Origin of the sequence: Borreliella kurtenbachii (assembly GCF_030437945.2) — a bacterium.
GTDB lineage: Bacteria > Spirochaetota > Spirochaetia > Borreliales > Borreliaceae > Borreliella > Borreliella carolinensis.
On the sequence record NZ_CP124058.1, the window covers coordinates 1 to 57,671 of the forward strand.

A 57,671-nucleotide genomic window follows, 5' to 3' on the forward strand; every position below is an offset into this window, starting at 1 on the left:
TATATATTATTTAATAGTATAAAAGGATTAAAAACCAACCCTAGACCTGACGGCTAGGAGGAAAGTAAGGAAACTGGAAAAAACCTGTTGCTTTGTATATAATAATTATTATACATTTATTATAAAATTTATATATAAAGCAACTATTAATGAAATATACTGATATTTTATCAATCTTTTTATTAATGTATGGTGTTAATTTATTTTGCTTTCAAAATAAATTAACCACTTCTCTTTGGGAATTTCCCAAAGAGGATATAATGAAAAAAAAAATAAAAATAGGAATAATTTACCATAATTATATTAATCCTATTTTTTACAATGAAAACTACAAATACATCACCTTTATCGGAATATTAACATCTTATAATGAATGGATTGAAATACAATTCAGCCCAATAAATTTTTTTACTATTCCAATAAATAAAGATTTTATTTCAAATACTTATTTCAATTTAGCTTTCACTATTTACATTGCAAAATATTCAATTTTAGCTGATACGCTTGCTATAAAATTCTTCATTGGAACCCAAATCGATTTAACTCTAAGAACTACTATATTTATAGGAAAAACAACTAATGCATTTCTCTATCCAATCCTTCCCATAATTACCTTTAAATTTGAAATTGATTTCATACCTAATAACTATAGCATTTACTACAAATTATCAACTTCTTTTAAAGAATTTATTCTTTTAGATCTAGGAATTTCTATATTTATGCAATAAAAAATTTTAAACACCTTTTTCATATTTTTTTAAGAATTTCTAACAAGACAAGAGATTATATAAATTATTTAAATCATCAAATTGCCAAAGACCAAAAACAAAGCTTTAAAACAATTTAACTAAGGAATAAGAACTATATTTACACCCGAACTTAAAGCCTTTTTAATAGCATTTTCAATATTAGAAAAACTTCTTGTAATTGCACCCATATCATAAGAATCTGTCATCATAATACTAGCAATATTTAAATTTTCCCTTATAATATTAACAATACTTTTAGACATGCTAGTTATATCTTTAGAGATTTTAGGAACATTTACATGACCAATCATAATGAATTTAGCAGCTCTACCAAAAACAAATGGAACAAAATTATTTAACATCAAAAAGCTTTTACTATAAGGCAAAAACGCTAAATATTTATGTGTATCTGTAGTTGTTCCCCCTAATCCAGGAAAATGTTTGATTGCCGAAAATACTCCATGATTCTGCATTCCATCAATAAAAGCTTCTACCATAAGTCCAATATTATAAGCGGAATATCCTCCGAATGTCCTATTTAGTAAAGGAGTATGTGGTGCAAATTTAATGTCGGCAACTGGAGCCATATTCAAATTAATGCCCAGTCTACGCAATTGCTTAGCAAGAACTTCACCAATTTTATAAATAAGATGTAAATCTTTAGCACCCCCTACGCGCTCCATGGCCGGAAAATTATAAACCCCCATTTTTTTATTTTCACTAGCTCTACTAACTATTCCTCCCTCTTCATCAATAGCAATAAAAATATCATGTCCAATATAACTCTTTATTGCCCTAATCAATCCCCTTGTCTGCTCAGCATCTTTTAAATTTTCCCTAAATAAAATTATACCAATCGGATTAATCTTTTTTATTCTATTAATATCATCGCTATTAAGACCTTGGACATTTTTGAAATTTGTTAAATTTCTAATCCCAATAAATAAGTTTCTATCTTTTAAAAGAGTTTGAAAATCTAATTCACCTAAAAATTTTATAAAATCTACAAGATCTGATTTATCCTTGTTAAAATATTCATAATCTATTTCTGGCAAAGATTCTATTGCAAATAAATTTAAACAAAAAAAGCTAAAAAATGGAAAAAATAAGGCTTTCAAAAAGTCCATTTATCTAGCCCAGAAAGCAACCCATAATCTTTTGATAACAAATCATAAAGAGCGCTAAAATTCTTAGCAGAATTATCGATCCCCTTCTTATAAGAATATCCACATCTATCTTTAAGATTGCTATTAAGCAACATGTCAATAAATAACTTTGCAGGAAGAAATCTTCTATTTCTATCAACCGTTAAAATTAATGGATTTTCCATTAATTTTAGCACTTCCCACGTTATTTGCTCAACCGAAATATATTTACCGATTTCTTTATCTTGCTCTATAATTCTAATGGGCATTTTTTCTATTATTTCATCAATATTTTTTATCAAATACTCTAAATTAAAAAGCCCAGTTGCACAATTAAATAACAACCTATTACCCTTATTTTCAAAATCTTGCACAATTTCTGAAGAAATCCCCCCGCCAATATCAACACAAGTCAAACGATTTTCACCGTTTACTGCCAATATCCCTCCCTTAAAATCTGCCTTTCTTTTAAAGCTAAATTCAAATCCAGAAGAACAATTGGTCAAAGCCATTACAGCAAGTGCTTTCAAATTAATTGTAAAGCCCATATTGTCAACATTGCCAATGTATATAAATCTTTTCCCAGATTCATAAAGTTTTAAATAAATATCTTTTAAAATTTTAAAATTTTGACCATGACCAGCAGGCAAAGCCAAAATAGAATTAGCATTTTTATTATCTTTGAGAGTAAAATATTGATAATTAGAGCTATTCAGTTTTTCATAACAATAAACTAAGGGCTGAACAGCTGTGAAAACATCTTCTTTTTTAAGAGAACAAAAATTTACACTTTTAATCAAATCATCTACAAATAAATCATCCAAAAATTTTGAAATAAATTCATCCGTTTTACAACTAGTCATTTGAAATATTGAAGGCTTAATCATTTTGCCATAAAAAGATTCATATCTTTTAGCAACCATTAAAAGGTGTCTAATTTTCAAAGCCAAAAATGAAAATCCCAAGCTGCCATCTTTGTTAATATAAGCTGGTGTTATCCCCTTTGGAAATTCTTCAAATTTCTCTTTAAATTCAAGTATTTTAGATTCATATAGCATATATAAATCTTCATTAAATGCCCTATTTTTAGCTAAATCAAAATAACTTGTTGCAGAGCCCCCATTTAAGATTCCAAAAGAAAGGTACGGGAAAAGCATTAGTCCTAAATTTTCAAGATCACAAGAAGAAAAAATATAACAATCGCCTTCTTTTGAGCACAAAAATTTAGAAAAATCATGAAAATATTTTTTTAAATTATCTTCAACCAAACCTTTGGGGAACTTAAACCTCAAAATTTTATCCGAAATATTTAAAATATTTTCATGACTATCACAAGGAAAATATTTAATGGATTCAAAATTATTAATCCCTATCTTACCAGAATTAAGTTTTTCAAGTATCATTTTAGAAAAAATTCTATCAACTTTAACACTCATCAGTTAAAAACAAAAACCCTTAAAAAAAGCTTATCAATATAAGCAAAAAACCAATTTTTTAAGTATAATAATATAAGTGACCATATTATTAATTATAGCAATAATATGGCTAGAATATCAATGAGAAGAAATTTACATGTTTAAACAATATTCACTTAACATGAAAAGTTTTAAAAAAGCTTTTGATGAGATGATACTTTCTCCTTCAGGTTTTAGAAAAATTTTTGCAAAATCAAAAAATGAAAATTCAACAGAAAATGAAATAAACAATGAAGATAAAGTGCTAATAGCGCTAATAATCTTCACAATATCAAATTATTTTAAAAATGAACCCAAGCCCTACATTGGATTAGGATTAGACTCAAGACCAACCGGCAAAATTATTGCGGAAATAACAATAAAAATTTTAACAACAAACAAAGAAAAGATTAAGTTTTTTGGAATACTTCCAATAACTGAAATTTTAGCGTATACAAAAAATAGTAAAGATTCAAAAGGCTTTATTTACATCTCTGCAAGTCATAATCCAACAGGATACAATGGGATTAAAATAGGGTTAAACGATGGTGGCGTACTAAATTCCACAAAAGCTCACGAAATAATAAAACAAATTAAAAACAATAGCCAAAATGAAAAGCTAATAAACCATTTAATTAACACTCTAAACAAATTTAATGAAGATAAATCTCATTTGGAAAATTTTAATAAAATAATAAAATTAGAAAGAAAAAATAAAAACCAATCTTACGAAACATATAAATCATTAATACATGAAATAGCTTATGAAAATGATATTAACAATAAAAATATCGAAATTTTAGAAAAAAGAATACTGAAAAATCCAATTGGGATAATAGCGGAAATGAATGGAAGCTCTAGAATCAATTCAATAGATAAAGAATTGCTAGAATCTTTAGGATTGAAAGTAGAATTATATAATAACGAAATAGGTATTTTTAAGCACAATATTATTCCTGAAGGGAAATCTTTAAATGAATGTAAAAAACTGCTACAAAATAAATATATACGGGACAATTCTTTTGAGCTAGGATACGTACCAGATTGTGATGGAGATAGGGGCAATCTAGTGTTTATAGATAAAGCCACAAACACTGCAAATATAATTGAAGCACAAAAAATATTTGCACTTGTAGTAATTTCAGAGCTTAGCTATCTTCATTACATGGGAATAAAAAATAATGTAGCAATAGTAACCAATGATGCAACGTCTCTAAATATTGAAAAAATTGCAAATTTTTTCAACGCCAAAGTTTATAGAGTAGAGGTTGGAGAAGCTAATCTAACAGAAATGGCAGATGATTTAAGAGCTCAGGGACTGGTTGTAAAAATCTCAGGCGAGGGTTCAAATGGAGGTTGCATAATTCACCCCTCAAGGGTAAGAGATCCAATTACTACTTTACTTAGTATCGTAAAATTATTAAAAATGAAAGAACTTTACCAAATATGGTGTAGATTGTCTAAAAACTACTATAAAGAAAAGTACGACTTAAAAGATATTTTAAATACAACAAATTTTTATAGTAATGTAATAGTATCATCCAAGAAAGCCAATTTAACAAATCTAAAAATAGAAAATCAAGAAATTTTAAAAAGCAATTATGAAAATCTATTAATTAAAGAGATAAAAAGCAATAAGTTATTTCAAGAATTATCAGTAGTTGATTATGAAATCATCAACTATGAAGGCAAAAGACAATCTAAGACTAGAACAGGGGATTCTTCAGGAGGATTAAAGGTATTGCTAAAAACTGACAAAGAAATTGTTGCAACCCTATGGATGAGAATGTCAAAAACAGAACCAGTAACAAGAGTGCTCAGCGAAGTTATTTATGAAAAAAGACACATTTTGTTCAAACTACTAGAATTTAACAAAAGATTAATAAAAAAGGCAAACCTACCTAATAATTAATATTGTTTGATTTAAATAATAAGTTAATCACTGCTATAAGTCTAGCATAAAATCAATAATTTTCATTCTTCATTTTTTATTTTTTTCTCAACACTATATTTTATTCCACTCCAAGTTTTTGAAAGTCCTATTAAATCCTTAACATCTTTTACTACTTTATTTGCAACAAACCTTGCCTTGCTTGTACCATCAAAAATGATTTCATCAATGTAATCTTTTTTTTTGGCTTCATAAAAACTTCTCTTATCCCTTATTGGTTTTAAAAAACTATTCAAAGCTAAAAACAATTTTTTCTTAACCTCAACATCACCTACTTTACCCTTCTTATACCTATTTTTAAGATCTTCAACTTCTTCATGATTACTATTAAAAATGTCGTGATAAATAAAAACGGGATTACCTTCAACATTACCAGGAATATCTGCCCTTATTCTATTTGGATCTGTATACATAGACATAATTTTTTTTTCTAATAAATTTTCATCATCGTTTAAAAAAATTGCATTATCAAGACTCTTGCTCATTTTATTTTTGCCGTAAATACCCACCAAAGGACGAGAATCTGTAAAAACAGATTCGGGTATTGGGAAAAAATTATTTTTGTACAAATAGTTAAACCTTCTTGCAAGTTCTCTTGCAAATTCAATATGAGATTCATTATCACGCCCAACGGGAACTAAATTTGCTTTTGTCATTAAAATATCTGCACTCATAAGAACAGGATATCCCAAAAGACCATAAGGAATCTCTTTAAGTCCGGCCGCAATGCTCATGTCTTTTATACTTGGAATTCTTTGCAAGCGGGCAACAGTAACAATCATTGAAAATATTAAATGAAGCTCAAAAAGCTCGGGTATGGCTGATTGCAAATATATACTAACCTTATTAGGGTTAATTCCACAAGCAAGATAATCTAAAACCATTTCCCTAACGTTAAAAGGTATTGTGTTGATGCTCTTCAAGTCAGGCTTTGTAGTCAAAGTATGTAAATCGGCTATAATAAAATATGTTTCATACTCTTCTTGAAATTTCAACCGATTTACTACAGACCCCACATAGTGCCCTAAATGAAGAGCGCCAGTAGGTCTATCTCCCGTAAGCATAACCTTTCTTTTCAAAATTAAATCTCCTTACCTTTACCCGAAATGCTAACATTAACATTACTTAAAATCTCAGAACCACCTAAAAATACAGAAAAAGACTTAAGCCAACTCACATTGTCAACTATTACCTTTACAATCACAGTAAAAGGATAAGATATTAAAAGACCCACGATACCCCAAAGCCATCCCCAAAAAAACAAAAAACATAAGAGCAAAAATGGTGAAATATCAAGCCTTTTCCCCTGTAATTTTGGCTCAAGAATATTTCCAATCAACATTTGAACAGAAGTATTATATATAAAAACATAAAGCACTATGTTTAAATTTGGATAAAATTGAATTAAAGATGTTATTACAATAAAAAACACAGCTAATATGGAACCAATGCTGGGAATAAAATTGAAAACAAAGGAAAGAACCGCCCAAACAAGAGGAAAATCTTGCCCAAATAAAGTTAATCCAATAAATACTAAAATACCTGTTAAGCAGCTCACAAGAATTTTTATCCCCAAATATTTTCCAATTTGATTATTAATGGTATCTAAAGCCCCAATAAATCTAGTAGATACCGGCTTTTTAAAAGCTTTATCAAGTTTCTTTTCAAAAACATGTATTTCTGAAAGCAAAAAATACAACAACAAAAAGACTACTACTAAGCTACTTGTAAATCCAATAATCTCATTATAAACTCTTGTTAGAAATGGATAAATATAACCAGAAAAATTCATATCATTAATAACAGAACTATCAACTTTATAGCGACTAAGCACATCTTTTACAATAAATGCTAATTGATTTTGATAATAAGGCAATTGCTTCATTAAAACAGTAACACTGTAATAAACAAAACTAAAAATCAAATAAGAAAAAGAAAATAATAAGAAAAATATAATAAAAACTATCAAAAATTTTGGAACTTTAAATCTTGCTAAAAAAGTATAAACGGGATACATCAAAAATCCCAACACTATAGAAATAGCCAAAGGTTTAAATACGGCTTCTGCTATTTTAAAAGCCCCAATAAATATTAAAACTATGACAATACAATAAAAAACAGATTCCACTCTCCAAGGCTTTAACCCTTGATTTGTATTTAAATCTTTAAGCATATTCCCCTCTTTTCGTTTTTTTGCTGCTTTTATCAACTAAACAAAAGTAAGTTAAATAAATTATACACTCAAGCAAATTTTCTCCATTATCCAATTATACAATTTAGTGCCTTTGCTATAATTGGCCTCAGCAAAATCTCCCACTCTATTCTCATAAAACAATTTTTTTGCATTCTTATCATTTCCATGATACACTGTTAAGGTATTTTTACAATGTTTTAAAATATTATTTAAGATTTCAAATGCCGGAATATCGCTAAATCCATCTGCAATGTAAAATATATTTTTAAAAGGAATTTGTCTTTTGCTCTTTGGAACTCTCTCATTAATCTTCTCATAAGACCCTTTATTAATTTCAAAAATAACTCTGGTTTTGATTGTATGATCTACAAAATAGCAAACGCTGCTTAAAATCTTATTTTTAGAAAATTTATCATCTCTGAGTTCGTAAAAAGGCAGCAAATAAGAATCTATAAACTCACATGCCCACACTTTGCTCACATAAGGCGCAATTTTGCTTCCCAAAATCATTTGTCTAAACCCACTTGAAACAATGTAAATTTTAACCTGCGAATTATTACTTTCCAACTTCTTATTTATTTCAGATATCTCATCAAATAAACCAATAACCCCCTCAAAAAATCTTAACTTGGCACCCAGATTAAATAATGCTCTATTATCAAGACTTTTAAAAACCCCCTCCCTTACGTAGGTTAAAAAATGGGATAAATATATCATTTCATTAGAAATGATATTATAACCATTTTGCCTATAAACATACTCTAAGCCTTCAACTTCTTTCCAAAAGGAACAAGAATCAATACAATACTCATCAAACAATACTTGCTGCATATTACCATAAATAAGAGTATTATCAAAATCAAATATTAAAGCTATAATATTTTCTTTTTCATTCATAAATTAAAAAACAATTTAACTTTAAATAATCACAAACTATGCTTATTTATATATTTTATATTATACTAATATAGGTTAATAAGTACAGTGTTTTCACATTGAGCAGAAAATTTATGATGGACATAAATGATTTAAATCAAATAAAAGATACTTTTTCAAGAATTTTAGATCTAAGCTTAATCAGTATCCTAGTATACTACATATATAAAAACGTAATCAATTCTTATTCTACAAATCTATTAAAAGGAATGTTAATCATAATCTCTATAGGAATTATCTCATATTATTTAAATCTCTATACTATTAGTTGGCTGCTGAATTATATAGCCAACATATTACCAATAGCAATAGTCATACTTTTTAATCAAGAAATAAAAAAAATAATAATGCAAATTGGAAATTTCAATTTGGCCTTTAAACTTTCAAATAAAAAAGAAGAAACTTTAAAGGTTATTTCTGAAATCCTAAAAGCAGTCAAACACCTATCTGAAAACAAATCTGGCAGCTTGATATGCATTGAAAAAAAAATACAGCTGGAGCAAATAATAAACAAAGGAACTAAAATTGATGCACTAATATCTAGTGAACTGTTAATATCACTATTTGAACGCGAAACTCCTCTTCACGACGGAGCTGTGATAATTAGTAAAAATAAATTAAAATATGCGGGCTCATTTTTACCATTATCTAATGTTGACTCTATTAGCAAAGCATTTGGAACAAGACATAGAGCAGGACTTGGAATTTCTGAAAATTCTGATGCAATAACAATAATAACCTCAGAAGAAACTGGGTCTATTTCTATTACAATCAATGCAAAATTGGAATACAATTTAAGCTTAAGTGAAATTAGAAATAAGTTAAATCTCGAGCTAATAGAGTAAAATAATGAAAATAGGCAAAAAAATAATAAATATAATAAAGTTACTATTTGATGATTGGCAAAACAAAGCTATTTCCATTTTAATAGCTATTCTAATGTTTGTAGCATTTAATTTCAATAAAATAGAATCAATAACAACTGAAAAAGAATTCAAAATTATCTTGAATGATCAAATAACTCTTGGGAAAATGCCAGACTTTAGCAAGGTCAAAATTACAATAAAAGTCAATAAAGATGACTTAAAATACCTTGATATTAATAAAATAATATTATTCATTGAAGCATCAAACATAAAGATTCCCGGGAACTATAAGCTACCAATAAAAATAAAAAATCTTAACTCAATACACATTGCAGAATATAAGCTTTCAAAAACAAATGTGTTGCTAAATCTTGATAACAAAATCTCCAAATTAGTCAAAATAGAGCCCAAGTTTAAACTTATAGAAAAAGATGGCAAGGGAGAATATTTTATTGCAAAATACAATATATTGCCCGAAAATTTATTAGTATATGGGCCTGAACAAGAACTCAAAAAAATAAACACTATTCAAACCAACGTAAAAGAGTTTGACACAAGAACCCTATTTGTATCAGATTATCTTGAAGTAGTTCCACCAAATCCTCTAGTTATGTTTGAAAAAAGTCATGTGGTAGTCAATATTTATTTAAACAAAAAATATTCAAACACAACAATTAAATCTCCTAATCTTATTTTTAATAATCTTAAAAATGGCCTTGAAATTAAAGATAAAGAAAAAATAATAAACTCAGAAAACAAAATGTTTGTAAAATTAAAAACAAGACTTTCTGAAAAACAAATTAAAGCTCATATAAACAATCAAAATATAAGTCTTGCTTTTGATTTGGTAAATATAAAAACTCCCGGAATTTATAACATTGCTACAAATATAATTCTTAAAGAAAATATCAATGAAACAGAAATATATGATTATGAACCTAAAAAAATAAAACTGGAAATAATTGAAAGCTCAGAGATCAAACCATGAAATCAATAGGATGTGATATAATAAAAGTAGCAAGATTTAAAAATTTTTTAGAAAATAAAAAAAAAATGGAGAGGTTCTTTACACATAAAGAAATTGAAAATTTTAAATTAAAAGGGGGCAGCATTATAGAAAGTTTAGCTGGAAAATTTGCAGCTAAAGAATCTTTAATTAAAGCATTAAGCCCACTGTTGCAATATAAAATAAATTATACCCTTAAAGATATTGAGGTAATAAAATCTTTAAAAGGGAATGCCGAATTTTGCTTACATAATGAAATTGAAAAATTTGCAATAAAAATGAATTTAAAGCTATACCTAACAATATCCCATGAAAAGGAGTACGCTATTGCATTTGTAATAGTAGAAAATTAATTCATGAAAAAAATATCATATTTTACAAAAGAAAAAATTGAATGTCCTGTATGCTCTTTTAAATTCCAAAAAGAAGAATTTTTGACTGGAAGTAGTAGATTAATAGCTGGAGAGTTAAAAATTGATCTAAAAAGAGAGTATATAAAAAACGACAAATATGGCAACATTTATCCTAGGATATATTCTGTAACAGTATGCCCAAAATGCTACTTTGCGGCATTCTCAAGTGAATTTAATTCAATCCCTAAAAACAAGAAAGAAATTTTACAAAATAAAAAATACGAAAGAAAAAAAATAAATGCGATTTTTGACAACATGATCAACTTCAGTAAACCTAGGACATTAAAAGAAGGAGCTGCAAGCTATATTCTTGCCATGCTATGTTATGAGCATCTGGAAAAGAACCATAACCCCACATTAAATCAAGCAAAGTCAGCAATAAGAGCCGCTTGGACATTTGAAGACCTTGAAAAAGAAGAACCAAATAAAAACTATAATTATCTTCAAAAAATATTTTATCACAAAGCTGCTTATCTTTATAAACTAGTTATTGAAAAAGATAAAGACAATTCAGAACCTGTTAGCGCATCAACCATATTTGGCCCAGATACAGATAAAAATTATGGCTATGACAGTGTGCTATATTTATCAGGTCTTCTAGAATACTTTTATGGAAATAAAGACAATAAAGAATACAGATACAAACAATTAAACGACATAAAAACCACTCTTTCTAAAATAGCAGGCATGGGTAAATTTTCAAAAGAAAAGCCTTCAATACTTATAGATAAGATCAAAGAAGTTTACTTTAAAATATCAAAGGAAATGAAAAATCTTAAATAAATGAAAAAAATATTAGCTGAAATCGCTTACGACGGATCCATATACCATGGATTTCAAATACAACCAACAAAGCCTACAGTTCAAGGAGAAATTGAAAAAGCTCTAATGAAAATCAACAAAAAAAAGGTAAAAATTCATTCATCTGGAAGAACAGATAAGGGCGTTCATGCAAAAAGACAAATCATAACTTTTGATATAGGTATTAACATTAAGATCAACAATTTAAAAAAAGCTTTAAATGCAATATTATTAAAAACCAGTATAAAAATATTAAAGCTCAAATATGTGAAAAATTCGTTTCATCCACGTTTTAGCGCCCAAAAAAGAAAATACAGCTATTGTATATTAAATAGCGACAACTACTATCCCTGGGAAAGCTATCAAGCTCACTATGTAAATAAAAAACTAAACATAAGCAATTTAAACCAAATGGCTAAAACATTGATTGGAAACCATGATTTTACCACATTTTCATGCATAAAAGATAAAAGCAAATCTAAATTTAGGCATATACATTTTGCCAAATTTAAAAAAAGAGGAAAATATATTATTTTTGAAATAATAGGATCTTCTTTTTTGTGGAAAATGGTAAGGTCAATAATAGGCACAATGCTAGACATTGAAATAAAAAACGAATCAATTTCTACTTTTGAAACAATACTAAAATCTAAAAATAGAAACCTTGCAAGAACAACTGCACCTGCAAATGCTTTATTTTTAGACAGGGTTTACTATGAATAATAGTATTTTAACTAAAAAACTTTTTTTACTTAAAATATTGAAAAATAATATCGAAGGCAAAATTACAGAAAATTTTGAAGAAATAAACAATGAAATTAAACAAAAAATAGAAAAAGCCAAAAACACTAAAATTTATCAAACAAACGAAAATAGCAAAGAACCTACAAAATTACCTTTAGAAAACAAAAATTCAATAAAAATATTGCTAAATAATAGCATACAAGAAAAAAATATCAACGATCACATCATAATATATGTAAACAAAAACTACCTCAACGAAACCTCAAGGGATATTGTAACAAAATGGTGCAAAAGCATAAACATACACAATTATAAAATAATAGACACTATTGAATCACTTAACTTAGAAATAAGCAACAAAAATCCTAAAGCAATTTTATCTTGCGAAGAAATAGATTTTTTCTTAAATCAACCATTAAGAATTCAAATTGTAAGAGGAATAGAGCTAAGATTTAAAGGCATTCCATTAGTTTTTACATATCTTCCTACAAATCAAATAAAAAATCCAGAATTAAAAAAAGAAATATGGCAAGATTTAAAAATAATAAAGGGCATAATAAAATATGGTTGAGCATTGTCATTCAACTTATTACTATGAAATTGCAATAAATATTCCTTTAAATAAACTTTTTTTTTACAAATTTAACTTGAATCTAGAAATTGGAATAAGAGTAATGGTTAATTTCAATGGATCCAATAAAATTGGAATAATTATTAAAAAATATTTTGAAGACGAATTCAAAGAAAAATTTGAATTCAAAATAAAAGAAATTATCAAAATAATAGATACAACTAAAATAATAACAGAACATAACATTAATTTAGCACATTGGATTAGTAAAAAAACATTTTCGGGATTTGGAGAAACTTTATTCTTTGGGTTACCTAAAAATTCAAAATCTAAAAAACCCCAAACATTACCTTCAACAAATGAGAAGCATTCAGATCATAAAAAGTATCTTCAGCTAAACAGTGAACAACAAAGTATTTACAAAGAAATTATAGAGTCAGAAACAACTAATGTTTTTTACCTTTTTGGAATACCTGGATCTGGAAAAACTGAAATATTTATCAAATTGTGTGAATACTATTTAGCACTAGAACAACAAGTGCTTTTTTTAATTCCTGAAATATCATTAGGATATCAAATAATAAAAAGAATAAAATATGCATTAAATATGCACCATAAGATTTATGAATATAACTCTAAAGTTTCAAATTCTAATAAAAATTTAATATGGAATAAAGTCAAAAATGGAGAAAGCCTAGTTGTCGTTGGCATAAAAAGTGTTCTAATGCTGCCTTTTACCAAATTAAAACTAATAATTATGGACGAAGAACACGAAGCTACATACAAATCTGAAAATACCCCAAAATTTCACTCAAGACACATATCATTTTTTTTGCAAAAAAAATTTAATGCAAAATTTATAATGGGAAGTGCAACACCTTCTCTTGAAGCATACTACGCAATGAAAAATAACCAAATAAAAAAAATAATAATGCAAAACAAATTCTCTCAAAGCAAAATAAAAGATATAAAAATAATAAACATGAAAAAAGAATCTAGCACAATTTCATCAGAGCTGTTATACAGTATACAAAAAAGTTTAAATGAAAAAAGACAATCTTTAATTTTCATTAATAAAAGGGGATATCTAAAAAATCTCGAATGCAACGAATGCGGGCATACAATTTGTTGTCCAAATTGCTCATTTGGCTTGATTTACCACAAAAAAGAAAACAAACTTTTATGCCACTATTGTAGTTATAAAACAAAAACAACAAGCCATTGCCCTCAATGCGAATCAAAAGATATTAAATACAAAACTTATGGAATTCAACTTGTTGAAAAAGAATTAAAAAAATTTTTACCAAATGCAAAAATTGCAAGAATCGATTCCGATATTACAAAAATAGAAAATATAGATTCAATAAATAAGTTCGAAAATAAAGAGATAGACATACTTATCGGAACACAAATCATTGCAAAAGGATTCAATTTTGAAAATATAAAAACACTAGGTATAATCAACGCAGACATTGGAATGGGACTACCTGATTTTAGAAGTAGCGAAAGAATTTTTACAACACTCTCACAAATTATGGGAAGAGCCGCAAGATTCAAAAATGACAACACAATTATTATACAAACAAAAAATCCCAATTATTACGCCATAAAATATGCTTATAAGAACCAATATGAACAATTTTACGAACAGGAACTAGATATAAGAAAAAAATTGAACTATCCTCCGTTTAACAAAATTATTAGAATAATATTTAGAAGCAAAAATGAAGAATCTGTTAAACAAAAATGTTGGGAATTTTTTGAAAAATCTAAAGAATTTTTGCAAGAAGGAATTGAACACTTAGGCCCATCAGAAGCTATTATGAAAAAAATATCTAACAATTACAGATATAATATAATTTACTTGTCAAAATCCTACAGCCTGCTTGAAAAACTAGTTAACAAGACAAAAGAAAAGGTAAAAATGACAAATACTGTTTACATTGAAATAGATTATTATCCAATATCATTAATTTAGGTAAAATCTAGGCCTTCTTTACTTAAAGACTTAAGAAACGTTGAAAGCACGTATAAAGCTTTATCATTGTGACCTCCCTCAGGAATAATAAGATCCGCATATTCTTTGGTGGGCTCAATAAACCTATAATAACCCCATCTAGTGGTGTTCAAATACTGATCAATAACCGACTCTACAGTACGCCCTCTTTTAGAAATATCTCTTCTTAAGCGCCTAATAAATCTAATATCATTTGGGGTGTCAATATATATTTTAAGATCTATTAAATTTCTTACTCTCTCTTCAACAAAGATCATAATGCCCTCAACAATAACAACAGGAGTTGGAACAACTAAAACCGTTTTAAGCTGTCTTTTATGATTAATAAAATCGTAAAGGGGCATATCTATTGGACTATTTTTTTTTAAATTTTTTAAATGTTCGTAAAACAAATTATTATCAAAAGCATCCGGATGATCAAAATTTACCTTAGAAAATTCATTTTCATAGTCACCCACACTCTTATAGTAATTGTCTTGAGAAATAAGGACAAATTCTGGAATAAACTCACTAATCTTGCTTACAACTGTACTTTTTCCGCTTCCAGAACCACCAGATATCCCAATAATCTTCGCCATCAACCAACTTCTTTTTTTTTCGCTTGTGGCATGTCTTTCAAAGTACCAGCCACAAACACATTCTTAAATCCCATGCTTTTTAAAACTTTTTTAGCCTCGTAAGACTTATTAAAACTTTTACCATAAACAATTATTTGGGACTCAAAATCACCTAATTTATCCTTTTTAGCAAATAAATTATTAAAAGGAATGTTAATTGATTTTAAATAATGAGACTTACTATATTCTTTGGGAGATCGAATATCCAAAATTTTTGCTCCATTTTGGATTTTTTCCAACAAAAACATATTGGCTCTTTTCATCCTAAGGATAATAAAAAACCAAATATAAAAAAAAAGCAGAACTATTAATACTGCAAATCTCGCATAATTCATCGCCATAGTTTTATGAACATGATATCAAAAAAAATAAAAAAAGTGAATAAAATTGTTTTTTTTGCAAAATTAATATAGAATTCAAGTAAATTACTAGCTTGTAGCTTAAAAGTAGCTCGCATTAAGATGAAAAAGAAAAAAAAGATACGTTGTCGTAGGATTAAAAAAAAACTCAAACTATTGTTCATAATACTAATAAAAAAAATAAAGACTATAACTAAAAATCCCAAATTAATATTTGATAACACAATACAAATAATTTTAGGATCTGCACTAATGGCAATTTCCACCAATGTTTTGTATATTCCTCATGGGCTTCTTAGTGGGGGGATTGGGGGTATTTCATTAATGCTGCATTACCTGTTAAACTTTAATTTAGGGTGGACAATATTTGCATTAAACATACCATTATTTCTTATTGGAATAAAATTTTTAAACATAACATTTATAATTCAAAGTTGGATTTCAATGGGATTATATTCTATTATCATAAACTACTCCCAGTTTTTACAAAATAAAATACATCTTAACGACATGATGCTTGTATCAATACTGGCTGGACTTATTTCTGGGCTTGGACTTGGACTAGTATTTAAAGGTAAGGGATCTTCGGGGGGGTCAGATATAATTGCTATGATTATTAAAGAAAAATACTCAATTAGTATTGGAACAACAAACTTCATTGTCAATCTAGCAGTATTAATGCTTGCAACCTTTTTCTTTAATATTGAAATCGCACTTTATACGCTAATAGCATCATTTGTAACATCCATCATGACAGACAAAACAAGCACTGGATTTGGCAATCAAAAAGCAATATTAATCATTTCAGATAAAGGGAAAGAAATTGCTTATCTTCTTACAAACAAGTTAAAATTAGCTGCTACATTAATAGACGGTAAAGGAGCTTGGGCAGGAGCAGAAAAAACTATAGTATTTATAGTAGTTCCAATAATGCGTTTATCAAGAATTAAGTATATATCACAAAAAGTTGATCCAAATTGTTTCATTACTGTTATTAACACTAATGAAATCACTGGAGGCAAAATAATAACCGACCCAATCTCATCAAAACAAGAAATTTTAAATTAAAAATCTCTTAAAAAGAGAACCAAATTATCAATAATCAAATTCAATTCATCGCTCTTGTAAAAATTTGACAAAAAAATAACAAATCTTTTAGGAAATTCAGAAATGAATTTCCCAAAAGATTTGTTTCCAATATCAATTTCAAGCTTATAAGAATGAAGCATTAGGGTGATTTTTTTTAAACTGCCATCTGCTCTGCCATAAACCTCATCTCCCAATATCGGAAAATTAAGATATTTCATATGAACTCTCAATTGATGAGTGCGGCCGGTTTTAGGCTTTAAAGCTAAAAGAGAATATCCTCCAAAATTGAGCAACAATTTATATTCTGTTAATGCCTTTTTACCTCTATCTTTAGAAACACTAAATCTTTTCCTATTGTATTTATCTCTATCTATAAAAGATTCAATACTTCCAAAAAAACTATTAAAATTACCCTTAACAATTGCAATGTAAACTTTATTTGTCCTTTTATCCTTAAACTGCTGAGCTAAAAATCTTAAGGTGCTAATATTTTTTGCACAAATTAGCACTCCAGAAGTATCTTTATCTAATCTGTGAACAATTCCGGGTCTAATTTTTTCTTCATTAAAATCAATTTTCAAGCTTTTTATATGATATAAAAGAAAATTCACAACAGTATCATCCCAATGCGATATTCCAGGATGACTCAAAATTCCTTGGGGTTTATTCAAAACAATAACATTAGAATCTTCATAAATTATAGAAATAGGAATATTACTCGGCCTAAGGCAGTCAATTTGACTACTCTCCTCGTCAAATTCAATCAGTATTTCATCATCTTTAAAAACAGGTTTGGACAATCTTATCTTTAAAAATTTTCCATTACTCTTTTTAAACGCTTCTACATTTCTTCTTTTGATCTGACTTCTAGTAAAAACCTCTAAATTGCTTGATAAGTAAAGATCCAATCTTAAAGCATTTTCTTTAACGGTAAATTCTCTCTTAAGTCTTATCATATCATTAAAGAAAATAATCAATTAAAGCAATAGTTAATGCAACTATTGCTCCAATGGAAGCTGAAACAATAAATTTTTTATAAATCTCATCTTTTGAAAAATTAGGACCATTTGAAAAAGGATATGGAACATAATTTGCATTCATTCCGCCATAGAAATAGTAACCCACATCAAAAAAAAACAAACTCAAAAATAAAACTATTGGAAAAGATCCAATACTAATAGCTGAAAACCTAAACAAATCTTTTGCTGATTTTGACTCAAGATCATTTTCAAGATTTAAAGCTTTATTCTCTTGAATATTTTTATAAAGAAAAGAATCGTCATTATCAGCAACAGACATGTTATTATTTTTTTTATGAGAAATAAAATTGCCACTGGAAGTCGATTTGTCTTGCAATGGCAAACTTTTAGCAATACTCCACTTTAAATCATTAAAATTCGGCTTGAAATAATCAAGTGAATTTGAATAAACATTCAAAACACTAAAAAGTAACAACAAGCTTCTAATAAGCATAAACTTTCTACTTTAATAATTCTAGCTTTAAAGTCTCAGTTATTTCATCAACAATCTCAGAAGAACCAAAATACTGAACAGGGCCTGGACATGAATACAAATTATTCAAAGCCCACTTATCACGATTTTTAACAAACTCTTTAAATGGCCTTCCTTCTAAATCAACTAAAGCTTTTTTTATAACAGGCTTTTTCTCTCCATACCTCTCTTCCATGTTCATCAACATTGTTAGAGGCACTCCCCCCGCAATCCAATCTGTTGGTTTTAAATTTAAATTTTTTATGCAAGACATATAGCCTGTAAGACCATTTAAAATAAGAACAACGGCATTATATCCCAAGCTATAACAATAATCACTATCAAAATTAGAAGGAAAAGCGCTTCTACCTTCATAGCCAAAGAAATGATCAACTGGGATAAAACTTCCCTTATATTCTCCACTTTTTTTCAGTTCATTTAATCTTGATTGAACCATTTCAATAAACAATTTTTCAGTAGGAACTCTTGAAACATTGAAATTCCCATGGGGATCTCTTTCCAAAATTGAATTTACAAGTTCAAATTGAATAAACAAAGGCAAAGACAAATAAACTCTCTTCATATAATCACTAAGCCTAGAAACGAAAACTTCTTTCATCTCTTCAATATTAAGCCCTTTAAACTCACCTTCATTTTTATCAAAAATATCACATAATTCAACCATTAAAGACTTAACTTCTGGAATAAACTCAATCAGACCTTCAGGAACTATAACTATTCCAAAATTATCCCCATTTAAAGATCTCTTTAAGATAACAGACACCATTTCATCAACAATCTCAGCCAAAGTTTTCTTTTTAGCCAAAACCTCTTCAGACACAATGCAAATGTTTGGATGAGTTTTTAAAGCACATTCTAAAGCAACATGAGATGCACTCCTACCCATAAGTTTGACAAAATGCCAATATTTTTTAGTTGACATAGCATCTCTATATAAATTACCTATCAACTCGGAATAAATTTTTGTAGCAGAATCAAACCCAAATGAAATTTCAATATGATCATTTTTAAGATCAGCATCAATTGTCTTTGGAACTCCAATAACTTGAATATTCTCTCCTTTCTTTTTGAAATACTCAGCAAGAATAGCAGCATTGGTATTCGAGTCATCACCACCAATAATAATAATTGCATTAAGATTGTTTTCTTTGGCGACAAATAGAGCTTTGCTGTAATGTTCTTCAGTTTCTATTTTTGTTCTTCCAGAAGATACAATATCAAAACCCCCGGTATTTCTATAAGAATTTACCAAGCTTTCAGTAAGTTCAATTTTGTCATTTTCCAACAGGCCCAAAGGGCCCCCTTTAAACCCAAAAATCTTTGAATTTGGATTAAATTTTTTTATTGCATCAAAAACACCAGATATAACATTATGCCCCCCAGGAGCAGGCCCTCCAGAAAGAATAATTCCAATATTTAAAGCTTTTGAAAAAGATAAATTGGACTTTCCCTCGGTAAAACTTACAATTGGCAACCCATAAGTATTCTTAAAAAATTCTTTTAAAGCCTGTCTATCTTGAATTGCTTCGGTTTTTTCTCCATAAACCAAACTAATATTATTAAAATCTTTTTTTAAAATGCTTGGCAATTTAGGAACATACTTTTGCCTTTCTTGATTAAAAAGAGAAGTATTCATACATTTTCCTCCTAATGATTTAAGTTAAGCCTTATCATAACTTAAATATTAAAATAATTCACAATTAATATCTATATATGATTTAAAACTAACATAGCATCGCCATAGGAAAAAAATTTATAACCTGTATTTATAGCTTCTTCATAAGAACTAAACACAAAATCTTTACCTGCAAATGAAGATACTAACATCAAAAGAGTAGATTGTGGTGTGTGGAAATTGGTAAAAAGCATATCGACAAACTTAAAACAGTAGTTCTTGCCGGGATAAATAAAAAGATTTGTACTTTGCTGGCCTGTTTTAAACTTCTTAAGCTTATTATCATAAGATGACTCTAAAGCCCTAAGAGTTGTAGTGCCAATTGATAAAATTTTTTTACCAAGAAATTTCGCATTTTGCAATCTTTTAGCCACACAATCTTTTATTAAAAAAGTTTCAAAATGCATATTGTGTTCTTCGACCTTTTTTGATCTTACGGGAAGAAAAGTGCCAAGCCCCACATGAAGAGTGATAAAATCATATTCGATATTATTCTTTTCAAAAGCAGAAAACAAATCCTTGCTGAAATGCAACCCCGCAGTCGCAGAAGCTGCAGAGCCAACGTATTTAGAATAAACAGTTTGATACCGATCTTCATCCATTTTCTCATAATCTCTTTTAATATAAGGGGGTATGGGTACAAAGCCATGTTTTTCAAAATAATCTTCTCCAACATCAACATCAAATTTTAAAACAATCTCACTACTATTTTTTGACAAAATTTCACCTATTAATCCTTCAGGAAATTTGTAAAGATTTCCAACAATTTGCTTTTTAGACTTAGAAATAAGCGCAGTAAACAAATTGGTGTCAATTCTATCCAAAATTAAAACCTCAACATTACTGCCCATCTCTGATTCTGCATACATTCTTGATTTTCTAACTTTTGAATTATTAAAAACAATAAAAGTGTCGCTATTTATATATTTTAAAATATTGTTTACAGAATTTTCATGGTAAATTTTTTGCAATTTAGGATCCAGTACCATTAGTCTTGAAGATCCTCTTTTTTCACTTGGATATTGAGCTATTAAAGAATAGGGCAAATTAAAATGAAACTCTTTGGTTTTCATTAAGACTATCCTCTTTCATCTCTAAGTTTAAATGAAGATACGCAAACTCAGTAGCTTTACGCCCTCTGTGAGTTCTGCTGATAAATCCTTTCATAATTAAATAAGGCTCATAAAAGTCTTCAAGAGAATCTGCTGTTTCTCCCACAGAAATAGCTAAAGTATCAACACCTACGGGTCCTCCATTAAATTTCAATATTAAGCTTCTTAAAATATTTCTATCTTGCTCATCAAGACCTTCTCCATCAATTCTAAGCATTTCAAGCCCAATTGAAACAATGTCACTTGTAATAACCAAACTTCCGGTTACCTGGGCAATATCTCTTATTCTCCTTAGCAATCTATTTGCTATTCGAGGAGTCCCTCTTGAACTTCTTGCAAGAAGAAAGGCGGCATCCTCTTCTATTTCAATATTTAAAATAATAGAATTTCTCTTTATTATCTCAACAAGCTCTATTTCGCTGTAAAGTTCAAATCTTGCAGTAATTCCAAATCTCGCATAAAGTGGAGATGTTACTTTTCCTGGTTTAGTAGTAGCTCCAATCAATGTGAATTTTGGAAGTGGCATTCGAACAGTTCTTGCATTAGCGCCTTGCCCTATTACCCAGTCCAGCTCATAATCTTCCATGGCAATACAAAGCATTTCTTCTATTATTGGTCTGAGTCTATGTATTTCATCAATAAATAAAACACTCTTCTCATCAAGACCTGTTAAAATACCAATAATATCTTTGGGCTTGTCAAAAGCCGGAGCTGAAGTAATTTTAATCGAAGCATTCATCTCAAAGGCAATAATACTTGCAAGAGTGGTTTTCCCAAGACCTGGTGGACCACTTAAAAACACATGATCTAAGGCCTCATTTCTCTCTTTAGAAGCTCTTATAAAAATACTAAGGGTTTCTTTAACATTAACCTGACCTTTAAAATCTTCAAAAACTTTAGGTCTAAGCTCATTTTCACTCTTATCATATAAATAATTTTCATTAGAGTTTAAAAAACTTATACCATTTTCTTCTTTCATAAATACTCCTTAAAAACTATTTTTTCTCTATAAAAAACCAACAATTAACTTGATATTCTTTTTAAAACCTCCTTAAATAAAAACTGCTCCTTTTCAGAATCTTTTAAATTTGAAAATTCAGCTAAATTGAAAGCCTCTCTAATCTTACTATTAACAATTTTTCTATCAAATCCCATGCTAACAATTGATTCTTCTAATTCTTTAAATCTAAAAAGGCTAGTAGATTCAAGCTCACTATTAATCAAAAGCTTGCCTTGAAGATGTAAAAACATTTTACCAGCCATTTTTTTGCCAATACCTTTGATTTTAGAAACAAGCTCAACATCTTCTCTATCAATAGCCTCCTTAAACTCATTATACCTTATATTGGATAACACTCTTAAAGCGGCCCTTGGCCCTATTCCGCTTACTCCAATAAGACCCTTAAAGATCTCTCTTTCATCTGAATTCAAAAATCCAAAAAGTTTTAATTCATTTTCTCTCGTATAAAGATAAGTAAATAGCTCAACTTTGTCTGACAAATTAAAATTAGCAAGACAAAATGCACTAGCTAAAAGTTCAAATTCAAAAACAGTAGTCATTAAAACCAAACTAGATTCTTTTTTTTCTATAACTTTACCATGAATCTTATTTATCATATAATTAAATTATAAGTTATATTGCACAGAAACATCCAATTTAAAGCAAAAACCTTAAGTAAAAAAGGACACCAAATGAAAAATAAATTTCTAAATAACTATTTTCAATTCATTACAACTATTTTTTTAATCTTATCTATAACTATGGTGGCAGCAGAAGAAACAACAAGCACACTAAAAGTTCCCAATGGATTTAAAGTCGAAATTTTTTTAAAAAATACAATTGAAAAACCTAGGGGAATCACAAGCGATCAAGATGGAAACATATTCATAGGATCCGGGAGCAATTTTGCATACCTTGTAACAAAAAACAAAAAAATTTATACCATAGCAAAAACCCTGCAAAAACCTATTGGTATTGCTTATTGGGATAATAAACTCTATATATCTTCTGTCGATAAAATATATGTAGTTGAAAATGTAAAAGAAGAAATTAATAAAAGCATAAAATCAAATAAAGAATATACATGGAAAATGCAAATTTTTTCACTTTTACCAAAAAATAATACCAAAATGCACTCAGGACGCTACATTAAAGTAGATCCTAAAAATAACAAATTAATGGTAAACATAGGATCCCAACACAATGCTAAAATTCCTCCAAAAAAAGAAGCAATAATCCTTAGCATCGATTTAAAAACAAAAAAAGAAGAAATAGTAGCTTTTGGGGTGAGAAACTCAGTTGGGTTTGATTTTCATCCAACTAGCAATGAAATATATTTTAGCGACAATGGCCAAGATGGATTAGGAGACGACATTCCCCCGGACGAAATAAACGTAATAGCCGAATATAAAGAACATTTTGGATTTCCCTATTTGTTTGGGAAAAATCAAAAAAATTACAGTTTTTATAACAAGGCACCCAAAAACACTAAGTTTAGTCCATCTATTTATGAACTTCCTGCACATGTAGCTCCACTTGGAATACACTTTTACCAAGGAAATAACTTTCCAAAAGAATATATAAATAGATTATTCATAGCAGAACACGGCTCGTGGAACAGATCTTCTCCTGTTGGCTACAAAATAACTACACTAGACATTGATTTTAAAACTAGAACAGCAAAAAATTATAAAACTTTTTTATATGGATTTTTAAAGCCTGATAACTCTAAATTTGGACGCCCTGTTGATATAATCACATATTACGATGGCTCAATTCTTTTTACAGATGATTTTGGAAATAAAATATACAGGGTCTACTACGAAAAGATTTAAATAAAACTAACTTAATTCTTCTGGAATCTCTAAATTATGAATTACTTCCTGAACATCATCAAAATCTTCAAGCTTTTCAACAAGAAGAATTATTTTTTCTACTTGCTCTTTGTTTAAAGAAATTTTATTTTCAGGAATTAAAGCTATCTCTGCCATTTCTTCTTTAAATTTAGCTTTTAAAAAAGATAAAACTTTGTCAAAATCATCAGGACTTGTTATAACTTCAGCTTCATTGTTTGAAACTAAAATATCTTCAACACCAACTTCTAATGCAAATTCCATTATTTCATCCTCACGATATTTTTCTAAATTGTAAACAATAAGACCCTTTCTGTAAAACATATATGAGACTGAACCTGGGGTACCAAGAGATCCTCCACCTTTTGAAAGAACACTTTTTACATCACTAGAAGTTCTATTTTTATTGTCTGTTAAGCATTTAATCATTAGAGCCACCCCGTAAGGAGCATAAGCCTCATAAGTTATTTCAAAATATTCAACCCCTTCATTGCCGCCAATACCCTTTTTTATTGCCTTCTCAATATTATCTTTTGGCATATTGGCAACCTTGGCCTTATTAACAGCTACCCTTAGTCTCGGATTAGATTCAATATCCCCACCCCCTATTTTAGCTGCAATAGTTATTTCTCTTATTAGCTTTGTAAAAATTTTATTGCGCTTTGCATCAAGAGCACCTTTTTTTCTCTTTATTGTTGACCATTTGCTGTGACCAGACATTTATACCTCCACCAATTTTTCCAACCGATTTAAAACGTCAAACATCTTATTATTAATCAAATGAGCTTTAATTGTATTAAACATTAACATAAGAACCGTAACAGGCCCTATTCCTCCCTTAACAGGAGTAATAAATTTAACGCACTCTTTAATATTGTCAAAATCCGTATCGCCTGAGAGAATTTTTCCGTTATCAGTCTCAATTTCGGAAATACCAATATCAATCACATAAGGTTTTCCGCACAACATACTTTTATCTATTAACTTGGGCTTACCAACAGCAGAAATAATAATATCTGCCTGCCTTAAATAAACATCTAAATAAATACTCTTACTGTGACAAGCAATAACAGTTGCATCATAAGGTTTTGATGAGAGCAATATTGAAATAGGCCTTCCTACAAGGGGGCTTCTACCAACCACAACAACCGTTTTCCCCGATGTTTTTATCCCTTCATCTCGCAAAATCTTTAATACAGCAAGAGCTGTACAAGGAATAAATCCTTTTTTATCGCCCAAAATCATTTTTCCCAAATTAACAAAAGATAAACCATCAACATCTTTTGAATAAACTATGCCATTTAAAATAGAATTTAAATCCATGCCTTTCAAAAGGGGTAATTGAACAATAATTCCATCTGTACTTAAATTTTTATTTTCTCTATCAATCACTTGTAAAATATCGCTTTGAAGAGAGTTTGTAGAAAATTTAATTACTTCAACATTCAAGCCAATCTCTTTTGCAACCCGACTCTTGATTGAAACATAAAGCTTGCTTGCAGGCTCATCATTTGCTAAAATAACTTTTAATGCAATTTTATCTCTCAAGTCATGCTGCTTTAAGAATTCTTTTAGCATTAAATAATACTTATTCGCAAAATCTTTCCCATTAAACACAGTATTCAAAATATACCCCTTAAACCTAACAAGATTACCTTAATATTATACTTAGATTGTCAATATAAGAAAAGCTAAACGACCAAATTTCAAATTGTAATTAAATTTATTTTCAACTATAATAAACAAGGATAATAATTTTAAAAGAACGGAGAATAATGAGAAAGTCTCTTTTTATAACACTAATTACAGTCTTGTTAATTGGCGTAAACATAAAAAAAATTACGGCCGCAGTCAATATTGATAGGCATACAAACTCCACTTTAGGAATAGATTTAAGCGTTGGGGTTCCTGTTTTTTATAACGACTTATCAAAAGCTTATCCCACCAATTTATATCCGGGAGGTATTGGGGCAATAAAATACCAGTACCATATTTTAAACAATTTGGCAATTGGGCTTGAACTAAGATACATGTTTAACTTTGACATTAACCATTCTTTTAACATATTAAATCCAGATTCAAGTGTGGGTAAAATTTTTTATAGCGTGCCTATTACATTTTCATTAAATTATATATTTGATATAGGAGAATTATTTCAAATTCCAGTTTTCACAAATGTAGGATTTTCTCTTAATACATATGGAGATAGAAACAATAATATTACAAATTTAAGAACTTTTGATGCACTTCCTACAATATCTTTTGGATCTGGAATTTTATGGAACTTTAACTATAAATGGGCTTTCGGAGCAACAGCATCTTGGTGGATGATGTTTGAATTTGGAAATTCTGCTAAAATGGCGCATTTTGCACTTATATCATTATCAGTTACAGTAAATGTAAATAAATTGTAGGATAAAAATGAAACAAAAATATGAAAACTATTTTAAAAAAAAAATAATTTTAAACCTATTAATATTTTTACTACTAGCATGCTCAAGCGAGTCTATATTTTCCCAATTAGGAAATTTGCAAAAAATAAACCATGAATACAATATTTTAGGCAGTTCAAGTCCAAGAGGAATTTCTCTAGTAGGGAAAACTCTCTACATTGCAGCTATGAATTTATTTAAAAAAGAAAACGGCAAGATTGAAAAAATTGATTTGAGCAATTCTTATGAATTTATAAACGACATTGTAAATATATCTGGGAAAACCTATCTTTTAGCGCAAAACAAACAAGAAGAACTAGAAGTTTGCGAGCTAAATGGAAAAGACTGGATATTAAAATTTAAAAAATCACTAAAAGCATATAAATTCTTAAAATCCGTAGGAAGAGATGGCGTAAAAGAAGCATATATTTTAGCTATAGACAAAAATAATCGTGAGAAAATTTTTGATCTACAAGGATTTGACCAAACACCATCACAAGCTGCTGAAAATGACAAGTTTTACCAAATATCAAATGAAGATAACTTAATTACAGGAAATTCACTTAAAATATGGCAAATGAATACCAATACATACACAAACATAGACTATCAACAAGCCAAGGAAATAATGCCTATCATTAAAACAAGCATTAGGGGTTTTTCTGAAATTTTAGTAATGACTGGTGGTTATAATAATTTAGATACAAAATTTAAGGTGTACTCAAGTGCAAATAATTACACAACACCAATATTCAATCAAGACGAAGTAGGTGAATTTAGCGGCTACTTTGCAAGAGAATTTAATGATGCAATATTAATCGGAAGTAATAATGGATTTGCAGAATTTACAAAAAATAAAGACGGGATTTTTGCTCTACAAGCACCCTCAAAATCCGTAGAACCTGGGGCTTATAACGGATCTCAGCTAAGCAAAACGGGCCTTAATGATATTATTCCTGTATCAAGCAACACGATTTACATATTAACTCAAGGCAAAGGTTTGTGGAAATTGGAAAACAGAAAATTAACTAAAGAATAAAGAATAAAAATTTTTTATAAATTTCTCATATCTAAATTTATTAAAATCTCCATCATAATATTTTTTAATCTTAATTTTCAAATTGAAATTAATCTTAGATCTAAAATATAAATAATTTATATTATTCATATCAAAAATTCGACCCTCATCATTCATAACCTTGGCCTCAATATCTAAAAGGAGTTTGGCAAAAAAAATATCTCGAGTAATCACAAGGCTATGCCTATCTGCTAAATTCAAAATAAATGCATCAACATTATCTACCACTTCCAAAACAACATTTTCTGTTTTTTCCAAACTTAAAAATTTATTAGAAACTACAATAAGTTCTGATTTATTGTGTAATATAAATTTTTGTAAAAATTTTATTATCTTAAAATTACAAGAATCAGCATCAACAAAAATTTTATTTAACAATCTTATAGTCCACTACCTTAAAGGCCAAAAAAGAAACAATGGCATTTTTATTAATAGGTCCAAATATTCTAGAATCATTTAAAACATTTAAATTGTCATTTAGTAAAAAAAATTCATTTTTTTTTAAAGTAAAACACTTAACCACTTCGTCTGTATTAAAAAAATTATTCAACTTATAATAGCTAACCAAATTGCCATTCAAATAAAAAAAATTTGTATCCTTTTTATTTACCAGAACATTTAAACCTCTAACATACACAGAATCACCCTGAACAGCTGCTATTCTTGATACTTTATAGCTTGCTCTTTTAAAAATTTTATTTAAAAAAAAGAAATCTTTTATTAAAGTTAATAAAAAATTATTACTTAACCTAAAATCCTCATAAAGAACAATATCATTCATTTTCAAAGGAATAAAAAAAGAGGTTATATGTGTTGCTACAAAAAATAAACTAGCATTTTTTGTTATTGTTGGCAACATTTCATTACTTTTAATCATAAAAATTTGCAAAACAAATTTTGTGAAAAAAAAATTTAATATCAAAAATGATACAACGCATTTTAAAAAAACTTTTCTTTGCTTTTTCTTCAAAAGCCTTTGTTCGAAAGTTAAATACGGAGCCACTTTAAATAAATCCTACTCTAGAAAATGGAAGATATATTATCAGGGTTCTTCCAAGCACTTTATTCTTATTGATTACTCCAAAAAATCGACCATCATGAGAATTATCTCTATTGTCCCCAATTGGCAAAACATATCCATAAGGAACATAAATTCCACAATCTCTTATTATAGCTTTTTCCATATAATAATCAACATAGGGCATAAAAGCAGATAAATACTTATATTCCAATCTTTCAAACTCAAACCTGTCAATCATTCTAACGTCAAAAAATGAAAAATCGGGAGCGCTACTTAAATTTATATTTAACTGGCTCAAAGCAACAAACATAGCAAAATCACCATAAATCCCATAGTCCTCATTTGCCACAATTTTTTTAATTTTAAAATTTTTATCAACCAAATCCCAATAAGAATCTTCTAAAATAAAATTTTCCTCGCCTTCTCTTTTAATATAAGCTTTACCGCTATTAAATCTAACAATTTTACCATCTGCAAACACACCCCTTTTCACAAGAAATCTAACATTAGGATTGCCATATTCATCTCTATCAAGATCAATAAAAGATAACGTTAACATGTAAAGTATTCTTTGAAAGATATCAAAAAAAACACCCTTTGATTTATACTCTGGATTTTCAAAAATAATAATATCGGATTCCTCTGGGACTTTAAAACCATTAATCTTAAATAATCCTGGTAAAAGCTCGGGGCCATAAGAAAATTTATCTACAAATAAAAAATCCCCTATTTGAAGAGTATTTTCCATTGAACCTGATGGTATTTTATAAGCTTGAACAAAATATTGATTTATTACCAATACAAAAATTGCTGCTGCTATAAAATCAAACAAAAAGTTAAGCAAAAACCCTCGTTTCTTGGCCCTTAATTTACAAAAATATTTCTTTCTTTTTCTATATGTCAAATATTTCTCAACAATGTGTACCAAAAAAGATGCAAATTTATCCAATCTTCTTAAATACATAATCTAACCTCAAGAATTAAATCATACAAAATATTGACACTTATTTAAATACTTTTCTATACTTTAAAAGATGAAAGAGGTTGATGAGAATTCAAATATTGAGCTTTTTGAAGTTAAATTAAAGCCAATTCTAGGAATAGCGCCTAAGATTTACGTATTTCTTACAACAATAATATTGCTTTTAAGTTTAGTATCAATTTTAATAATCATACCTAAGTTTAAAAATCCAGGAGCATATTTAAAAATAAATTCCAACATTGCAAACACTTACATATATTTAAACGAAAAATATATCGGCAGAACTCCACTTAACAAATATATAAATGCCACTGAAGGAATTATTAGAGCAAAAAGGATGGGATTTAAAACCTACGAACAAAAGATAAAAATTCACAACAAATTTTTTGGAAACTACAGTTTGCAAATAAATTTAGAACTGGTTGATCCTGAAAAGATCATTAAACAAAGACAAAAAGAGCTCTCTATAATGGTTAAAATAAAAAATACTAATGAAAATACAAAACTAATTCCTGTATTTTCATTAATATCTAGTGAGCTCAAAAAATATCCTAAATACATTAAAAATTTTCTAAAAAATTCCATACCTTACTTAAATTCAATCGAAATGTTTAAAGATTTTCTAGATTCATATAAAGTCGTATATTCAATAGACCAAAACAATAACAATCAAGAAGAAATATGGAACTCTTTGAAAACCAATTTTGACTTAGAAAATAGAGCTATCTTTTGGTTTTTAGAAAATTTAGATAAAGATTTAAAAATGCTAACAAAAAATGAGCCTTGGGTTAAAACATTAGCCAAAACTCTAGACAATGAAAATATTCAATTAATTTCTAAAAATGAAAAAATCAATATAAAATTACCTGGATTTAAAAAAATAAATTCAAATAAAATCGAAAAAATCCATAATTATGAATTAGATTCATTAGATTCAAAAAATATTTCACTAAAATCTACCTATAGTATAAAAGAATTTCTTATTCAAGAACAAAATGTTACAAAATACGAGTATCAAGGTTTTTTAAAAGAAAATCCAAAATGGGCATTAAATAATAAAGAAAATTTAATTAAAGAACAACTTGTAGATGAAAATTATCTTAAAAATTTTAATCAAATAGGCTTAAATGAAGCTATCACAGGAATATCTTATTTCTCAGCAATAGAATACGCCAACTGGTACTCTAAAAAACTTCCTGCGGGATTTAAAGCAAGACTACCTATATCACAAGAATGGGAATTATACCAAAAAGAACCAAACAAAAACCCATTAAATATTAATGAAATATCAAAAAAAGTTGGATTTTGGAATTTAATGCAAAATTCATCTTTTAATGATATCGCAATATTCAAAAATGAAAAAAATTTTTATAACGAAAATTCAAATTTTTACTCATTGATAACAGAAATTAGAACATACTCTCATCAAAATAATAATTTACTCAATCCATCAACTAAAGCTTCTTTTTTGAAAAATTGGAGTTCTCCAAACATTGGTTTTAGATTGATTGTATCAAAGGAATAAAAGGAATAGATTTGAACACAAACACTTTGATTCTTGAAAACAAAAAAGCTAAATTTAATTACTTTATTGAAGAAAAAATCAGTTGTGGAATAGTACTAAAAGGAACTGAGGTAAAATCAATAAAGGCAAAAAAAATATCATTTAACAATAGCTTTGCAAGCATAAAAAAAGAAGAATTGTGGCTTGAAAACTTGCATGTATCAAAATATAAAGAAGGAAACATCTTCAATCATGATGAATTAAGACCCAGGAAACTTTTAATCAAAAAAAAGGAATTACAAAGGCTAAAAAAATTTAAAGAAAAAGAGGGATATACTTTAATTCCTATTAGTTTCTATTTAAAAAAATCATTAATTAAAGTAGAAGTTGGAATATGTAAAGGAAAAAAATTGTATGACAAAAGAGAAATACTAAAACAAAAAAGCATAAAAAAAGACCTTAGTAGAGAAATAAAATATAAATAAAAGCTCTTTTAATTACAATGAGCAATCACAATACAAAATTGCAATCACTCATTTTTATAATAAATAAAATTAATAGCTTTTTTTGAAAGACAGTTCAAAACCAAGAGCACTTGCTTGACTCATCGCAATATCAAAACTAGGCTCAAATCCTCCCAAAGCTATATTAAGACTATTTTTTAGCTTCCTATTATAACTATTAGCAAATGTAAATGGAAGAATAATTTCTGTCAATCTTGTCACAGCCATAGTAACCACACCCGCTAACATAACTCCCTTACCCCAGGTCCATTGGAAAGCAGCTTTTTTAGCATTACTATCAAAAGCTTTGATATCCAAATAAGCTCCCGTAAGTATAAGTCCTATACCAACCGCATCAAATCCAAGAATAAGAGAACCTCCAAGAATATCTCCTTGAGCAAAGGAGCCTATTCCAAACCCTAAAAAAAGGTTCAATAAAAATGGTACAATAGGATCTTGCTTGCTAGCTTCATAAACCAAAAGTTTTTCTCCAGCACTCATACCAAACACATCACTTTTAGAATCTTTAACTTGAGCAAAGCTAGAAAAAACACAAAAGGTTACCAAAACAAAAATTAAAAATTTATTCATAAAAACCCCTTTATTAAAACTGGTACTATGGTAGCATATTAATGAAATTTAAAAAAGGTTTTTAAATTTATTTAAATTTAACTTTTTTCAAATTGTTACTTGAAATTCGCTTCCCAATGGAGCTTCTTGATTTGACCATAAAATTATCAATTTCAATTCTTTTAACAATGTCTTTATTTGTCAAAAATTCTATAAATTTGGGACTCAATGAAAAATCTACAAATTTATCATTTTCGCCTAAAAATTCATAAACTTTATCTGTAATAAATTTATCTATTTTAAACCTTTTAACATAATAAAAATTGTCAAGCCTGTTAAGATAAATTATTGAAAATATTTGCTCTTTTGAATTGTTTATATCATAAACTAAAGCACACACATTCTTTTTATCTATAAATGTCTTGTCTTCAATATTTTTAAGAACATAACTATTTTCTCTAAAAACCAATATTTTATCATAATAACTAGCATTCCCAATAAATTCACCATCAAAAAGACTAGTTCCTACAAAACCTTCTGCCAAGTTTAAATAAACTTTCATATTCTTTGTAGCTATTTCTTTTACATTCTTTGATTTGATTAAAGAAATTTTGGTCTTTCTTTGATGCTCTTTAGAATACTTTGCAAGTAATAAATCAATAAAGTTTATTGAATACCCTCTTATTGAAGAAATATTGCTATTTATACTTTTTAATTCTTTATTTAAAATTTTAATATCCTTGGAATTCTTATCAATATCAAAAAGACTTATTTTTCTAATTGGAATTTTAAGCAAATTTTCAACATCTTCTTTTAAAACTTCCCTTGAAAAAGATTCTTTATACCTTAAAACCTCTGACAATATTATATTTACAACATTCTCTTCTTTAGAAATTGTTTCAAGAAGTTTATAAATCTTTTTTTCAATAAAAATTTGCTCTAGCGTTTTATAAAATATTTTTTCAAGAATCTTGCTTTTTTGCAATTCAAGTTCCATTTCTAAAATTTTTTGAAGATGTGCTGCATGAAACTTGATAAGATCTTTAATAGTATAAACAACAGGATATCTCTCACTAAGCAACAATAAATTAACAGAAATTGATATCTGACAATTTGTATAATGATACAACTTTTCAATCACTTCACTTGCATAAACACCACGAGGCAAAGACAGTTCTATGGCCACATTTTCAGCAGTAAAGTCATTAATGCTTGAAACTTTAATATAATTTTTTCTAATTGCTCTCTCAATCGAAGATATCAAACTCTCAGTAGTCTCGCCAAAAGGCAATTCCCTTATTACAATTGTTTTTTCATCTATGGTTTCAATTTTAGCTCTAACTAAAACTTTACCATTACCATCAGCATATTCATTAACATCAACTATCCCTCCCGTTGGAAAATCAGGATAAATATCGTAACTCTCTCCAAGAAGCTCGCTCTTTACTGCATTTAAAATCTCATTAAAATTATGAGGTAATATTTTAGCTGCCATTCCAACAGCAATTCCCTCACTTCCCTGAATTAAAATAACAGGAATTTTGGCAGGATAAAGCAAAGGTTCATTGTTTCTTCCATCATAAGAAGATTCATAAATTGTTATCTCTTTGCTGTAAAGAACATCAAAAGCCAAAGGAGTTAATCTACATTCAATATATCTAGAAGCAGAAGCGGGATCACCTGTAAACAAATTTCCAAAATTGCCCTGCTTTTCAATAAATAAATCCTTGTTAGCAATATTAACAAGAGCTTCATAAATTGATGTATCGCCATGAGGATGGTATTTCATTGTATTACCAACAACATTTGCAACTTTATGAAAGTTGCCATCGTGCATTTCAAAAAGAGAATGTATAATTCTCCTTTGAACTGGTTTAAACCCATCAACAACACTAGCAATAGCACGATCTTTAATAACATAAGATGAATATTGCAAAAAATTATCTTTAAGTACAGTTCTAATATCCATTAAATCAAATTCTCCATAATAAAATTCCGCCTCTCAGGAGTATTTTGTCCCATATAAAAACCCAATTTCTCTTTTATTTCTTTAATATTAAAAAGGTCCACCTTTGTAAGCTTAATGCTATTAATATCAATAAAACCTTTAAATTCATTTGGAGAAATTTCACCAAGACCTTTAAACCTTGTCACTTCACACCCCCCTTTAAGCTCTAGAATGGCTTTTTGCTTTTCTTCCTCAGAATAGCAGTAAACCGTGATTTTTTTGTTTCTAACCCTAAAAAGAGGGGTTTCTAAAATATACATATGCCCATTTAAAATTAAATCCTCAAAAAAAGTCAAGAAAAAAGTTAGCAATAAATTTCTAATATGAAATCCATCAAAATCTGCATCAGTTGCTATTATAACCTTATTGTACCTTAAATTTTCAATTGATTCTTCAATACCAAGAGCTACCATCATATTATAAAGCTCTTCATTTTTGTATATTTCAGATTTATTCTTTTCAAACATATTTTGGGGTTTGCCCCTAAGAGAAAATATGGCCTGGGTATAAACATCTCTACAAGACACCATTGAGCCTGTTGCAGAATCCCCCTCTGTTAAAAAGATCATGGTTTGTTCTGACTGCTTGCTACTGTCATTAAAATGAAATTTGCAATCCTTAAGTTTAGGGATTTTAAAAGATATTTTTTTTGCTCTTTCTCTTGCCTCTTTTCTTACACTACTTAATTCTTTTCTGAGTCGCTCATTATCAACTACTTTCTTCTCAATCAATTTTGCAAGTATTTTATCTTTATATAAAATTTCAGAAATTATCTTCTGCACTTCCTTTGCAACATTGCCTCTAGTTTCAATATTCCCAAGCTTATTCTTAGTTTGACTTTCAAATATTGGATCTTTAATTTTAACAGAAAGAGTTGCAACAAGCCCTTCCCTAATATCTGTTGAGGAATATGTTTTTTTAAGAAAATCATTAATAGCCCTTACAAAGCCTTCTCTAAAACCAGTCTGATGGGTACCTCCATCGTTGGTATATTGCCCATTAACAAATGAAAAATAAGTCTCCCCATAATTATTTGTATGGGAAAAAGCAAATTCTAAAGTTTTACTAGAAAAATAAACAATATCATAAAGCAAATCATCACTTTTAATTTCTGAATTCAAAAAATCTAAAAGACCATTTTTAGATTCAAAAATTTGATCATTATAGTTTATTATAAGGCCCTTATTCAAACAAGCATAATGGAAAAATCTCCTCTTGAGAAAATCTTCACTATAAGAATATTTTCCAAATATTTCTGAATCTGCTAAAAACTCAACATAAGTACCATCTTTATCAGAAGATTTTATTTCTCTAGATTCCAATAATTTTCCCTTAGAAAACAAAGCCTCAAAAGATTTGCCATTTCTTGTTGATCTTACTAAAAATTTTGAACTTAGGGCATTAACGGCCTTAGTTCCAACCCCATTAAGCCCTACAGAAAATTGAAAAACATCATTATTATACTTAGCTCCAGTGTTAATAACTGAAACGCTCTCAATGACTTTTCCAAGAGGAATTCCTCTCCCATAATCCCTAATAGAAATAAGATTATTTTCTTTTTTTATAAAAATTTCATTTCCATAACCCATAATAAACTCATCAATTGAATTGTCTATTATCTCTTTAATTAAAACATAAATACCATCATCAATATTAGAGCCATCTCCCAAGCGTCCAATATACATACCAGATCTTAATCTAATATGTTCAAGAGAAGATAGAGTAATTATTTTACTTTCATCATAATTTTGAGTCTTCATCTAAATCCTTGCTTTATAAATTAAATTTTAATGGTTTAAAGCTTTTTTAATATTTTCAAGCTTTTTAACTATTTGATCTCTAATAATACTAGTGAGGTTCTCTTTTTCATATTCATTTAATTTTAAAATATCTATCAAAGGATGGACATGAATATAAACAGATAGTCCAGAATTAAAAATAATATTTTTAATAAAAAAGTTATTAGTATTATAAAGAGTAACAGGAATAATTGATGTTCCTGTCTTTAATGCCATCTTAATTGCGCCTTTTTTAAAAACCTTAGTATCTCCCCCTTTATTTCTAGTGCCTTCAGGGAAAATCCCAATAGATCTGCCTTCTCTCATAACCTTTATTGCCTTAGCCTCAGCAGTAGCAGCAGATCTTATACTCTTTCTATTAACAAAAATAACATCCATAACAATTAAAATAATATTCACAAAAGGAACCCTAAGCAAAGAATGTTTTGCTAATATTACAAATGGACAAGCAAAAACATAAATAAAAATTAAAGGATCCATAGCCGCAATATGATTTCCCATTATTATTACATTGCTTTTTTTAGGAATATTCTCAGAACCCGTAACAATAATTTTAATTCCAGCAAGCCATAAGCTAATCTTAATGCAAGCCCGCATCATAATAAAACTAAGTCTAACAATATAGCGCTCAAGTAGAAAAATTTTACAAACCAAGTAAACAGGAAATAAAAAAAAAATTAAAATCAAAAAAAACAATAAAACATTAAAATAAGTTATAATACTTCTCAAGATTTTCATAAAAACTATTATCCTATTTTTTCTATTCGCTCAAGCTTTAATTTTTGCCCTTTAACTAAGCTTACATCATCTTTTAAAATTTTAATAGGATTTAAAATGATTGTAGAAAATTTCTGCTTTTGAACAACTCTTTCGCTATGCTCCAGAAAAAAAGATTCAACAAGCTTGTAACTACCCATGTCAATCTCATATTCAAGAACAAAATTATTTTTTAAGGGGAAAATATTAAAAATACCATAATAAATTTTATTCTCATCAATATAAGTTAAATGGGGATAAGAAAAGTCGTAAATTTTGTCCTTATACACATAATTTCCACTAGGAATAAAATAAATATCATTGACCTTTTTTTCAACATTTAAGATATTCTCATCAAATCTCTTAAATGTCCCCGAAAATCCACTATTATCATAAGAATTTGTACTAGTGTCAATTTTGATTTCAATGTTTTCTTTATCTACAATTTTTATCCAAAAGTTATAAACTATCAAATCTGAAAAAAGGGACTTTGCACTAACATTAAGCGTATTGTAAGCGGGTTTTGAAATATATTCAATCTTTGCAACTTCTTGAGAATTCTTTCTAAAAAGATTAATCTCGCTTGATTGCCTTTCAAAAGACAGGAATAAAACTTCTTCAATATCTCTACCGTGCTTTTTATTATAATTATGAACATCATACCAAACTCCGTGCAAAAATCTATAAACTTCATCTTTGCTTAAATTCTTTAAAGTTTTATAAATATTATTATCAATTTTACCAACTTTTTCACTCACAGAAGAAAGATAATATTTGCCCTGAGTATGAGAATATTCATATTTTTCAATCTTGCTGATTATTAAATCTTCTCCCACTTTTTCATACTTTTCTAAAGAAATAGGATAGCTTTCTCTTGATCTGTTTTCTTCATAAGCCGAAGATCTTGCATACTTATTGATAAGAACAGTGCCATTAACTTTGTCAAAAAAGATAGGCCTATAAGAAGAGACATCATTTAAAACAGATTTTTGAAAAACGTACAAAACAGATTTATCTTTTAAAAATCCCTGAACAACTATATTAAAATCATAATCGCCTGTAATATCTTCAAGATACATGTTATAAGAATTTTTTGGATCAATATCTATTTGAGTTTTAAAAAGAATCGTTCCAACTTTAATTTTAGGATCAAAGCCAATAATAAACAAATACGCATTAAAATTTGAAAAATTTTGAGCTAAAACTACCTGTTCAAAATACACATCTAAATTTAAATTTTCCTGCTGAACTGCAAGAATCTTATAACCTTTTAAATCTATAATATCTCCAAAAAAATCTTCCATTTTATTAACTTCTAAAGCATTAGAATTTAGATTGTCGACTTTGGAAAAAGATTTTACATCTTTGTTAAAAACAATAAAATCTTTGCTTACTTTAGAACACGCAAGAAATGCAAAAAAAAAGAATAAAAACAAAAATTGATAAAAATAATTATAAACCTGAATTAACGCTTTATCTTTAATCAGAGCAATTGCACTAACAACCAAAACCTTTGTCATAATGTTTATTTCTTAATTTTGACTAAAGTTTTGCAAAGCAAAAAACGACTCATTAAAATTATTAACAAAATCTTTTTTATTTAGCAAAAAATCTGTAATCAAGCCACTATTTGCAATGTTAAAATTGTCAAGAAGTTTTTCATTTTTGATTTCTTCTTTGAGTCGATTAGATCTTTTCTTGGCTGAATTGAGAAAAAATAAATAAACTTTTTTATTTGCCACAAAAGGCTTAGACCAAGAATTTTCTTTTAATCCAAAAATAACATCATAAAAAGACTTGCTATTATTAAACTCAACCAACTCTTTTAAAGTATTGGGGTAAATGTTAACATTATAAGATAAATTAACAATTTCTTCTTTCAAGCTAAGCTGATATTTTCCAAGAATTTGGCTTAAACTGCCAGATTTAATATCACCAAGAAAATCATTTAATTTATTTTCCAAATACCCTTCAATAACGCCTGGTTCATAAGTTTCAATGTAATTTTTAACAGAACTAATATCACGATCTAAATTTTTATCAAAATCATGAATATTGCCAAATGCCTTATATATTTGATATTCATTTTTATTTTTAATCTTAATAGGCTTACTAAATTCACCTTCTCTTAAAGAAAAAATGGAATTTAGATCTTCTTTCTTTTCAACATTAAGATCTAAATCAAAATAATATTTATCCAAAGCAACAACGCCCTTGAAATTAGCCATATCATCTGAATAAAGCTTAGCAAGCTCTTCAAATGGTGTTTTGTTTAATAGCTTATCATAAGCATTCCGAGCATCATTCATATTTTTAAAACGAATAGACGCAAGTGATAAACGTTTGAATAAATTTAAATTTTTCTCAGCATAAGAGATCACCTCTTTATTAGAAAAATCCTGATAGGAAAGAGAAAGATATGAAATATGCCTTTCTACAGTGCTCATTTCTTTAATCAGGTCAAAAAGAGAATCGGGAAATATCAAATTACTATTTAAAAAAATTCTCACATTAGAAAACAACATATTTTCTACCATATCATCATAAATTTTAACTTTTTGATAATCAGAAGTTTTATTATATCTTTTAGAACTGAAATTTCCACTAGGGTCTAAATATTCTGGAGATTTAAGTAAATTTTTATTCAGCGTTTCCTTAGAAATGTAAAAATTATATTTTTTTACTAAGTCTAAAAAAGCAACATCCTCAACATATTTCATAAATGCCAAATACCAGGCATTATAATCTGTATTAATATTTTTAGCATTGCCCTGCAATCTAGAATAAAGATTTGAATAATAATTAACATATTTGGCAAACTTACTATCTTTTTTATAGTAAATAGGTTGACCTTTATAAGAACCAAATTTTAAACCAGATGAATGAGCATTATCAAATATCCCCGGAAGTAAAGGCGCAATAATAAATCCGAAAACAATTAAAATAAGAGCAAAAATACCCCACATACCAACTTTTTTTTCTTTAGATTCAAGCTCAAGTAAATCATTTTTGACTTTTCTACTTCTTTTTCGCATAAAACAACCCTTAATAAACAAGCATGCTAATACTAATAATTTAACTACTAAATTATCACAATTGAAAAATTATTGCAATTGAAATATCTAACTTAAGATATACGCTTAAGTATAGAACTAAAAAAATTTTTGCATTTCTAATATAAAAACGAATCTCTCTAGATAAAAAAGGAGAATGAAATCAAAAGTATATGAATATGAATCAAAACAAATTCAACCTTAATATAAATATAACTAAGGACGAACTTTTAAGATTAATAAAAATAGTTTACAACAATTTTGGAATCAATCTCAGCGAAAAAAAAAAGCTGCTAATTGAAAGCAGATTATCATCCCTTTTGAAAGTTAAAGGTTTTAAAAATTTTACTGAATACATCAACTTTTTAGAAAAAAGCACTGGAAATATTCAATTAATCGAATTGGTAGACAAAATATCAACAAATCATACCTATTTTTTCAGAGAATCTAAGCATTTTGATTTTTTAAACAATAAAATATTACCCAAGCTTACTGAAAAAATATTAAACTCAGAAAACTCAGAAATCAGAATATGGTCAGCCGGCTGCTCAAGCGGTGAAGAACCTTATACAATTGCAATGATACTAAAAGAATATATGGAACATAATAAAGTAAATTTCAAAGTAAAAATCTTAGCAACAGACATTTCAATTAGCGTCCTAAATGAGGCTAGTGAAGGAATTTATCCTGAAGATCGTATAATAAATTTGCCCAAATATTTAAAAACTAAATATTTAAATCAACTTCAAGATGATAAATTCCAAGTTAAAGAAATTCTAAAAAAAATGGTTTACTTTAAAAAATTAAATTTAATGGATGAAAAATTTCCATTTAGCAAAAAATTTGACCTAATATTTTGCAGAAATGTCATGATTTATTTTGATGAAAAAACTAGAAACAACCTTGCCAATAAATTCTACTCCTATCTTAAAAAGGATTCTTATCTTTTAATTGGACATTCAGAAACAATTAGAGGAAACAAAAATCTTGAATACGTAATGCCTGCCACCTATAAAAAGAATTAATGCTCATGAGCATTAATTCTTTTTATAAATTTTCTATTATGTAAAATTTATTTGACTAAAAGGTCTAAAAATAATACTGCTAAGTTAGGTTTACTTTTTCGCCTATTCTAATAAAATAGAGCAATTCACCAATTGTTGCTACATGGTCGCCTACTCTTTCTAAAAAACTATTCAAAAATAAAATATTTAAAAGATAATCCAAATTTTCAGGATTTTTTTTCATTGCATCAATAACAATACTTTTCTGCTTTGAAAACAATTTATCTATTATATTGTCATACTTAACTATCTTTAATATTTTAGTAAAATCTCCATCAAAATATGCGTCAAAAATATCAGACAACATTTCTTTAGCTGTATCGGCCATTTCTCTTAAAGGTTTAAAATACAGATTAAGAAAATCAAAATCATCCAAATCTGATTCAAGCAGAAGAACAACCTTTACAATCTTAGTGGCATGATCTGCAATCCTTTCAAGAGAACTTATTATTTTAATAATTGCTAAAATTTCTCTAAGCTCTGTAGCAACAGGATGCTCAGTAGCAATTATTCTTCCACACAAATCCTCAATATCATACTGATAATCATCTATTATTTTTTCATCTTCATTGATTATTTTTTTAGCTAAACTTTTATCTTTAGATTCTAAGGCTATTAAAGAATCATCAATGATCTTAAGCACACATTCTTTCATATCCCAAAGATAATCTTTTATTATTTCAAGTTGCTTAGTAAGCTTTCTCCTTATCATATCATATCTCCTAAAAAAACCGCTTTAAAAACAAATATCTTACCTTGGCTCTCTCATAATAATAACTAAAAGGGTAATTATCAATAACTAATTTATAGTAATACAAGGCCTTTAAAAAATCTTTATACTTACTCTCAGACTCATAAAGCTTTCCCAACAAATAACTATATTTGTCTGAAAAGCTTGAATTAATATACTTAGGAAAGTAAAGAGAGCTAAAATTTAAAGCAAACTCATGCTCTCCCCTTGTTACTAAGAATTCAAAGATTTCAAGATAAATACTCTCAGAAAAATCTACATTCTTTTCAACTAAATATCTGGCGTTCTCCAAAACCTCTTCTTTAATATCTAATTCTATACCAAGCTTAATTAGATCAAAAACAATGCTTTGAAAGCATCTGTTCTTCAATTTCAAATAATTTTCATAAGACTTTAAATAATCCCTATTTTTATAATAAATTTCCGCCTTCAATAAAATATATTTATCGTCATTAAAATTATACTTATTAAGCAAATCTATTGCTCCTTTATAATCATTTATGTAAGATAAATTCAAAGCCCTGGCAATAACCTCTTTAGCGGTTATTGCATTAATACTGTCCTTTCCAAGTTCAAGACCATTATCACTTTCAATGTTCTTATCCTTGTCCTTGTTAGGGCCACCACCGCCATGCGGACTTGCAACTTCAAACTTCTTTGAAATTTTCAAAATAATTATTTTATTAAATTCACTTGAATCTTTAACATTTTGATAGCTGAAAACCAATTTAATTTGGCCTTCTTTTTTAAAAGTTTGAAAAGTAAAAACAGCACCGTTATCATAAGATTCTCCAATCAACTTAATAAAAGCTTCATTTTTAATGCTTTTAATATAAATCCAAGACTCATCTTTAAAATAAAGATTAAACTTTGAATTGGTATTTACATTAATATCTACCTCTCTACTACTAAAATCAAGCTCGTATGAATCACCTTGACTTATAAAAGCCGGCTTAGAGCAAACTTCAAAAGCAATAAATAACAAACTTATATAAATCAAATATCTTTTAATCATTTGGAAATTTCTAAAATCTTATCTATTAGTTTTTCATTCTCCTTCTCAATATCAACGTTAAATAAATTTTCCTTTTTAATCCAAAGATCCTTGAAAAAATTCTCATCAAGAAATTTATTTTTAATTAACCCATGAATAACTAAATTCTTATTTAAATTTTCATTTAAAAAATCAGGCCTTGGAATAAAAAAATCATCCATATTTAGACATTCATTTAAATCAAAATAAAAATCTTCCATATCAACCAATTTAACTTTAGCATCTAAATTGTCTTCAGCAGATTTTTGAGATTTTTCTAACATTTGTGTTGCATAAAAATAAGTAATGCTTGAAACAATAAAAATCAAAAATATTAAAATTAAAAAATATTTTTTAAAACTAAACTTACTATTTTGCATGTTAATTTCCTTAAATCTAACTTAATTATATATTAAACACCCTGCTTTCACCATTATCAAGTGTAATGCCTATCAAATTTTCACCGCCCTCAGAAACATATACATTATGGGTTATCACTAAAAGTTGGATTTTTTTCCCCAATTCTTTTAAAAGTAAAGAAAGTTTTTTGCTATTCTCAAAATCAAGAGCCGCATCAATTTCATCAAGCATGCAAAAACAAGCAGGAGAATAATAATAAAGTGCAAATAAAAAAGCCATACTAACCAAAGTACTCTCGCCTCCTGAAAGCATATTATTGTTTTTGACAAACTTGTTTGAAAAACTTATCTTAATCTCAACATTATCGGTATTTTCATTATAAAAAAGACTGGCACTTCCTTTAAAAATTTTTTTAAAAAAATAAGAAAAATTTTTATTAATCTCATCAAATGATTCTCTAAATTTTTTATAAATCTCATTTTTTATTTTTTTTTGGAGCTTTTGTAATGAATATTTTGCAAGCTTTAAATCTTCTACTTGTAAACTTATTTTTTCAAAACGATCCTTAGTTTCATCAAATTCTTTATCAATATTGAAAAATACATAATCACCCAGCTTAATTGCATCCATTTCTTTGCGCAATAACTCTCTGGTTGCAAGATCTTCTTCTAAATCAAATTTATCAGACATTTGATTAGAAATGTTGAAATTTTCGATTTCGCTCTTAATGCTTACATTAGAATTTAAAAGAAATTCGTATTCTGTCTGTTTTTTTATATATTCATAATAATTAGTTTTTTTAAAATCATTTAAAAATCCTAAAGAACTAAAATCTTTCTCCTTAAAAGGTTCACTACTGAATTTTGAAGCACCAATAAGATTACTTAAATTAAGCTGAATATCGCTCTTTTCTAAATTTAAATTCTCGAGCTTTAAATGCAAATTTTTAAGCTCTTCGTCAAGGCTATTCTTAGATTCAAATAAAAATTCTAAATTACCATCTATAAGTTTAATTTCATCCAAATTTTTAAATTTAGAAAGCTCTATATACTCAAGCTCACCTAATACATCATTTAGTTGAAGAGTCTTTTCTTCAATTAATCTCTCGATATTTGTTATCTCTTTGGCAAAATTTGATTTTAAAGCATTTTTTTCGAGCAAAAATTTTTTCAAATTAACATTTTGATCGAAAATAGGTTCAATTTTATCCCTCAATAAAGCCAAAAGATTCTCATCTTTGCTTATATACTTGATTAAATTTACTCTAATCTCTTTAATATATTTTATACTCAATGATTCTTCAAAAAGTTTAAGAGAGTCTAATATATTCTCCTTTAATAAAACAAACTCTTCTGATTTGGCACTCTTTAATACAGATACAATTAGATCAACAAGTTCAAAGAAACTTTTAGTATACCTATTAATCTCGTCACTTAAAGAAAAAAATTCATTTTTCTTTTCTTTAAGCAAACTATTTAATTGATATAAATTGTTATTTATAGATTTTTTTTTCTCTTCGGACTCAGATTTGCTCTTGACAAACTTATCTTCCAAATTCATCTTCAATGTCTTTTCTTGCTCTAATTTTTGAATTTTAATCTCTAACCCAAGAATTTTAGACTTTATAAGCTCAAGATCCTTTTCTAATTCTTGAATATTATTAATAACATTTTTTTCTCTAAATGAATAAAATTCTAACTTTTCCTTAAAACTAGAAGACAAAAATTTGCTCAACCCGTCTAAATTTAATTCGCTCTTCAAGACATTAAGATCAAAATTAATATTGAAAAGCTTTTTTAATGTTATTGTTTTTTCTAAAGCTTCTAATTTTTGACTTAAATCTTGATGTTTTTTCCTCAAAAAGTAAGCATTTTTTATGTTGTCGTATTTTTGCCTTAAATTTTCTTGCAAGGACAACAAAGATGATAAATTTTGATTAGATTGCTTAAAATTTTTCAAGGCCTCTTCTTCTTCAATTTTTAAAACATCTATTCCACTTGCCTGTTCAATTAAAGATTTGAGATTTACATTTCTTTCCAAAGAAATGTCTTCAACCTTGCCTTGAGTTATAAACATATAAGGTGATTTTTTAAACTTAAACCTGTTTAAAAGTCTATTATAATCTTGAAAATTCAAAGTTTTATTATTAAAATAATATTCACTTGAGCCGTCCTTATAAAGACGCCTGCGAATATAAAAGTCTCCTTTAAATTCCTTTAAAGTCGATTTTTCAGAGTTAATGTTGTTGCTAAAAAAAAGAGTTATTTCTGCAAAATTTGATTTTCCTAATTTTGAAACAGAAATTAAATCAGAAATATCTTCAACCCTTAAAAATTTTAAATTATCTTCTCCCATACAAAAACGCACAGCATCAATAAGATTGCTCTTTCCACATCCATTAGGCCCCACAATAAAACTTAAATTTTCGCCTATTTCAAACTCTTGTCTATTTAAAAAAGATTTAAACCCCAAGAGCACTATTTTTCTTAAAACCAAACTAACTCCCAATTAAAATTAAAAACTAATTACTGATAAATCTATAATTTCATATTATAATAAATAAAAATATTTTAAAAAAAGGTCAATTATGATTTGCGGAATAGATGAAGTTGGAAGGGGCTGTATTTTTGGACCTATTCTAAGTGCTGCTGTCGTTTTCAAAAAAAAACCTAGCTTTATAAAAGAATTAGATGATTCTAAAAAACTTAAAAAAGAAAAAAGAGAGTACCTATCCTCATTAATACTTGAAAATTCATATTATGCATTTGCTGAAATTTCAAATATAATAATAGAAAAAATAAATATTCACAACGCATCCCTACTTGCAATGCAAACTGCATACGAAAACCTAAAATTAAATTGCAGCTTAGTGCTTGTAGATGGTAAATTTATCCCCAAAATAACAGCAAAAAATGTTAAAGCAATAATTAAAGGAGATTCAATAATAGATGAAATAAAAGCTGCTTCAATTATTGCTAAAGTTAAAAGAGACAAACTAATGGATGAATACGATAAATTTTATCCATTATATTTGCTCAAAAAAAATAAAGGATACCCCACAAAAGAACATAAAAATGCAATAAAGAAATATGGGGTTTTAAGCCTTCATAGAAAAAATTTTAAACTAATTTAAAAAATAAAAATAATAAAATTTAATAATCTTTCTTTTTAAATCGACCGTCTGATAAATGAGATTTCTTATCAAATCTAGAATCGTCTAATTTAGATCTCTCTCCATATTCACCATACCCTTTATTATGCCTTGCAGAAGAACCGCCAGATTCTGCAGATACTTTCTGCTTAATAACTGCTATTGCCTTAAGCAAATTGGATTCAAACTCACTTATATTCTCTTCATATACAAAAATAGAATGTCTTTCAAAATCTCCACTTGGACTTCTTTTACTCTCTACAATATTTAAAAAATAATCTCCTTTTCTATTTTCCTTGACATTAAAAAAATAAGTTCTCTCAGACTCTGTAAATAGTTTCTCAGAGTATACTTCCCCTCTCTCTCCCATCAATTTCCTCCACACAAGTTTTTGTACTTGACTACATTTAAGTTAAATTAATTGTACTTATTTAAAAAAAAAATTGCTAGTCAAAAATAACATTACAATAAATCTTATTGACATAAATTGATTTTTTTTATATAAGTAAATTATTGTATTGCGTCCTTCGTATAATGGCTATTACCTTAGCCTTCCAAGCTAATGATGTCGGTTCGATTCCGATAGGACGCTTAAAATACTGTTTTCACATTTTCAAATTTAGCAATGCTTTTTAAGAATAAGAATTATATTTAAAGGATAAGCAAAGGAATAAAATAAATGGAGATGGCGGGAATTGAACCCGCGTCCTAAAAACAATACTATAAGCTTCTACAAGCTTATCTAGTATTTTATTAAGCAATATGGTTTGGAAATACTAGCAAACCGCCAAATTGCTCTCAAGTATAAAAGTCCCTAAAAATCAACTTGAAAACATTTTTAAGCAAGCCTTGATGTCAAAAAGGGTATAAGTGAACCTCAAAGCCAAATTCAACAAAAACCCTCTGCTAACTTAAGCAGCCATTACAAGATTTGAGCTTGTAAAGTTATTATTTTTTGCATTTATTTTAGAAGTTTAAAGAGATTCCCTCTGCCTGCAACTTACAATATTAGCATTTTTAGTCAAATCCAAAACATCCCCTCATATAGGGCACTATAGCATAATTTTAAGAAAACAACAATACTACCTTATTTGAAAAAAGTAAGCTAAAATCTTATAATAGTAAATCCAATATTAGTAAAAGGTAATTTTATGTTTAATGAAATTTTATGGTTTTTTATGCTACTTACTACTTATTCATTTTTAATTATTGTATCCCTTTTTTTTAAAAAAAACGGATTATTTGCATGGGTTGCAGTAGCAATTATTATAGCAAACATTCAAGTTTTAAAACAAATTACAATATTTGGAATTAATGCTACATTGGGCAACATTATTTATGCATCATCATACATTGCAACAGACATTCTCTCAGAATTTTATGGAGAAAAAACTTCAAAAAAAGCCGTTTATATTGGATTTATAAGCTTTATTGTCTTTGCAGTATTAACAAATGCACAAATTCACTTTATATCAAATAGAACTCAAGAAAATTTTAAAAGCTTAGAAAACATTTTCTCTTCAATACCAGCTTTGCTATTAGCCTCTCTTGTTGCATACCTAGTATCCCAATTAAACGACGTATATCTATATCAGCTTATTAAAAAAAAATTCCCTAAGTTTTTATTTGTCAGAACCAATGGATCAACATTAATAAGTGGCTTAATAGATACAACAATTTTTGTAGGCATAGCAACATATTTTAAAGTATTTCCAAAGCAAGCTTTCTTAGACATAGTAATTTCCACATACCTAATTAAAGGTTTAGCGGGAATTTTAGGAACGCCTTTTATATATTTTGCAAAATATAAAAACTTTATCTAGGATAATTAATTTGGTACAATTAAATGTCATGAATAAAGATATGTTTGATTTAAGCTTGTGGATAGGAATGTTTCTATTTACATATATAACATTGGGAATTCTTTACCGATTTTTCGGGAAATCCGGACTTTTTTGTTTTAATGCAATTATTTCAACAATGTCAAATATTATAATATTAAGAAATTTAAAAACATTTGGAATGTCCTTAAATTTATCAGGCATTACTTTTTTATCGGCATCATTCTCCTTAAACTTAATGGTAGAAAAATACAGCAAAAAAGAAGCAACAAATTCTGTGATATTAAGCCTTTTGTTAAACATAACTTTTACAATTATGATTAATTTTATGATATTATTCAATCATAATAAATTAGACACCTCAGATATTCATTTTAAAATACTGTTTAATAACCTTACATACAATTTAACAATATTAATTGGAACGTATGTGTTTTTTCTTTCCCAATATATAAACATCTTGCTATATAATTATTTTAAGCAAATAAAAATAAAATCTTTATGGATAATTCATCCTTTATCAAGGCTAATTTCTGGATATCTGGCTAATTTGCTAGTTTCAATATCTATAAATACAATACTTAAATTCTACCCTGAAACAAAAAATATCGAACTTACAAAAGGTTCTCTAATTATTACATTAATAATAATTGCAATCGATACCATTTTCTACCTATTTCTAAATTCTTGGAAAAAAATAAAAGAGGTTTAAGAATTAATAAGATTTTCAATAAATTGATAATTTTTAACAACTTGTCTATAATATTTTAATCTCAAATTTGATTTCTCAACTTCATTTAACAAGTAATCAATGCTACTTTTTCTTAAGCAAGTCAATAAAGAATACATAACTATAGCAACAGCTACAGAAATATTATAACTTTGAGTAAATCCATACATAGGTATTTTTACAGATAAATCAGCAGCACGCAATACTTCTGCGCTAAGCCCTGTTAATTCTGTCCCAAAAAATACCGCCATTTTATTGTTAATTGTAAAATTTTCAAGATTTATTGATTGTTCATTCAAAGATGTGGCCACTATACTATATCCATCAGACCTCAACTTATCAATTGCAAACTTAGAATTTTTATACTTATTTAAATTTATCCATTGTGAAGATCCTAAAGTAACATCTGGATTTAAAGTATGTTTATTCTTCTTATCAATAACATGAACATCACTGAGTCCTAAAATTTCGCCTGTTCTAATGGTAGCACTTGCATTTTGAGACTGGCAAATGTCTTCTAGCACAAATGTTAAATAATTAGTGCGAATACTTAATATTTTCTCAATCTTAGCTTTTTTTTCATCTGTAATAAATTTAGACAAAACATCTATTCTTTTTAATACATCATCATCCATAATAAAAATTAAATTTTAAAAATAACAAATATGTCCTTTAATATATTTCAAATTACAAACTATTTTTTATATAATACAAAAATGAAAGTAAAAATTGAAGAATCTTGGAAAGAAGTTTTAAATAATGAATTTAACAAAGAATACTTTAAAAAACTTGTAAGATTTATAAAACATGAATATAAAACAAAAAATGGAAAAATATTTCCTCCCCCAAAACTTATATTCAATGCTTTTAATTCTTTGCCATTTAAAGACATAAAAGTGGTAATAATTGGACAAGATCCATATCATGGGAAAAACCAAGCAAATGGACTTGCTTTTTCTGTAGATTCAAAAATCAAAATTCCACCGTCTTTGCAAAACATATTTAAAGAAATAGAAAAAAGTTTAAAAATAAAAACCATCCCAAACGGAGATTTAAAAAGATGGGCAATTCAGGGTGTATTTCTATTAAATACAATCTTAACAGTCGAAGAAAGCAAACCTTCTTCTCATAAAGCTATTGGGTGGGAAATTTTTACAGATGAAGTAATAAAAATAATTTCTAAAAATTTAAAAAACATTGTATTTATGCTTTGGGGCAATTTAGCAAGAAGTAAAAAAGGACTCATTGACCCAACAAAGCATCTAATTCTTGAAACAAGTCATCCATCTCCATATTCGGCAAACAATGGATTTTTAGGATCAAATCATTTTAGTAGTGCTTTAAATTATTTAAAAAAACACAATAAAAATATAATAAACTTTCAATAAAATTAATAATGGTTATTTAAAAATCTCTTTACAAAACTATGCATAAATATATATACTCATAACAAGCACAAAAGTACCCAATTTAAATTATTTTTCTTTCAAATTGTTTTCTTTAATTTCATTATTAGTATCTGATTCATTATTCTCATCATCCCAGAAAGTTGAACTATTCTTGTTTTCAGTCTTTATATCATTTAAAAAGCTATTATCCGCTCTTCTAGTATTTAGAAAAGATAACAAAACCACAAAGATAAAAAAGAGTGCTATAAAAAATCCAGTAATTTTTACAGCAACACTTGAAGACTTTGCACCAAAAATAGAAGAACTGCCGCCCCCAAAAACACCACCTATTCCATCACCTTGTTCATCTTGAATTAAAACTAAAAGGATAATAAAAATCGAAACAATAACAAAAATTATAAAAATAAAAAATCTAACTAAATCCAAAACAAACCTCTTTAACTAAAGAACATTATTAATTATAGATAAAAAAGATTCGGCCTTTAAAGATGCTCCACCTATTAACGCACCATCAATATTAGGCTCATTCATAAGCTCTTTTACATTACTTGAATTAACAGAGCCTCCATACTGAATTATAATATCGTCTGAAGCTGACTTTGAATAAAGTCTCATAATCTCAAGCCTAATTGCCTTATGAACCTCTTCTGCTTCCTCTTTAGTTGCGGTTTTGCCCGTTCCAATTGCCCAAACAGGTTCATAAGCTAAAATTATCCTTTTAATATCTGATTCAGAAACACAATTTAACCCCTTTTTAACCTGATTTAAAACAACCTCTAAAGTTTTTCCAGAATCTCTTTCATTAAGAGTTTCTCCAACACAAAGAATTAAGTATTTAAAAGGATGCTTAAGTCCTGCAAGAATCTTTTTATTTATTATTTCATCTGTTTCTGCTAAATACAATCTACATTCAGAATGACCAAGTATAACATATTCTACTCCAAATTCTAAAAGCATTGAAGGTGAAATTTCGCTAGTCCTTGCTCCACTTTCCATATAAGACATATTTTGAGCACCAAGAAGAATATTGCTACCCTTAATACATTCTGAAACCTTAGATAAAGCCGTAAATGGAGGAGTTATCATTATTACAACATCATCTTTTAAGGTCTTAACCTCAGCTGCAATTTTTTTTGCAACAATAGAAGCTTCTGAACTTGTATAATGCATTTTCCAATTTCCCGCTAAAAATGTTTTTCTCATTTCAATTCTCCAAAACCTTAATACCCGGCAAAATTCTCCCTTCAAGATATTCAAGTGATGCACCACCACCTGTTGAAACATGAGTAATCTTATCAGATAAATTAAATTTATTAACAGCTGCAACAGAATCTCCACCACCAACAACAGTTAACCCTGAGCAAGATGCTACCATTTCGGCAACCTTAGCAGTTCCTTTTGAAAATAAATCAAATTCAAATACACCAAGAGGACCATTCCAAATTATAGTTTTGGCAGTTTTTACAACCTTTTCAATTTCTTTTAAAGTATTGATTCCAATATCCATACCAATCTTGTTTTCAGGAATATTAAAGGAGTCAATATACTCAGGGGTTGAATTTTTATCAAAATCACTAGCTACAATATGATCAAGTGGTAAAATTACTTTAACACCCAGCTCTTTTGCTTTCTTTAAAAAAGAAGAGGCTATATCAATATATTCATCCTCTAAAAGAGATTTGCCTATAGAATATCCTTCGGAATATAAAAAAGTATAAGCCATTCCACCACCAATCACAACTACATTTGACTTTGACAAAAGTGATTCCAGTACCGCAATCTTTGAAGAAACCTTAGAACCACCAATAATTGAAACAAATGGCCTTTCAGGATTTTTCAATACTCCACCAAGGAATTTATCTTCTTTTTCCATTAAAAATCCACCAACAGATGGCAAATAATCAGCAACCCCTACGGTTGAAGCATGCGCTCTATGAGCTGCACCAAAGGCATCATTTACAAAAACATCTCCATTCTCAGAAAGTTTTTTTGCAAAATTTTTATCGTTTTTCTCTTCTTCTGCATAAAACCTTACATTTTCAAGCAACACAACATCTCCATTATTCATTTGCAAGGTACTATTTACAATTTCACTTCCAATACAATCAGAAAGCATTTTGACATCTTGGCCTAAAAGCTCTGATAATCTATTGGCAACGGGTTTAAGAGAATATTTAGGATTTTTCTTTCCCTCTGGTCTGCCCAAATGACTTACAAGTACAATCCTAGCTCCTTTTTCTTTTAGATACTCTATTGTTGATAATGCAGCCTTAATTCTAGTATCATCGCTAATGCTCCCCTCTTTTAGGGGAACATTAAAATCACATCTTACTAAAGCTCGCTTGCCCGCAAAGCCACTAAAGTCTTTTACTGTTTTTATTGACATTTTATTACCTTACGCCTACTTATTTTAAAAGTTTTTGAGCAAGATCAACCACTCTTGTAGAATATCCAAACTCATTGTCATACCATGACAACACCTTTGCAAATCCATTTTCAAGAACCATTGTCTCAAGACCGTCAACAATAGAAGAATGAGAATTTCCCTTTATATCTGAAGATACAATTGGATCTTCCGTATATCCCAAAATACCTTTAAGCTCAGGAGTTTCTGATGCCTTCTTGAGGGCAGAATTAATCTCTTCTTTTGTAACATCTTTTTTCTTGAGCTGAACTGTAAGATCAACAATTGAACCTGTTGGCACAGGCACTCTCATTGAAGTCCCATTCAACTTGCCCTTAAGTTCAGGCAAAACAAGTCCAACTGCTTTTGCAGCACCGGTTGAAGTTGGAATAATAGAAAGTGCAGCAGCTCTTGCTCGTCTAAGATCAGAATGAGGAAGATCCAAAATTCTTTGATCATTAGTATAAGCATGAACAGTTGTCATAAGTCCTTGTTCAATTCCAAATGATTCATGAAGTACTTTTGCAAGAGGAGCCAAGCAATTGGTTGTACATGAAGCATTTGACACAGCCTTTAAATCAGAATTAATATCGTGATCATTTACACCAAGAACTATTGTTTTAATCTCGTCTTTAGCAGGAACCGTTAAAATAACTTTCTTAGCCCCAGCATGATTCACATGGTCAAGATATCCCCCTTTATCGCTAGTTGCTGATGAAAAAACACCTGTTGCCTCAATTACAACATCAATTCCAAGCTTTGCCCAAGGAAGATTTTTTGGATCTCTCTCAGCAATAATTTTTATTTCCCTTCCATCCACAACAATAGCGCCATCTCTTGATTCAACTTTTTTATTATATACTCCAAAAGTCGAATCATACTTTAAAAGATGTGCAAGAGTTTTAGGATCTGTTAAATCATTTATTGCCACAATATCAATTCCCCTTTCAAAAGCAATCTTAAAAACATTTCTACCAATACGTCCAAAGCCATTAATAGCCAATTTCATACAAAATCCTCCAATTTTTTGATTTTATTCTTACTAGAATTATTAAATCACAAATTAATAACAAGTGTCAAACTATCTTTTTATAAGCACAGTGGCTCCTTCTTGAATATAATCCTTTAAAAAGGTAGAAGATTTTATAGTGCCTTTAGAAATATAATCACTTATATCCTCAATTAAAATCTCCCCTAAAATATCTGATTTTTTGTAAACAATAAAACCAGAATCTCTAGTATCACTGTTTAAAGCACCCTCTTTAAGAATTAAAAAAACATCACCCTTTACAACACCGTTTACTTGACCAAGATCAATAAGAGCATCATCATTTTTAATTTGAAGAATCTTTCCTTTCTTAGGCAAATAATCATGAAAATCTTTTGAAAAAGAATTTAAAGCATTGCTTAAATAATTAATACCCCCCACATCATAAGAGAAAGAAACAACCTTAATCCCTGTTTTGCCTGAAAAAACATTCACTACCAAAGTGGCTGTATTTTTCAAAATATCTGCCTTAAAATCAAAAATTAAAAATAAATCCAAATTATTATTTCTTGAATAAGAAAATCCTTCGGAAAAATTATTAATCAGATAGTCTCTATTTTTATTGTAATCAAAATTATAGTTAACTATTTCCATATTTAAATTACGTTCAAGTACCCTTTCAGCGTATCTTAATATCAAATCATTTGCTCCAAAAAATTTATTTTCACTTTGAGTAAAAATAGCCATTTTATAAACCACTCTGTCATCGTAAAGCTTATTAAAATCAGCAATGCTTTTATATCCACATTTATAAAATAAAGACTTTCTAACATCAAAAGACACAACGTCATAAAAATCTAAAATTCTAGAATCAGTAGAATTTCTCTGTTTTACTAAATAAAAAAGCTGCTCATAAGCCATAATATCTAAATTCATAAGCTTATATATTTTTGAAAGCAAAAACCTAGCACTATCATTATCAGGCCAAATATCAACAGCATTTTTTGCATTAAACAATGCTTTATTTAAACTTAAAGACTTAAAAGCTTTAAGACCCTCATTTTCATAATGCTTAGAAATTCTAACATTGGAATTATTTTTCAAAAAATTTCTAAAATTAGATGCAAAAAAACTTTCCTCAAGAGCAATATTATAAAATTCTAAATCTTTTTTAAGATTTTTAGCTCGCTCCAAATTTAAAATAGACTTTTCAATATCCCCAAATTTTAAGTAAGAATACCCCAATAAATAATAAAGCTCATCGGAATCTTTATTAACCAAAATAGCTTTTTGCAATGCTTCTATTGCATCCTCATATTTAAATTCATGCAAATAAACAAGCGCGAGCAATCGATATGCATCAACAACTCCAAAATCTTTGTAAGAGCTTTCAATTAAAGCTAAATAATTTAAAGCATACTTTTCAGCAAGCCCCAAATTATTAATGCTAATGTAAAATTCAGCTACTCTTTTATGAAAATCTGGAAAAGATAAAAAATTTACCCTGACTTTATTTATCAAATGCCTAATCTTGTCATGCATTCCCAGTCTTTGATAAATATCAATAAGATGCTCAAAAGCACTATAATTATTTTGACTATAATCAAGAATAGATAAATAATAATTAGCAGCAGCTATAAATAATCCATTTTTTTCAAAAATTGAAGCAAGTCCAACCAAAGCATCAATATTATTCCTCTGTTTAACTAAAACCTCAGAATAGATTTTTTTTGCTTGATCAATTTTATTATTTTTTAACAATATATTTGCATAAAGAATTTTATACTCAGTATCCTCGTTAGACATTTTAGAGGCTTTCTCTATAAAAAATTGTGCTTGAGTATATATCTTAAGAGAATAGTAAATTGATGCAATAAATTTATAAGCTTCATAATAATTGGGATTAATTTTTATAGCCTCAACAAGTTCATCAATAGCATCATAATACCTTTTAGATAAATAATACTCATGGGCCTTTTGATAATGTCCTAATGCCGTAGTGTCACTTCCTAATAGAATACTAAAATTAAAAAGGAATAACATTAAAAACCGATTAAAATTCATAAACCTTCCTTTTCGGAAATCTTTATCACCTTAATATTTCTTTGATGCATATTTTTAATCGAAAAAACCAAATTGTTATATTCCACCTTTTCATTTTTCAAAGGAATCCTCCCAAAAAGATCATAAACGAAACCACCAAGAGTATCAAAGTCTCCATTTGGCAAATTTAAATTAAGTTTTTCATTTAAATCCTCTATTAAAATTCTTGCATCACAAAGATAAGACCCATCATCAAGACAAACTATCTCATCAAGTTCATTGTCAAATTCATCTTGAATGTCTCCTACTATCTCTTCAAGAATATCCTCAAGAGTTACAAGCCCGGAAACCCCACCATACTCATCAACTACAATTGCAATATGAACATGATTTTCTTGAAATTCTTTTAAAAGAGAGTCTGTTTTTTTGCTTTCAGGAACAAACATAACCTTTCGCATAATATCTTTTAAGTCTATTTCGTAGAAATCTTTCTTACACATATGCAATAGTATGTCTCTTGTATGAATTATCCCAACAATATTGTCAATAGTGCCATGATACACAGGAAATCTTGAATGACTACTAGATGTTACAACTTTTAAAAGCTCGTCCTTGCTCTTAGCATAATCAACAAATATAACTCCTATCCTAGGAATCATAATCTCTTTTACAATAGTCTCTTTAAGCGCATTGAAATTTTTTATCAAAGAAGTTCCAATATTCGACTTATCTTCAAGATCATTTTCTGGGCTTCCTTTTTTCTTCTTCTTGTTTTTAAAATTAAAAAATCCCAACATCTAAAATACCCTTTTATTTTCTCTTAAGATATTTTCTTGAAGAATCAACATACCTTCCTTTTGAAAATCATTAGTTTCATGTTTATATCCCATTAAATGCAAAATCCCATGAATAGTAACACGTTGAAGTTCTTCATAAATTTCAACATTAAACTCTTGAGCGCTAAATTTTAAATATTCAAAAGATATGACAAGATCTCCTTGTATTTTATAATTTATACCATCAACCAAATCTTTGTTATGTTCATTATGTTCATTATAATTAAAAGAAAGAACATCGGTTGGCTCGTTCTTGTTTCTAAATTTATTGTTCAATTCTTGTATATAAACATTATCACAAAGAATCACTGAAAGTTCAAAATCGACAATAGAAAGAGCATTCAAAACAGATACAATAAAATCATAAAAAACACTAAGATGTTCAAATTTAATATTTTTTACCAATAAATTCAAATCAGATTTGGACAAATTAAATATACCTTAGAATAATCCACATATAACTTACAAATATGATTAATTGCTATAGCAATTAAATTATTTTATTTTATTTTGCAAACTAAAAACCAAAAAAATCCTTAATTATGTTTTCAAAAGCATCTTCTTGCAAAAAGCCAACAGAAACCTTTGGCTTGCCATCAATAGGAATAAAAAGAATAGTTGGAAGACTTTGTACTCCAAGCGCAAAAGAAATATCTTGCTCTTTGTCTGTATCTACTTTGTAAAAATCAATGCTATTCTCATACTTCTTAGAAAGTTTTTCAAAAATAGGAGAAAGCATTTTACATGGACCACACCAATTAGCATAAAAATCAATTATTGCAGGTCTATCGCCTCTAAAACTCCACTCTTTATTGTTTTTATAATCAAAAACTTTAACAACAAAATCTTCTTCGGTTAAAGAAATAGCCATATATTTTACATGCCCCCCTATCGACTTAAAATTATATCACAAATACAATATTAATAATAAGGAATTATAAGAAATGAATCTAATGTTAATAACTTTTAGTGAATTTAAAACAGGAATTCCACTAAATGATACTAGGGCAGAACATCTTGTTAAAATCTTAAAATTAAAAGATAACGACAAATTTAAATTTGGTATTCTCGGAGAGAAAAACATTTACCATTGTATTTACAAAAAAGATACAAAACTATTTTTCAAGAAAATCTTTAAAATAGATGAGTCTAATAAACTTAAAAAATTAAATGTACTAGTTGGAATGATAAGACCAATTGTTGCCAAAAGAATCATAAAAGAACTTGCTAGCATTGGAATATGCGAAATAATTTTTTTTAACACTGAGCTTACTGAAAAATCATATTTAAA

Annotated in this window: 59 protein-coding genes, 1 tRNA gene and 1 other RNA gene (1 of these 61 running past the window's edge); 22 read left to right on the plus strand and 39 right to left on the minus strand. The window is 28.0% G+C overall.

Going from position 1 to position 57,671, the window contains the following annotated elements; genetic code table 11:
- Positions 1–149: 149 nt before the first annotated feature.
- On the plus strand, positions 150–728 hold the full coding sequence (locus tag QIA22_RS00570) for a hypothetical protein (protein ID WP_301611239.1): 579 nt from the start codon (positions 150–152) through the stop codon (positions 726–728).
- Positions 729–847: 119 nt separating this feature from the next.
- Here the strand turns inward: QIA22_RS00570 and QIA22_RS00575 are convergent, their stop codons facing one another.
- Positions 848–1,876 (minus strand): glycoside hydrolase family 3 N-terminal domain-containing protein, encoded by a 1,029-nt coding sequence (locus QIA22_RS00575; protein WP_301611240.1) that lies wholly within the window; start codon positions 1,874–1,876, stop codon positions 848–850.
- Positions 1,864–3,330, minus strand: a complete 1,467-nt coding sequence (locus tag QIA22_RS00580; RefSeq protein WP_301611241.1) for a UTP--glucose-1-phosphate uridylyltransferase — start codon at positions 3,328–3,330, stop codon at positions 1,864–1,866. Before QIA22_RS00580 ends, QIA22_RS00575 begins: the two co-directional genes overlap by 13 nt.
- A 136-nt stretch (positions 3,331–3,466) precedes the next feature.
- On the opposite strand from QIA22_RS00580, the gene QIA22_RS00585 reads away from it, so the two are divergent.
- Positions 3,467–5,260: a phosphoglucomutase gene (locus QIA22_RS00585; protein ID WP_301611242.1), complete on the plus strand. Its 1,794-nt coding sequence runs from the start codon at positions 3,467–3,469 to the stop codon at positions 5,258–5,260.
- Between the two features lie 62 nt (positions 5,261–5,322).
- On the opposite strand, the gene trpS is transcribed toward QIA22_RS00585, so the two are convergent.
- The 3 genes from trpS to QIA22_RS00600 are packed head-to-tail and all read right to left on the minus strand — an operon-like array spanning position 5,323 to position 8,390.
- Complete coding sequence (gene trpS / locus QIA22_RS00590) at positions 5,323–6,378, minus strand: tryptophan--tRNA ligase (RefSeq protein WP_301611243.1); 1,056 nt, start codon at positions 6,376–6,378, stop codon at positions 5,323–5,325.
- 2 nt (positions 6,379–6,380) lie between these two features.
- Entirely contained in the window at positions 6,381–7,472 is a 1,092-nt protein-coding gene (locus QIA22_RS00595) for an AI-2E family transporter (protein WP_301611244.1), read from the minus strand.
- Positions 7,473–7,532: 60 nt separating this feature from the next.
- Positions 7,533–8,390, minus strand: a complete 858-nt coding sequence (locus QIA22_RS00600) for an HAD family hydrolase (protein ID WP_301611245.1) — start codon at positions 8,388–8,390, stop codon at positions 7,533–7,535.
- 113 nt (positions 8,391–8,503) lie between these two features.
- On the opposite strand from QIA22_RS00600, the gene cdaA reads away from it, so the two are divergent.
- Genes cdaA through priA form a run of 7 tightly spaced genes read left to right on the plus strand, consistent with a single transcriptional unit; the run spans position 8,504 to position 14,808 of the window.
- Positions 8,504–9,274, plus strand: a complete 771-nt coding sequence (cdaA, locus tag QIA22_RS00605; RefSeq protein ID WP_301611246.1) for a diadenylate cyclase CdaA — start codon at positions 8,504–8,506, stop codon at positions 9,272–9,274.
- 4 nt (positions 9,275–9,278) lie between these two features.
- Positions 9,279–10,283, plus strand: coding sequence for a CdaR family protein (locus QIA22_RS00610; RefSeq protein WP_301611247.1), 1,005 nt, complete (start codon positions 9,279–9,281; stop codon positions 10,281–10,283).
- Positions 10,280–10,654: a holo-ACP synthase gene (acpS, locus tag QIA22_RS00615; RefSeq protein WP_301611248.1), complete on the plus strand. Its 375-nt coding sequence runs from the start codon at positions 10,280–10,282 to the stop codon at positions 10,652–10,654. The genes QIA22_RS00610 and acpS overlap by 4 nt, the downstream gene beginning before the upstream one ends.
- Before the next feature lie 3 nt (positions 10,655–10,657).
- Positions 10,658–11,497: a DUF2225 domain-containing protein gene (locus QIA22_RS00620; RefSeq protein WP_301611249.1), complete on the plus strand. Its 840-nt coding sequence runs from the start codon at positions 10,658–10,660 to the stop codon at positions 11,495–11,497.
- Positions 11,498–12,238: a tRNA pseudouridine(38-40) synthase TruA gene (gene truA / locus QIA22_RS00625; protein ID WP_301611250.1), complete on the plus strand. Its 741-nt coding sequence runs from the start codon at positions 11,498–11,500 to the stop codon at positions 12,236–12,238. It begins immediately after the preceding gene.
- On the plus strand, positions 12,231–12,830 hold the full coding sequence (locus tag QIA22_RS00630; protein ID WP_301611251.1) for a uracil-DNA glycosylase family protein: 600 nt from the start codon (positions 12,231–12,233) through the stop codon (positions 12,828–12,830). Before truA ends, QIA22_RS00630 begins: the two co-directional genes overlap by 8 nt.
- The gene (gene priA / locus QIA22_RS00635; RefSeq protein ID WP_301611252.1) at positions 12,823–14,808 is read left to right on the plus strand and encodes a replication restart helicase PriA; all 1,986 of its coding nucleotides are present in this window, start codon (positions 12,823–12,825) and stop codon (positions 14,806–14,808) included. The genes QIA22_RS00630 and priA overlap by 8 nt, the downstream gene beginning before the upstream one ends.
- Here the strand turns inward: priA and udk are convergent.
- Together udk and QIA22_RS00645 are read right to left on the minus strand one after the other, a co-directional pair.
- Positions 14,805–15,425, minus strand: coding sequence for a uridine kinase (gene udk, locus QIA22_RS00640; RefSeq protein WP_301611253.1), 621 nt, complete (start codon positions 15,423–15,425; stop codon positions 14,805–14,807). The genes priA and udk overlap by 4 nt on opposite strands.
- Positions 15,425–15,799 (minus strand): rhodanese-like domain-containing protein, encoded by a 375-nt coding sequence (locus QIA22_RS00645; protein WP_044054916.1) that lies wholly within the window; start codon positions 15,797–15,799, stop codon positions 15,425–15,427. The genes udk and QIA22_RS00645 overlap by 1 nt, the downstream gene beginning before the upstream one ends.
- Positions 15,800–15,925: 126 nt before the next feature.
- On the opposite strand from QIA22_RS00645, the gene QIA22_RS00650 reads away from it, so the two are divergent.
- A complete protein-coding gene (locus QIA22_RS00650; protein ID WP_301611254.1) occupies positions 15,926–16,891 on the plus strand; it encodes a YitT family protein in 966 nt (321 codons plus the stop codon).
- Here the strand turns inward: QIA22_RS00650 and QIA22_RS00655 are convergent.
- The 6 genes from QIA22_RS00655 to ruvA all read right to left on the minus strand — a co-directional run bounded on the left by QIA22_RS00655 (position 16,888) and on the right by ruvA (position 22,828).
- A complete protein-coding gene (locus tag QIA22_RS00655; RefSeq protein ID WP_301611255.1) occupies positions 16,888–17,868 on the minus strand; it encodes an RluA family pseudouridine synthase in 981 nt (326 codons plus the stop codon). The two genes, QIA22_RS00650 and QIA22_RS00655, sit on opposite strands and share 4 nt — an antisense overlap.
- 4 nt (positions 17,869–17,872) lie before the next feature.
- Complete coding sequence (locus tag QIA22_RS00660; protein WP_301611256.1) at positions 17,873–18,385, minus strand: hypothetical protein; 513 nt, start codon at positions 18,383–18,385, stop codon at positions 17,873–17,875.
- 7 nt (positions 18,386–18,392) lie between these two features.
- The gene (locus QIA22_RS00665) at positions 18,393–20,060 is read right to left on the minus strand and encodes a diphosphate--fructose-6-phosphate 1-phosphotransferase (RefSeq protein WP_301611257.1); all 1,668 of its coding nucleotides are present in this window, start codon (positions 20,058–20,060) and stop codon (positions 18,393–18,395) included.
- A gap of 71 nt (positions 20,061–20,131) precedes the next feature.
- The gene (gene queA / locus QIA22_RS00670) at positions 20,132–21,172 is read right to left on the minus strand and encodes a tRNA preQ1(34) S-adenosylmethionine ribosyltransferase-isomerase QueA (protein ID WP_301611258.1); all 1,041 of its coding nucleotides are present in this window, start codon (positions 21,170–21,172) and stop codon (positions 20,132–20,134) included.
- Positions 21,147–22,190: a Holliday junction branch migration DNA helicase RuvB gene (gene ruvB / locus QIA22_RS00675; protein WP_301611259.1), complete on the minus strand. Its 1,044-nt coding sequence runs from the start codon at positions 22,188–22,190 to the stop codon at positions 21,147–21,149. The genes queA and ruvB overlap by 26 nt, the downstream gene beginning before the upstream one ends.
- Before the next feature lie 44 nt (positions 22,191–22,234).
- Positions 22,235–22,828 (minus strand): Holliday junction branch migration protein RuvA, encoded by a 594-nt coding sequence (gene ruvA / locus QIA22_RS00680; RefSeq protein ID WP_301611260.1) that lies wholly within the window; start codon positions 22,826–22,828, stop codon positions 22,235–22,237.
- Between the two features lie 75 nt (positions 22,829–22,903).
- Here ruvA and QIA22_RS00685 point away from each other — a divergent pair, with 75 nt between their 5' ends.
- Positions 22,904–24,046 (plus strand): PQQ-dependent sugar dehydrogenase, encoded by a 1,143-nt coding sequence (locus tag QIA22_RS00685; protein ID WP_301611261.1) that lies wholly within the window; start codon positions 22,904–22,906, stop codon positions 24,044–24,046.
- 6 nt (positions 24,047–24,052) lie between these two features.
- On the opposite strand, the gene QIA22_RS00690 is transcribed toward QIA22_RS00685, so the two are convergent.
- Both QIA22_RS00690 and QIA22_RS00695 read right to left on the minus strand, forming a co-directional pair.
- Entirely contained in the window at positions 24,053–24,784 is a 732-nt protein-coding gene (locus QIA22_RS00690; RefSeq protein WP_301611262.1) for a YebC/PmpR family DNA-binding transcriptional regulator, read from the minus strand.
- A complete protein-coding gene (locus tag QIA22_RS00695) occupies positions 24,785–25,690 on the minus strand; it encodes a bifunctional 5,10-methylenetetrahydrofolate dehydrogenase/5,10-methenyltetrahydrofolate cyclohydrolase (protein ID WP_301611263.1) in 906 nt (301 codons plus the stop codon).
- A gap of 149 nt (positions 25,691–25,839) precedes the next feature.
- Between QIA22_RS00695 and QIA22_RS00700 the strand changes: the two genes are divergently transcribed.
- Together QIA22_RS00700 and bamB are read left to right on the plus strand one after the other, a co-directional pair.
- Positions 25,840–26,478, plus strand: a complete 639-nt coding sequence (locus QIA22_RS00700) for a BB0027 family outer member beta-barrel protein (RefSeq protein ID WP_301611264.1) — start codon at positions 25,840–25,842, stop codon at positions 26,476–26,478.
- A 7-nt stretch (positions 26,479–26,485) separates the two neighbouring features.
- The gene (bamB, locus tag QIA22_RS00705) at positions 26,486–27,535 is read left to right on the plus strand and encodes an outer membrane protein assembly factor BamB (protein WP_301611265.1); all 1,050 of its coding nucleotides are present in this window, start codon (positions 26,486–26,488) and stop codon (positions 27,533–27,535) included.
- Here the strand turns inward: bamB and QIA22_RS00710 are convergent.
- From QIA22_RS00710 to lepB (QIA22_RS00720), 3 genes are read right to left on the minus strand one after another with little or no spacing between them, the layout of a single operon-like run.
- Entirely contained in the window at positions 27,521–27,952 is a 432-nt protein-coding gene (locus tag QIA22_RS00710) for a DUF188 domain-containing protein (RefSeq protein ID WP_301611266.1), read from the minus strand. The genes bamB and QIA22_RS00710 overlap by 15 nt on opposite strands.
- Complete coding sequence (gene lepB / locus QIA22_RS00715; protein ID WP_301611267.1) at positions 27,942–28,577, minus strand: signal peptidase I; 636 nt, start codon at positions 28,575–28,577, stop codon at positions 27,942–27,944. The genes QIA22_RS00710 and lepB (QIA22_RS00715) overlap by 11 nt, the downstream gene beginning before the upstream one ends.
- Before the next feature lies 1 nt (position 28,578).
- The gene (gene lepB, locus QIA22_RS00720; RefSeq protein WP_301611268.1) at positions 28,579–29,559 is read right to left on the minus strand and encodes a signal peptidase I; all 981 of its coding nucleotides are present in this window, start codon (positions 29,557–29,559) and stop codon (positions 28,579–28,581) included.
- A 70-nt stretch (positions 29,560–29,629) separates the two neighbouring features.
- On the opposite strand from lepB (QIA22_RS00720), the gene QIA22_RS00725 reads away from it, so the two are divergent.
- The gene (locus QIA22_RS00725; RefSeq protein WP_301611269.1) at positions 29,630–31,102 is read left to right on the plus strand and encodes an SUMF1/EgtB/PvdO family nonheme iron enzyme; all 1,473 of its coding nucleotides are present in this window, start codon (positions 29,630–29,632) and stop codon (positions 31,100–31,102) included.
- A gap of 11 nt (positions 31,103–31,113) precedes the next feature.
- Positions 31,114–31,566, plus strand: a complete 453-nt coding sequence (gene smpB / locus QIA22_RS00730; RefSeq protein WP_301611270.1) for an SsrA-binding protein SmpB — start codon at positions 31,114–31,116, stop codon at positions 31,564–31,566.
- A gap of 69 nt (positions 31,567–31,635) precedes the next feature.
- On the opposite strand, the gene QIA22_RS00735 is transcribed toward smpB, so the two are convergent.
- The 6 genes from QIA22_RS00735 to QIA22_RS00760 form a co-directional block, all read right to left on the minus strand.
- Positions 31,636–32,175: a P13 family porin gene (locus QIA22_RS00735; RefSeq protein WP_301611271.1), complete on the minus strand. Its 540-nt coding sequence runs from the start codon at positions 32,173–32,175 to the stop codon at positions 31,636–31,638.
- A gap of 67 nt (positions 32,176–32,242) precedes the next feature.
- Complete coding sequence (locus QIA22_RS00740) at positions 32,243–34,123, minus strand: DNA topoisomerase IV subunit A (protein WP_301611272.1); 1,881 nt, start codon at positions 34,121–34,123, stop codon at positions 32,243–32,245.
- Positions 34,123–35,922 (minus strand): DNA topoisomerase IV subunit B, encoded by a 1,800-nt coding sequence (locus QIA22_RS00745; protein ID WP_301611273.1) that lies wholly within the window; start codon positions 35,920–35,922, stop codon positions 34,123–34,125. Before QIA22_RS00745 ends, QIA22_RS00740 begins: the two co-directional genes overlap by 1 nt.
- Before the next feature lie 27 nt (positions 35,923–35,949).
- On the minus strand, positions 35,950–36,699 hold the full coding sequence (locus QIA22_RS00750) for a 1-acyl-sn-glycerol-3-phosphate acyltransferase (RefSeq protein WP_301611274.1): 750 nt from the start codon (positions 36,697–36,699) through the stop codon (positions 35,950–35,952).
- Positions 36,700–36,707: 8 nt separating this feature from the next.
- Positions 36,708–38,237: a pallilysin-related adhesin gene (locus QIA22_RS00755; protein WP_301611275.1), complete on the minus strand. Its 1,530-nt coding sequence runs from the start codon at positions 38,235–38,237 to the stop codon at positions 36,708–36,710.
- A gap of 12 nt (positions 38,238–38,249) precedes the next feature.
- The gene (locus QIA22_RS00760) at positions 38,250–39,752 is read right to left on the minus strand and encodes a peptidylprolyl isomerase (protein ID WP_301611276.1); all 1,503 of its coding nucleotides are present in this window, start codon (positions 39,750–39,752) and stop codon (positions 38,250–38,252) included.
- Between the two features lie 191 nt (positions 39,753–39,943).
- On the opposite strand from QIA22_RS00760, the gene QIA22_RS00765 reads away from it, so the two are divergent.
- A complete protein-coding gene (locus QIA22_RS00765) occupies positions 39,944–40,795 on the plus strand; it encodes a protein-glutamate O-methyltransferase (protein ID WP_301611277.1) in 852 nt (283 codons plus the stop codon).
- 79 nt (positions 40,796–40,874) lie between these two features.
- Here the strand turns inward: QIA22_RS00765 and phoU are convergent, their stop codons facing one another.
- From phoU to QIA22_RS00785, 4 genes are read right to left on the minus strand one after another with little or no spacing between them, the layout of a single operon-like run.
- Complete coding sequence (gene phoU, locus QIA22_RS00770; protein ID WP_014023301.1) at positions 40,875–41,546, minus strand: phosphate signaling complex protein PhoU; 672 nt, start codon at positions 41,544–41,546, stop codon at positions 40,875–40,877.
- Positions 41,547–41,556: 10 nt separating this feature from the next.
- On the minus strand, positions 41,557–42,600 hold the full coding sequence (locus QIA22_RS00775; RefSeq protein ID WP_301611278.1) for a hypothetical protein: 1,044 nt from the start codon (positions 42,598–42,600) through the stop codon (positions 41,557–41,559).
- Complete coding sequence (locus QIA22_RS00780) at positions 42,597–42,998, minus strand: hypothetical protein (RefSeq protein ID WP_301611279.1); 402 nt, start codon at positions 42,996–42,998, stop codon at positions 42,597–42,599. Before QIA22_RS00780 ends, QIA22_RS00775 begins: the two co-directional genes overlap by 4 nt.
- 25 nt (positions 42,999–43,023) lie before the next feature.
- Positions 43,024–45,474 (minus strand): chromosome segregation SMC family protein, encoded by a 2,451-nt coding sequence (locus tag QIA22_RS00785; protein WP_301611280.1) that lies wholly within the window; start codon positions 45,472–45,474, stop codon positions 43,024–43,026.
- Between the two features lie 91 nt (positions 45,475–45,565).
- Here QIA22_RS00785 and QIA22_RS00790 point away from each other — a divergent pair, with 91 nt between their 5' ends.
- Complete coding sequence (locus QIA22_RS00790) at positions 45,566–46,111, plus strand: ribonuclease HII (protein WP_301611281.1); 546 nt, start codon at positions 45,566–45,568, stop codon at positions 46,109–46,111.
- Between the two features lie 19 nt (positions 46,112–46,130).
- On the opposite strand, the gene bpuR is transcribed toward QIA22_RS00790, so the two are convergent.
- Positions 46,131–46,499: a transcriptional regulator BpuR gene (bpuR, locus tag QIA22_RS00795; protein WP_301611282.1), complete on the minus strand. Its 369-nt coding sequence runs from the start codon at positions 46,497–46,499 to the stop codon at positions 46,131–46,133.
- A 150-nt stretch (positions 46,500–46,649) separates the two neighbouring features.
- Between bpuR and QIA22_RS00800 the strand changes: the two genes are divergently transcribed.
- Positions 46,650–46,721 (plus strand) — tRNA-Gly (locus tag QIA22_RS00800).
- Positions 46,722–46,806: 85 nt separating this feature from the next.
- On the opposite strand, the gene ssrA is transcribed toward QIA22_RS00800, so the two are convergent.
- Positions 46,807–47,169: a transfer-messenger RNA gene (gene ssrA / locus QIA22_RS00805) on the minus strand.
- A gap of 111 nt (positions 47,170–47,280) precedes the next feature.
- Between ssrA and QIA22_RS00810 the strand changes: the two genes are divergently transcribed.
- Both QIA22_RS00810 and QIA22_RS00815 read left to right on the plus strand, forming a co-directional pair.
- Positions 47,281–47,952 (plus strand): queuosine precursor transporter, encoded by a 672-nt coding sequence (locus tag QIA22_RS00810; RefSeq protein ID WP_301611283.1) that lies wholly within the window; start codon positions 47,281–47,283, stop codon positions 47,950–47,952.
- 40 nt (positions 47,953–47,992) lie between these two features.
- Entirely contained in the window at positions 47,993–48,682 is a 690-nt protein-coding gene (locus QIA22_RS00815; RefSeq protein WP_301612186.1) for a queuosine precursor transporter, read from the plus strand.
- Here the strand turns inward: QIA22_RS00815 and QIA22_RS00820 are convergent.
- The gene (locus QIA22_RS00820) at positions 48,679–49,335 is read right to left on the minus strand and encodes a TrmH family RNA methyltransferase (protein ID WP_301611284.1); all 657 of its coding nucleotides are present in this window, start codon (positions 49,333–49,335) and stop codon (positions 48,679–48,681) included. The genes QIA22_RS00815 and QIA22_RS00820 overlap by 4 nt on opposite strands.
- An 81-nt stretch (positions 49,336–49,416) precedes the next feature.
- Here QIA22_RS00820 and ung point away from each other — a divergent pair, with 81 nt between their 5' ends.
- Positions 49,417–50,088 carry a uracil-DNA glycosylase gene (gene ung / locus QIA22_RS00825; protein WP_301611285.1) on the plus strand — a complete coding sequence of 224 codons (672 nt, stop codon included), beginning with the start codon at positions 49,417–49,419 and terminating at the stop codon, positions 50,086–50,088.
- A gap of 87 nt (positions 50,089–50,175) precedes the next feature.
- Here ung and secG read toward each other — a convergent pair whose 3' ends face one another.
- The 8 genes from secG to trxA all read right to left on the minus strand — a co-directional run bounded on the left by secG (position 50,176) and on the right by trxA (position 57,251).
- On the minus strand, positions 50,176–50,535 hold the full coding sequence (gene secG / locus QIA22_RS00830) for a preprotein translocase subunit SecG (protein WP_014023312.1): 360 nt from the start codon (positions 50,533–50,535) through the stop codon (positions 50,176–50,178).
- A 15-nt stretch (positions 50,536–50,550) separates the two neighbouring features.
- Positions 50,551–51,312: a triose-phosphate isomerase gene (gene tpiA, locus QIA22_RS00835; RefSeq protein ID WP_301611286.1), complete on the minus strand. Its 762-nt coding sequence runs from the start codon at positions 51,310–51,312 to the stop codon at positions 50,551–50,553.
- 1 nt (position 51,313) lies between these two features.
- Entirely contained in the window at positions 51,314–52,495 is a 1,182-nt protein-coding gene (locus QIA22_RS00840) for a phosphoglycerate kinase (protein WP_301611287.1), read from the minus strand.
- Between the two features lie 19 nt (positions 52,496–52,514).
- A complete protein-coding gene (gene gap / locus QIA22_RS00845) occupies positions 52,515–53,522 on the minus strand; it encodes a type I glyceraldehyde-3-phosphate dehydrogenase (RefSeq protein ID WP_301341259.1) in 1,008 nt (335 codons plus the stop codon).
- A 72-nt stretch (positions 53,523–53,594) separates the two neighbouring features.
- Entirely contained in the window at positions 53,595–55,565 is a 1,971-nt protein-coding gene (locus QIA22_RS00850) for a tetratricopeptide repeat protein (RefSeq protein ID WP_301611288.1), read from the minus strand.
- A complete protein-coding gene (locus QIA22_RS00855) occupies positions 55,562–56,341 on the minus strand; it encodes a hemolysin family protein (protein ID WP_301611289.1) in 780 nt (259 codons plus the stop codon). The genes QIA22_RS00850 and QIA22_RS00855 overlap by 4 nt, the downstream gene beginning before the upstream one ends.
- A complete protein-coding gene (gene ybeY, locus QIA22_RS00860; RefSeq protein ID WP_301611290.1) occupies positions 56,342–56,809 on the minus strand; it encodes an rRNA maturation RNase YbeY in 468 nt (155 codons plus the stop codon).
- An 88-nt stretch (positions 56,810–56,897) separates the two neighbouring features.
- The gene (gene trxA / locus QIA22_RS00865) at positions 56,898–57,251 is read right to left on the minus strand and encodes a thioredoxin (protein ID WP_301611291.1); all 354 of its coding nucleotides are present in this window, start codon (positions 57,249–57,251) and stop codon (positions 56,898–56,900) included.
- 73 nt (positions 57,252–57,324) lie between these two features.
- Here trxA and QIA22_RS00870 point away from each other — a divergent pair, with 73 nt between their 5' ends.
- On the plus strand, positions 57,325–57,671 hold the start of the coding sequence (locus tag QIA22_RS00870) for a 16S rRNA (uracil(1498)-N(3))-methyltransferase (RefSeq protein ID WP_301611292.1). Its footprint extends 370 nt past the window's final position; 347 of the gene's 717 nt are visible here — the first part of the coding sequence; the start codon lies at positions 57,325–57,327; its stop codon lies beyond the right edge, outside the window.

Bases quoted from the DNA above. Each gene is read 5' to 3' on its own strand.
- QIA22_RS00850 (WP_301611288.1), bottom strand. From the start codon at position 55,565: ATGAATTTTAATCGGTTTTTAATGTTATTCCTTTTTAATTTTAGTATT.
- QIA22_RS00765 (WP_301611277.1), top strand. From the start codon at position 39,944: ATGAATATGAATCAAAACAAATTCAACCTTAATATAAATATAACTAAG.
- QIA22_RS00735 (WP_301611271.1), bottom strand. From the start codon at position 32,175: ATGAATAAATTTTTAATTTTTGTTTTGGTAACCTTTTGTGTTTTTTCT.
- ruvB (WP_301611259.1), bottom strand. From the start codon at position 22,190: ATGAAAGAAGAAAATGGTATAAGTTTTTTAAACTCTAATGAAAATTAT.
- QIA22_RS00645 (WP_044054916.1), bottom strand. From the start codon at position 15,799: ATGAATTATGCGAGATTTGCAGTATTAATAGTTCTGCTTTTTTTTTAT.
- udk (WP_301611253.1), bottom strand. From the start codon at position 15,425: ATGGCGAAGATTATTGGGATATCTGGTGGTTCTGGAAGCGGAAAAAGT.
- QIA22_RS00750 (WP_301611274.1), bottom strand. From the start codon at position 36,699: ATGAAAATCTTGAGAAGTATTATAACTTATTTTAATGTTTTATTGTTT.
- QIA22_RS00700 (WP_301611264.1), top strand. From the start codon at position 25,840: ATGAGAAAGTCTCTTTTTATAACACTAATTACAGTCTTGTTAATTGGC.
- QIA22_RS00760 (WP_301611276.1), bottom strand. From the start codon at position 39,752: ATGCGAAAAAGAAGTAGAAAAGTCAAAAATGATTTACTTGAGCTTGAA.
- QIA22_RS00755 (WP_301611275.1), bottom strand. From the start codon at position 38,237: ATGACAAAGGTTTTGGTTGTTAGTGCAATTGCTCTGATTAAAGATAAA.
- QIA22_RS00820 (WP_301611284.1), bottom strand. From the start codon at position 49,335: ATGGATGATGATGTATTAAAAAGAATAGATGTTTTGTCTAAATTTATT.
- acpS (WP_301611248.1), top strand. From the start codon at position 10,280: ATGAAATCAATAGGATGTGATATAATAAAAGTAGCAAGATTTAAAAAT.
- QIA22_RS00595 (WP_301611244.1), bottom strand. From the start codon at position 7,472: ATGCTTAAAGATTTAAATACAAATCAAGGGTTAAAGCCTTGGAGAGTG.
- QIA22_RS00840 (WP_301611287.1), bottom strand. From the start codon at position 52,495: ATGTCAATAAAAACAGTAAAAGACTTTAGTGGCTTTGCGGGCAAGCGA.
- QIA22_RS00570 (WP_301611239.1), top strand. From the start codon at position 150: ATGAAATATACTGATATTTTATCAATCTTTTTATTAATGTATGGTGTT.
- QIA22_RS00620 (WP_301611249.1), top strand. From the start codon at position 10,658: ATGAAAAAAATATCATATTTTACAAAAGAAAAAATTGAATGTCCTGTA.
- QIA22_RS00650 (WP_301611254.1), top strand. From the start codon at position 15,926: ATGAAAAAGAAAAAAAAGATACGTTGTCGTAGGATTAAAAAAAAACTC.
- QIA22_RS00575 (WP_301611240.1), bottom strand. From the start codon at position 1,876: ATGGACTTTTTGAAAGCCTTATTTTTTCCATTTTTTAGCTTTTTTTGT.
- QIA22_RS00600 (WP_301611245.1), bottom strand. From the start codon at position 8,390: ATGAATGAAAAAGAAAATATTATAGCTTTAATATTTGATTTTGATAAT.
- QIA22_RS00775 (WP_301611278.1), bottom strand. From the start codon at position 42,600: ATGATTAAAAGATATTTGATTTATATAAGTTTGTTATTTATTGCTTTT.
- QIA22_RS00585 (WP_301611242.1), top strand. From the start codon at position 3,467: ATGTTTAAACAATATTCACTTAACATGAAAAGTTTTAAAAAAGCTTTT.
- QIA22_RS00855 (WP_301611289.1), bottom strand. From the start codon at position 56,341: ATGTTGGGATTTTTTAATTTTAAAAACAAGAAGAAGAAAAAAGGAAGC.
- QIA22_RS00685 (WP_301611261.1), top strand. From the start codon at position 22,904: ATGAAAAATAAATTTCTAAATAACTATTTTCAATTCATTACAACTATT.
- tpiA (WP_301611286.1), bottom strand. From the start codon at position 51,312: ATGAGAAAAACATTTTTAGCGGGAAATTGGAAAATGCATTATACAAGT.
- lepB (WP_301611268.1), bottom strand. From the start codon at position 29,559: ATGTATTTAAGAAGATTGGATAAATTTGCATCTTTTTTGGTACACATT.
- ung (WP_301611285.1), top strand. From the start codon at position 49,417: ATGAAAGTAAAAATTGAAGAATCTTGGAAAGAAGTTTTAAATAATGAA.
- QIA22_RS00815 (WP_301612186.1), top strand. From the start codon at position 47,993: ATGTTTGATTTAAGCTTGTGGATAGGAATGTTTCTATTTACATATATA.
- priA (WP_301611252.1), top strand. From the start codon at position 12,823: ATGGTTGAGCATTGTCATTCAACTTATTACTATGAAATTGCAATAAAT.
- QIA22_RS00745 (WP_301611273.1), bottom strand. From the start codon at position 35,922: ATGAAGACTCAAAATTATGATGAAAGTAAAATAATTACTCTATCTTCT.
- QIA22_RS00690 (WP_301611262.1), bottom strand. From the start codon at position 24,784: ATGTCTGGTCACAGCAAATGGTCAACAATAAAGAGAAAAAAAGGTGCT.
- queA (WP_301611258.1), bottom strand. From the start codon at position 21,172: ATGAAAACCAAAGAGTTTCATTTTAATTTGCCCTATTCTTTAATAGCT.
- phoU (WP_014023301.1), bottom strand. From the start codon at position 41,546: ATGATAAGGAGAAAGCTTACTAAGCAACTTGAAATAATAAAAGATTAT.
- QIA22_RS00810 (WP_301611283.1), top strand. From the start codon at position 47,281: ATGTTTAATGAAATTTTATGGTTTTTTATGCTACTTACTACTTATTCA.
- QIA22_RS00610 (WP_301611247.1), top strand. From the start codon at position 9,279: ATGAAAATAGGCAAAAAAATAATAAATATAATAAAGTTACTATTTGAT.
- bpuR (WP_301611282.1), bottom strand. From the start codon at position 46,499: ATGGGAGAGAGAGGGGAAGTATACTCTGAGAAACTATTTACAGAGTCT.
- ruvA (WP_301611260.1), bottom strand. From the start codon at position 22,828: ATGATAAATAAGATTCATGGTAAAGTTATAGAAAAAAAAGAATCTAGT.
- QIA22_RS00740 (WP_301611272.1), bottom strand. From the start codon at position 34,123: ATGGATATTAGAACTGTACTTAAAGATAATTTTTTGCAATATTCATCT.
- trxA (WP_301611291.1), bottom strand. From the start codon at position 57,251: ATGGCTATTTCTTTAACCGAAGAAGATTTTGTTGTTAAAGTTTTTGAT.
- bamB (WP_301611265.1), top strand. From the start codon at position 26,486: ATGAAACAAAAATATGAAAACTATTTTAAAAAAAAAATAATTTTAAAC.
- gap (WP_301341259.1), bottom strand. From the start codon at position 53,522: ATGAAATTGGCTATTAATGGCTTTGGACGTATTGGTAGAAATGTTTTT.
- QIA22_RS00655 (WP_301611255.1), bottom strand. From the start codon at position 17,868: ATGATAAGACTTAAGAGAGAATTTACCGTTAAAGAAAATGCTTTAAGA.
- QIA22_RS00665 (WP_301611257.1), bottom strand. From the start codon at position 20,060: ATGAATACTTCTCTTTTTAATCAAGAAAGGCAAAAGTATGTTCCTAAA.
- QIA22_RS00725 (WP_301611269.1), top strand. From the start codon at position 29,630: ATGAAAGAGGTTGATGAGAATTCAAATATTGAGCTTTTTGAAGTTAAA.
- cdaA (WP_301611246.1), top strand. From the start codon at position 8,504: ATGATGGACATAAATGATTTAAATCAAATAAAAGATACTTTTTCAAGA.
- QIA22_RS00780 (WP_301611279.1), bottom strand. From the start codon at position 42,998: ATGCAAAATAGTAAGTTTAGTTTTAAAAAATATTTTTTAATTTTAATA.
- truA (WP_301611250.1), top strand. From the start codon at position 11,498: ATGAAAAAAATATTAGCTGAAATCGCTTACGACGGATCCATATACCAT.
- QIA22_RS00790 (WP_301611281.1), top strand. From the start codon at position 45,566: ATGATTTGCGGAATAGATGAAGTTGGAAGGGGCTGTATTTTTGGACCT.
- QIA22_RS00580 (WP_301611241.1), bottom strand. From the start codon at position 3,330: ATGAGTGTTAAAGTTGATAGAATTTTTTCTAAAATGATACTTGAAAAA.
- QIA22_RS00660 (WP_301611256.1), bottom strand. From the start codon at position 18,385: ATGCTTATTAGAAGCTTGTTGTTACTTTTTAGTGTTTTGAATGTTTAT.
- QIA22_RS00630 (WP_301611251.1), top strand. From the start codon at position 12,231: ATGAATAATAGTATTTTAACTAAAAAACTTTTTTTACTTAAAATATTG.